The 57671-nt window shown below is 65.1% G+C and carries 48 protein-coding genes, 1 pseudogene and 1 riboswitch (1 of these 50 running past the window's edge); of the genes and pseudogenes, 21 read left to right on the forward strand and 28 right to left on the reverse strand.

The window, feature by feature from the left end; translation table 11 throughout:
- From ACUJ46_RS09020 to ACUJ46_RS09040, 5 genes are all read right to left on the reverse strand, one after another.
- The coding region (locus ACUJ46_RS09020) for a DUF3987 domain-containing protein (RefSeq protein ID WP_445390152.1) at window positions 1-866 on the reverse strand (866 nt) is incomplete at its 3' end.
- The gene (locus tag ACUJ46_RS09025; RefSeq protein WP_445390153.1) at window positions 863-1744 is read right to left on the reverse strand and encodes a DUF7146 domain-containing protein; all 882 of its coding nucleotides are present in this window, start codon (window positions 1742-1744) and stop codon (window positions 863-865) included. The genes ACUJ46_RS09020 and ACUJ46_RS09025, both read right to left, overlap by 4 nt.
- 131 nt (window positions 1745-1875) lie before the next feature.
- Window positions 1876-2061 carry a helix-turn-helix transcriptional regulator gene (locus ACUJ46_RS09030; RefSeq protein WP_445390154.1) on the reverse strand — a complete coding sequence of 62 codons (186 nt, stop codon included), beginning with the start codon at window positions 2059-2061 and terminating at the stop codon, window positions 1876-1878.
- Between the two features lie 93 nt (window positions 2062-2154).
- Window positions 2155-2847 (reverse strand): hypothetical protein, encoded by a 693-nt coding sequence (locus tag ACUJ46_RS09035; protein ID WP_445390155.1) that lies wholly within the window; start codon window positions 2845-2847, stop codon window positions 2155-2157.
- Window positions 2844-4127 carry a tyrosine-type recombinase/integrase gene (locus tag ACUJ46_RS09040; protein WP_445390156.1) on the reverse strand — a complete coding sequence of 428 codons (1284 nt, stop codon included), beginning with the start codon at window positions 4125-4127 and terminating at the stop codon, window positions 2844-2846. The genes ACUJ46_RS09035 and ACUJ46_RS09040 overlap by 4 nt, the downstream gene beginning before the upstream one ends.
- A 396-nt stretch (window positions 4128-4523) precedes the next feature.
- Between ACUJ46_RS09040 and ACUJ46_RS09045 the strand changes: the two are divergent.
- Window positions 4524-4825, forward strand: a pseudogene (locus ACUJ46_RS09045) (hypothetical protein).
- A gap of 144 nt (window positions 4826-4969) precedes the next feature.
- Here the strand turns inward: ACUJ46_RS09045 and ACUJ46_RS09050 are convergent.
- Window positions 4970-6667, reverse strand: a complete 1698-nt coding sequence (locus ACUJ46_RS09050) for a class I adenylate-forming enzyme family protein (RefSeq protein WP_445390157.1) — start codon at window positions 6665-6667, stop codon at window positions 4970-4972.
- Window positions 6668-6882: 215 nt separating this feature from the next.
- On the opposite strand from ACUJ46_RS09050, the gene ACUJ46_RS09055 reads away from it, so the two are divergent.
- The 4 genes from ACUJ46_RS09055 to ACUJ46_RS09070 are packed head-to-tail and all read left to right on the forward strand — an operon-like array spanning window position 6883 to window position 9424.
- Entirely contained in the window at window positions 6883-7269 is a 387-nt protein-coding gene (locus ACUJ46_RS09055) for a winged helix-turn-helix domain-containing protein (protein WP_445390158.1), read from the forward strand.
- Window positions 7270-7329: 60 nt separating this feature from the next.
- Complete coding sequence (gene modA, locus ACUJ46_RS09060) at window positions 7330-8100, forward strand: molybdate ABC transporter substrate-binding protein (protein WP_445390159.1); 771 nt, start codon at window positions 7330-7332, stop codon at window positions 8098-8100.
- A gap of 12 nt (window positions 8101-8112) precedes the next feature.
- Window positions 8113-8811 (forward strand): molybdate ABC transporter permease subunit, encoded by a 699-nt coding sequence (modB, locus tag ACUJ46_RS09065; protein WP_445390160.1) that lies wholly within the window; start codon window positions 8113-8115, stop codon window positions 8809-8811.
- Window positions 8801-9424, forward strand: coding sequence for a molybdenum ABC transporter ATP-binding protein (locus ACUJ46_RS09070; protein ID WP_445390161.1), 624 nt, complete (start codon window positions 8801-8803; stop codon window positions 9422-9424). The genes modB and ACUJ46_RS09070 overlap by 11 nt, the downstream gene beginning before the upstream one ends.
- 109 nt (window positions 9425-9533) lie before the next feature.
- On the opposite strand, the gene ACUJ46_RS09075 is transcribed toward ACUJ46_RS09070, so the two are convergent.
- The 12 genes from ACUJ46_RS09075 to aqpZ form a co-directional block, all read right to left on the reverse strand.
- Complete coding sequence (locus tag ACUJ46_RS09075) at window positions 9534-11042, reverse strand: FAD-dependent oxidoreductase (RefSeq protein ID WP_445390162.1); 1509 nt, start codon at window positions 11040-11042, stop codon at window positions 9534-9536.
- 14 nt (window positions 11043-11056) lie between these two features.
- On the reverse strand, window positions 11057-12019 hold the full coding sequence (locus ACUJ46_RS09080; RefSeq protein WP_445390163.1) for an alpha/beta fold hydrolase: 963 nt from the start codon (window positions 12017-12019) through the stop codon (window positions 11057-11059).
- Window positions 12016-13743 (reverse strand): N-acyl-D-amino-acid deacylase family protein, encoded by a 1728-nt coding sequence (locus ACUJ46_RS09085; protein WP_445390164.1) that lies wholly within the window; start codon window positions 13741-13743, stop codon window positions 12016-12018. Before ACUJ46_RS09085 ends, ACUJ46_RS09080 begins: the two co-directional genes overlap by 4 nt.
- Window positions 13706-13981, reverse strand: coding sequence for a hypothetical protein (locus ACUJ46_RS09090; RefSeq protein WP_445390165.1), 276 nt, complete (start codon window positions 13979-13981; stop codon window positions 13706-13708). Before ACUJ46_RS09090 ends, ACUJ46_RS09085 begins: the two co-directional genes overlap by 38 nt.
- Before the next feature lie 2 nt (window positions 13982-13983).
- Window positions 13984-14217, reverse strand: a complete 234-nt coding sequence (locus tag ACUJ46_RS09095; RefSeq protein ID WP_445390550.1) for a hypothetical protein — start codon at window positions 14215-14217, stop codon at window positions 13984-13986.
- Between the two features lie 464 nt (window positions 14218-14681).
- The gene (locus ACUJ46_RS09100; protein WP_445390166.1) at window positions 14682-15143 is read right to left on the reverse strand and encodes a hypothetical protein; all 462 of its coding nucleotides are present in this window, start codon (window positions 15141-15143) and stop codon (window positions 14682-14684) included.
- Between the two features lie 145 nt (window positions 15144-15288).
- The gene (locus ACUJ46_RS09105) at window positions 15289-15867 is read right to left on the reverse strand and encodes a hypothetical protein (RefSeq protein ID WP_445390167.1); all 579 of its coding nucleotides are present in this window, start codon (window positions 15865-15867) and stop codon (window positions 15289-15291) included.
- Between the two features lie 34 nt (window positions 15868-15901).
- Complete coding sequence (locus ACUJ46_RS09110; RefSeq protein WP_445390168.1) at window positions 15902-16456, reverse strand: hypothetical protein; 555 nt, start codon at window positions 16454-16456, stop codon at window positions 15902-15904.
- 295 nt (window positions 16457-16751) lie between these two features.
- Window positions 16752-17414: a thiaminase II gene (tenA, locus tag ACUJ46_RS09115; RefSeq protein WP_445390169.1), complete on the reverse strand. Its 663-nt coding sequence runs from the start codon at window positions 17412-17414 to the stop codon at window positions 16752-16754.
- Between the two features lie 14 nt (window positions 17415-17428).
- A complete protein-coding gene (locus ACUJ46_RS09120) occupies window positions 17429-19552 on the reverse strand; it encodes a TonB-dependent receptor (RefSeq protein ID WP_445390170.1) in 2124 nt (707 codons plus the stop codon).
- Between the two features lie 39 nt (window positions 19553-19591).
- Window positions 19592-19719: riboswitch (TPP riboswitch) on the reverse strand.
- 297 nt (window positions 19720-20016) lie between these two features.
- Entirely contained in the window at window positions 20017-20283 is a 267-nt protein-coding gene (locus tag ACUJ46_RS09125; RefSeq protein WP_445390171.1) for a GlsB/YeaQ/YmgE family stress response membrane protein, read from the reverse strand.
- 55 nt (window positions 20284-20338) lie between these two features.
- Complete coding sequence (gene aqpZ / locus ACUJ46_RS09130; protein ID WP_445390551.1) at window positions 20339-21052, reverse strand: aquaporin Z; 714 nt, start codon at window positions 21050-21052, stop codon at window positions 20339-20341.
- A gap of 417 nt (window positions 21053-21469) precedes the next feature.
- On the opposite strand from aqpZ, the gene ACUJ46_RS09135 reads away from it, so the two are divergent.
- Window positions 21470-21670: a dodecin family protein gene (locus tag ACUJ46_RS09135; RefSeq protein ID WP_445390172.1), complete on the forward strand. Its 201-nt coding sequence runs from the start codon at window positions 21470-21472 to the stop codon at window positions 21668-21670.
- A gap of 138 nt (window positions 21671-21808) precedes the next feature.
- Here ACUJ46_RS09135 and ACUJ46_RS09140 read toward each other — a convergent pair whose 3' ends face one another.
- Together ACUJ46_RS09140 and ACUJ46_RS09145 are read right to left on the reverse strand one after the other, a co-directional pair.
- A complete protein-coding gene (locus tag ACUJ46_RS09140; RefSeq protein ID WP_445390173.1) occupies window positions 21809-22498 on the reverse strand; it encodes a hypothetical protein in 690 nt (229 codons plus the stop codon).
- A 134-nt stretch (window positions 22499-22632) separates the two neighbouring features.
- A complete protein-coding gene (locus ACUJ46_RS09145; RefSeq protein WP_445390174.1) occupies window positions 22633-23529 on the reverse strand; it encodes a LysR family transcriptional regulator in 897 nt (298 codons plus the stop codon).
- 100 nt (window positions 23530-23629) lie between these two features.
- On the opposite strand from ACUJ46_RS09145, the gene ACUJ46_RS09150 reads away from it, so the two are divergent.
- The gene (locus tag ACUJ46_RS09150) at window positions 23630-25213 is read left to right on the forward strand and encodes a proton-conducting transporter transmembrane domain-containing protein (protein WP_445390175.1); all 1584 of its coding nucleotides are present in this window, start codon (window positions 23630-23632) and stop codon (window positions 25211-25213) included.
- A gap of 40 nt (window positions 25214-25253) precedes the next feature.
- Window positions 25254-27629, forward strand: coding sequence for a YbcC family protein (locus ACUJ46_RS09155; protein ID WP_445390176.1), 2376 nt, complete (start codon window positions 25254-25256; stop codon window positions 27627-27629).
- Between the two features lie 47 nt (window positions 27630-27676).
- Here ACUJ46_RS09155 and ACUJ46_RS09160 read toward each other — a convergent pair whose 3' ends face one another.
- Window positions 27677-29005 carry an alkaline phosphatase PhoX gene (locus tag ACUJ46_RS09160; RefSeq protein ID WP_445390177.1) on the reverse strand — a complete coding sequence of 443 codons (1329 nt, stop codon included), beginning with the start codon at window positions 29003-29005 and terminating at the stop codon, window positions 27677-27679.
- Window positions 29006-29348: 343 nt separating this feature from the next.
- Between ACUJ46_RS09160 and corA the strand changes: the two genes are divergently transcribed.
- Both corA and ACUJ46_RS09170 read left to right on the forward strand, forming a co-directional pair.
- Window positions 29349-30320: a magnesium/cobalt transporter CorA gene (corA, locus tag ACUJ46_RS09165; protein WP_445390178.1), complete on the forward strand. Its 972-nt coding sequence runs from the start codon at window positions 29349-29351 to the stop codon at window positions 30318-30320.
- A gap of 6 nt (window positions 30321-30326) precedes the next feature.
- Complete coding sequence (locus tag ACUJ46_RS09170) at window positions 30327-31307, forward strand: calcium/sodium antiporter (protein WP_445390179.1); 981 nt, start codon at window positions 30327-30329, stop codon at window positions 31305-31307.
- A gap of 48 nt (window positions 31308-31355) precedes the next feature.
- Here ACUJ46_RS09170 and ACUJ46_RS09175 read toward each other — a convergent pair whose 3' ends face one another.
- On the reverse strand, window positions 31356-32339 hold the full coding sequence (locus ACUJ46_RS09175; protein WP_445390180.1) for a helix-turn-helix transcriptional regulator: 984 nt from the start codon (window positions 32337-32339) through the stop codon (window positions 31356-31358).
- A 188-nt stretch (window positions 32340-32527) separates the two neighbouring features.
- Between ACUJ46_RS09175 and ACUJ46_RS09180 the strand changes: the two genes are divergently transcribed.
- A complete protein-coding gene (locus tag ACUJ46_RS09180; protein WP_445390181.1) occupies window positions 32528-35794 on the forward strand; it encodes a TM0106 family RecB-like putative nuclease in 3267 nt (1088 codons plus the stop codon).
- A 104-nt stretch (window positions 35795-35898) separates the two neighbouring features.
- Window positions 35899-36414 (forward strand): hypothetical protein, encoded by a 516-nt coding sequence (locus ACUJ46_RS09185; protein ID WP_445390182.1) that lies wholly within the window; start codon window positions 35899-35901, stop codon window positions 36412-36414.
- A gap of 115 nt (window positions 36415-36529) precedes the next feature.
- Here ACUJ46_RS09185 and ACUJ46_RS09190 read toward each other — a convergent pair whose 3' ends face one another.
- From ACUJ46_RS09190 to ACUJ46_RS09200, 3 genes are all read right to left on the reverse strand, one after another.
- Entirely contained in the window at window positions 36530-37963 is a 1434-nt protein-coding gene (locus tag ACUJ46_RS09190; protein ID WP_445390183.1) for an aldehyde dehydrogenase family protein, read from the reverse strand.
- Between the two features lie 40 nt (window positions 37964-38003).
- Entirely contained in the window at window positions 38004-39116 is a 1113-nt protein-coding gene (locus ACUJ46_RS09195) for an NAD(P)-dependent alcohol dehydrogenase (protein ID WP_445390184.1), read from the reverse strand.
- A gap of 157 nt (window positions 39117-39273) precedes the next feature.
- Complete coding sequence (locus tag ACUJ46_RS09200; protein ID WP_445390185.1) at window positions 39274-41337, reverse strand: phosphocholine-specific phospholipase C; 2064 nt, start codon at window positions 41335-41337, stop codon at window positions 39274-39276.
- 275 nt (window positions 41338-41612) lie between these two features.
- Here ACUJ46_RS09200 and ACUJ46_RS09205 point away from each other — a divergent pair, with 275 nt between their 5' ends.
- Together ACUJ46_RS09205 and ACUJ46_RS09210 are read left to right on the forward strand one after the other, a co-directional pair.
- A complete protein-coding gene (locus tag ACUJ46_RS09205) occupies window positions 41613-43985 on the forward strand; it encodes a TonB-dependent receptor (RefSeq protein ID WP_445390186.1) in 2373 nt (790 codons plus the stop codon).
- A gap of 153 nt (window positions 43986-44138) precedes the next feature.
- The gene (locus ACUJ46_RS09210; RefSeq protein WP_445390187.1) at window positions 44139-44912 is read left to right on the forward strand and encodes an SDR family NAD(P)-dependent oxidoreductase; all 774 of its coding nucleotides are present in this window, start codon (window positions 44139-44141) and stop codon (window positions 44910-44912) included.
- A gap of 40 nt (window positions 44913-44952) precedes the next feature.
- On the opposite strand, the gene ACUJ46_RS09215 is transcribed toward ACUJ46_RS09210, so the two are convergent.
- A complete protein-coding gene (locus ACUJ46_RS09215) occupies window positions 44953-45753 on the reverse strand; it encodes a crotonase/enoyl-CoA hydratase family protein (protein ID WP_445390188.1) in 801 nt (266 codons plus the stop codon).
- 269 nt (window positions 45754-46022) lie between these two features.
- Here ACUJ46_RS09215 and ACUJ46_RS09220 point away from each other — a divergent pair, with 269 nt between their 5' ends.
- Both ACUJ46_RS09220 and ACUJ46_RS09225 read left to right on the forward strand, forming a co-directional pair.
- The gene (locus tag ACUJ46_RS09220) at window positions 46023-48332 is read left to right on the forward strand and encodes a TonB-dependent receptor (protein WP_445390189.1); all 2310 of its coding nucleotides are present in this window, start codon (window positions 46023-46025) and stop codon (window positions 48330-48332) included.
- A 64-nt stretch (window positions 48333-48396) separates the two neighbouring features.
- Window positions 48397-49779 carry an acyl-CoA dehydrogenase family protein gene (locus tag ACUJ46_RS09225; RefSeq protein ID WP_445390190.1) on the forward strand — a complete coding sequence of 461 codons (1383 nt, stop codon included), beginning with the start codon at window positions 48397-48399 and terminating at the stop codon, window positions 49777-49779.
- Between the two features lie 48 nt (window positions 49780-49827).
- Here ACUJ46_RS09225 and ACUJ46_RS09230 read toward each other — a convergent pair whose 3' ends face one another.
- Entirely contained in the window at window positions 49828-50577 is a 750-nt protein-coding gene (locus tag ACUJ46_RS09230; protein WP_445390191.1) for a TetR/AcrR family transcriptional regulator, read from the reverse strand.
- A gap of 209 nt (window positions 50578-50786) precedes the next feature.
- On the opposite strand from ACUJ46_RS09230, the gene ACUJ46_RS09235 reads away from it, so the two are divergent.
- Both ACUJ46_RS09235 and ACUJ46_RS09240 read left to right on the forward strand, forming a co-directional pair.
- The gene (locus ACUJ46_RS09235; RefSeq protein WP_445390192.1) at window positions 50787-51707 is read left to right on the forward strand and encodes an SMP-30/gluconolactonase/LRE family protein; all 921 of its coding nucleotides are present in this window, start codon (window positions 50787-50789) and stop codon (window positions 51705-51707) included.
- 16 nt (window positions 51708-51723) lie between these two features.
- Entirely contained in the window at window positions 51724-52590 is an 867-nt protein-coding gene (locus ACUJ46_RS09240) for an enoyl-CoA hydratase-related protein (RefSeq protein WP_445390193.1), read from the forward strand.
- Between the two features lie 86 nt (window positions 52591-52676).
- Here the strand turns inward: ACUJ46_RS09240 and ACUJ46_RS09245 are convergent, their stop codons facing one another.
- Window positions 52677-54245, reverse strand: coding sequence for a class I adenylate-forming enzyme family protein (locus tag ACUJ46_RS09245; protein WP_445390194.1), 1569 nt, complete (start codon window positions 54243-54245; stop codon window positions 52677-52679).
- Window positions 54246-54427: 182 nt separating this feature from the next.
- On the opposite strand from ACUJ46_RS09245, the gene ACUJ46_RS09250 reads away from it, so the two are divergent.
- From ACUJ46_RS09250 to ACUJ46_RS09260, 3 genes are all read left to right on the forward strand, one after another.
- Window positions 54428-55444 (forward strand): phosphotransferase family protein, encoded by a 1017-nt coding sequence (locus ACUJ46_RS09250; RefSeq protein ID WP_445390195.1) that lies wholly within the window; start codon window positions 54428-54430, stop codon window positions 55442-55444.
- Between the two features lie 5 nt (window positions 55445-55449).
- Window positions 55450-55854 carry a DUF6285 domain-containing protein gene (locus ACUJ46_RS09255; RefSeq protein WP_445390196.1) on the forward strand — a complete coding sequence of 135 codons (405 nt, stop codon included), beginning with the start codon at window positions 55450-55452 and terminating at the stop codon, window positions 55852-55854.
- 91 nt (window positions 55855-55945) lie between these two features.
- Window positions 55946-57671, forward strand: the 5' portion of a protein-coding gene (locus tag ACUJ46_RS09260) for a class I adenylate-forming enzyme family protein (RefSeq protein ID WP_445390197.1). It continues 53 nt past the right edge of the window; only the first 1726 of its 1779 coding nucleotides appear in the window; its start codon is at window positions 55946-55948; its stop codon lies off the right edge, out of view.

Consider the following 57671-nt stretch of genomic DNA (forward strand, 5'->3'; position numbering starts at 1 on the left):
GGCGCGGGTTCGGGCCAGATGGGCAGGAAGCGGGCCAGCAACCCATCATCATCGGACTTGAAAAGCAGACTTTTCAGTCGGTCGGGTTGAATACCCCCAAGCACGCCGATAGACAGCCGGTCGATTGTGAGCGGCTCGCGGCCCATGCGTTCCACCGTGAAGCCCCGGCCCCCGTAGGCTTCCAGCCAGAAAGGCCGGTCGCTTCCGCCGCCGGAATAGCGCTGCATCCCTTCAAGCCAACCGGCCAATTCATCCCGCATTTGCAGCGTGCCGCGCGGTTGCTGGGCAAGTATCGCCCCAAGCCGTTCAATCGTGCCATCGTTCACCACCAGGCGCGGAATATGCGGGGGCGGTCCAGCGTCGCAGCCGGTCGGCCTATCGGTGGCCGTTTCACCGGCCTTGATTGCCGCCCTTGCCGCTTCCTTCCATGTTTGTTCCGCAAGCTTCGCCAGTTCCGCCTTTTCGGCCCATGCCTTGCGCTCGGTTTCCGCCGCTTCGCGCAGGGGGCGTTCTGCATTTCGCAGGGGTTGCAATGCCGCGTCGATGGCAGGGCTTTTGCCCGCGCTGGGAAGGCCGATGCACATGGTCCAGATAACGGGCGGTTCGGCCCAGCCCGGCCAGATTGCCGCCCAGCGCGCGTTCCCGATGGTCGAGCCTGCCACCGCCAGCAGCGCCGCGAAAATATAGTCAGGGGGCGCGCCCTTGGCTTCGGCTGCATCCGCCACCCATCCCGCCAAGCGCGGCCCCAGCACATCGCGCAGGGACAGTTCCGGGGCGGGGGGCAGTTCGGCCCGCAACAGGCGCGGGTCAGGGGCGGCCCACGCGGGCGCGAAGGGGGTTTCTATCGGCTTGGCTTGCGCGTTCATGCTGCCCACCGTTCATGCAAAATGTCGTTGAAGTCGCGCCCGGTTCCGGGGTCGAGAATGCCCACTTGCCAGCCCGAGCCGTGCGCCCGTTCGGCCAAGGCGCGCGCAGCTTCGCGGCCCGGCCCGTCGCCATCGGCTGCGATTGTCAGCCACCCCGGTTCCGGGGGCAGGCGCAGCCCGCGCATTCCGCTTGTTGAAAGCGCAGCCCACACCATCGCGGGGCCATCCAGAAGCCCGCACAGCAGCGACAGGGCCGATTCGACACCTTCGGCCACCGCCAGCCGTGAAGGCCCGTCAGTGAGTCGCACAGCACCGCCAGCGGTTGCCCCCAGCATTGCCTTTGCCGGTTCGATGTCAGCCTTGCCCGAGCCGTCAGCGCGCAGCCATGTGCGATGCACAGCCACCGCGCCCGCGCCCTGCACCACCGCCACCATCGCCGGATAGTGCCGGGCGGTCGGCCCGTGCCAGGCTTCCGGGTGGAAGCGCAGCGTGCGGGGCAGCTCGCAAGTGATGCCGCGCCCGCGCAGATAGGCTTCCGCCACCGTGCCCGCGATGGGCTGGGCTTCCTTCCACAGCCGCTTCGCTTGTTCCGCCTTGCGCCGGGCTTCGGCCCGCCGTTCGGCTTCGCGCTGGGCCAGCGTCGCCGGGTCCGGGGCGCAATAGTCCCCCGGTCGCAGCCTCTCCGCCGCCAGAATGTCGAGAAAGGCGCAGGCGGATTTCTTGCAATGAAGCACCAGCCGCCCGCCGTTGCCATCGGCCAGCGTCAGGGCGTTTTGCCCCTTGCGCCGTTCCGGCTGGCATTGAGGGCATGGCGCGGCCCCGTAGCGGCCATACCATCGCCCGCCAAGCGCCAAGGTCAGTTCACGCGCGTCAGTCATCGCCGCCCCCCAGCTTTGCCCGGCCCGTGTCATGTGCTAGATTCGGAGTGCCCGCCGCTTTCGCATGACGGCTTCCCCGGCCCGGTTCCTGTTCGCGCAGGTTCCGGGCCATTTCATGCCCGCCGCCCATGTCAGGCGGCCTTCACTTCGCGGGCGGCCATCCAGGCTTCAATGTCGGATTGACGCCAGCCCACAAGCCGCGCGCCCAGAGCCACGGGTTGCGGGAATTCGCCTCGTTTCATCCAGTCGTAAATTGTCGAGCGGGAAAGCCCCGTGCGGGCTTCAACGTCAGGGCGTCGCAGGATGCGTTCGGCCATTGCCTATCCTTTCCACCAAGCCGCAACGGGATAGTTGCGGTTCATGCCGGAAGAATGGGCAAAGGCAGGGCGTCTTTGGATTGCTGGCGAAAATCAGAATTTAAATCGCAAGGCGTCAGCCGCTAGCCACATATCTCGCGCAGCTTGCGGGGGCGGTGCGCAGTATCCGCCCGAAGGGTCCTTGTGCCGATCCAGAAGCTTTTCCGCATAGAAAGCGCCAGTGATTTCCGCCCATGATGCGCCAGCTTCGCGGGCGTCGAGTGCGCGCAGATACCCCAACCATTTCTTGGGGCGGCGTCGCTTTTGAAGAGGCTTCCCGTGAAGGGCGTACTGCGCCGACAGCAGAACCTCCCGGGCGTGCGCCAGTTGCGGTTCAATCGGGCGGTCCAAATCGAAGGTAAGTGGCTCTTCGTGCGGTGCCAGCGGAAACGGCACGCCCCCTAGATCATACCTCACCCCGTCATGTTGATGTGTCTTGATAAGGTGCATCGGTTGCGCCCCTATGCGGGGGTTCGGAAGGGAGGAATAGCCAAACTGGGCACCGGCTTCGAGGGCTGCATCCAGAGTGAAGCCGGGTTCATTCGGGCGCAGGTGCGCCACCGTGAAGCCATCCTTGCCCGCATAGCGCTGGCGGCGTTGCAAGGTTTCTTCGACATGAGCGTCGAAGTATGCGCGCAGGTCATCCCGCCGCCGGTAGAATTCCCACCGCCAGCGGTCGAAGCGCCAGCGCTTCACGTCGCCATATGCCGCTGCGTCGCGCCAATCGGGGGTGCCCCATTCGTTCATCCCGCCGTCCCCAGCTTCACCACCTTTTCGCCGGTTCCGACTTCACCGCGAAGGAAACCGGCCCAAGCGGCCATCATTTCGCGCCGCCGTTCGAGCATGTCGCTTCGCTGATAGGCCCTTTCGGTTTCATCCCCCACGCGATGCGCCAGCGCCAGTTCGGCCATGTCGCGCGGAAAGCCCCGTTCCGCCGCCCATTGCCGGAAGGTCGAGCGCAGCCCATGCGGCACGGCTGGGCGTTTGCTTGTCGGGTCGAGAAAGCCCGCCCGGCCCGCCTTTTCTTCGGCATCCTGCATTCGCCGCATGACAGCGGAAAGCGTCATGTCGGACAGCATTCCGCCGCGCTGGGCGTGAAAAACATAGGGGCTTTCCGAGCGGGGCAGGCTTCGCAGGATTGCCACCGCTTCCGGGGTCAGCGGAACGCGATGCGCCCGGCCCATCTTCATCCGTGAAGCGGGAATGCTCCATGTCGCAGTTGTCGCAAGTGTCGCTGTGGGGGTTTTGTCGGTTTTGTCGGTTTTGTCCCGGCCCCCGAAGTCGATTTCATCCCATGTCATGCCCCGGACTTCGCCCGAGCGCGCAGCGGTCAGCGTCAGGAATTCCACCGCCCTCGCGGCCATCCCGTCGCGCTGGGCCAGCGCTGCCCACCAGCGCGGCACGTCCCCCAGCGCCAGCGCCGGTTGATTGTCGGCCTTCGCCACCTTGCCGGGCTTCGGCAGGATTTCCGACAGGTTCCCTTTCCAGCGGGCTGGGTTGTCCCCCATGCGATGCCCGGCCACGGTTGCCCATGACAGCACGGCTTCGATGCGACCGCGAAGGCGGGAAGCGGTTTCCGTCCTGGTTTGCCAGATGGGTTCCAGCGCGCGCAGCACGTCTTGCAGCGTGATTTCCGCCACCAGCTTCGGCCCCAGCACCGGGCGAGCGTATGTGTCCAGGGTCGAGCGCCATTGCGCCTTGTGCTTGTCGTTCCTGAATTCATCCAGCTTCGCGGCCAGATACCGTTCCACAGCCGCTTCAAAGGTAAGCCCCGCACGGGCGTCGCGCCGTTCCTGCACCGGGTCGCCGCCCATCATCGCCTTGCCCCGGTTTTCCAGCGCCAGCTTGCGAGCGGTTGCCAGCGGGATTGCAGGCGGGCTTCCCAGCCCGAGTTCACAGCGTTTGCCGCGAATGGTGATGCGCTGCACCCATTGCTTCGCGCCGTTCGGTTGCACGCGCAGGAACAGGCCCTGCCCGTCAAAATACTTTCCCGGGTCGGTCACGGTTTCCACAAAGCGAGCGGTCAACGCCTTTTCCGGCTTCCGAATGCCCCTTGTTGCCATCGCATCCCCCAGCCTATCCCCCGGAAGGACTTCCCCCACCATATCCCCCACATTGACGCGGATTGAGCCGGAATATAACGGAACAGTCCGGTAAAGGGAAGTATAAACAATGGCTTGTAAACAAGGACTTGCGGCACTTCACGGAAGCCGCCGGAAGCCAGTTATACGGACTCCCGCTCCGCCATCTCGTGGCTACCATGCCTTGAGAATATTAAGATTTCAGAAAATCTCGCGGCTGTCGTACCTCACCTAGTCCCTCACGCGTTCAAGATCGGGTACTGTCAAATCAAACGCACCTGCGGGCGCCATGCCCATGATCGCGCGGGGCGGGTCGATGCCCAGACCCAGAAAGCAGCCAGCCTGTTCCCCCATTTCAACGCATCGCCTGAGGTGATCCGCCTTGTGGTGATGATCTACGTGCGCTTCCCACTGAGCCTTCGCACCGTCGAGGATCTGCTGTTCGAGCTCGGGCTCGACAACTGCTAGGAAACAGCGCGGCCTGGTGGAACCGGTTCCGGCAGATGACGTCACTGCAGAAGTTCGCCTCGGTCCACGCCATCGTCCACAACCACTTCAACCTCGATCGCCACCTCATCGACAGGCAGACCTGCAAGACCACCCACTCAGCCGCCCTGGCCGGGTGGCAGTCGCTCATGGCCTGAACCGACGACGGGCCGGGGGCAAACTCCGCCCATCGGAGACGACTTGCGATTAGACTGACAGCGCTCTGCCCTCCCCTTGCCAAGGGGAGAGCGGTTAGCGTCAGACTTGCAATTCCTTTGAGACCGCAGCGACCTGCAGGCCTGTCACGCCGCCGCCAGATCTTTGCTGAGCCGTTCGCGCAGTTCGCGCCTCAGGAACTTGCCGCTGGCGTTGCGCGGCAGTGGTTCCGTCATGAACCAGATGTGGCGCGGAACCTTGTAGGCGGCGATATGGCCTTCGCAGAAGCTTCGCAGCCCGGCCTCATCGAGATTTTCGCCGGGTTTCAGCATGACAGCCACGCCGACGTCCTCGCCAAGCCGGTGATCGGGCACGCCGAACACGCAGCATTCCGCGATCGCGGGATGGCGGTAGATGGCTGCTTCGACCTCGGCGCAATAGACATTCTCGCCGCCACGCAGCACCATGTCCTTCTTGCGATCGACGATGAAGATGAAGCCATCCTCGTCGATGCGGGCGATGTCGCCGGTGTGCAGCCAGCCATCCGTGATCGCCGCCTCGGTCGCCTCAGGGCGGTTGATATAGCCCTTGATGACGGCAGCCCCCTTGACCCACAGTTCGCCGACTTCGCCCGGCGGCACGGTGTTGCCGTCGTCATCGACGCATTTGACCTCGTAGCTGGGCATGGCGGGGCCGGCGCTGTCCGGCTTGTCGACAAAGAAATCGCCGGAGACGGACGTGATGATGCCGCTGGTTTCGGTCATGCCATAGCCGGTGCTCGGCCGGGCACTGACCACCTTGTCTTCGATCTTGTGAACGAGATCGGGCGGCACCTGGGCGCCGCCGCCCGAAAGCGCCATCAGGCTCGACACATCGGTGGTGGCGAAATCCGGGTGGTTGATCAGCTCGCGCGCCATCACCGGCACGCCGCCAATGGATGTCACCCGTTCCTGCGCGATGATGCGCAGCGCTTCGCCGGCGTCCCAGCGGTACATCAGCACGATGGTGCCGCCGGCCGCAGTCGTCGCATAGGCGCCGCAGTTGTTGGCGGTCACGTGGAACAGCGGCGTCGTCAGCAGGGACACCGGCACCGGCGGCGCGGCGGGCGGCTCCACGCCTGTGGCCCGCTGCACCGCCAGCGCCGTCGAAGCGCCGGCATAGAGCATGTTGTACAGATTGGTGATGCACCCGCGATGGGTCAGTTGCGCGCCCTTGGGAAAACCGGTGGTGCCTGACGTGTAGAAGATGCAGGCATCGGCATCGGGATCAATTTCCACCTCCGGCATGGCGCCGCCGTGCGCGATGACATCGGCGAACGGCGTCACCCCCGGCTCGGGCCCACGCAACCGCACACCGACGAGCGCCATGCCAGCCGGCGGCTCGGCGATTTGCTTGTAGCGGTCGAGCCGCTCGGCATCGAGGAACAGGACCTTGGGCGCCGCATCGCCAAGCCCATAGGCCATTTCCTCGGCTGTCCACCAGGCGTTCATGCCGACGACGGCTATCCCTGTGGAGACGCAGGCCCAGTAGATCAGCAGCCATTCGGGATAGTTGCGCATGGCGATCGCCACCCGGTCGCCTGGCTTTACGCCCTGTGCCGCCAGCCATGCCGCGATGGCGTCAACGCGGGCGTGGGCTTCGGCATAGGTCAGCCGTTCGTCGCGATAGACAAGGTAGCTGTTGTCAGCGAATTGCCTGGTGGATTGCCATAGCGCCCGCACATCGGGCATCGCATGGCGATAGGCGCGCACGGCGATGCCATTGACATCGATGGTGATGATCTCGAACGCGCCACCAGGGCCCGTCAGTTCCTCGCACGCCTTAGCCAATTCCGCGTAGTGCATAACCCTCCCCAGAGCATAGTTCTCGCCTGACGTTGATACACAGGATCCGCCGCCCGGAAAGCTATCTAGAGCCATCGGGCTGTCACATTTGAGGGAAGCATGCCACGATACAGAATTCCGGCGGATATCCGCAGCCCGCTGTGCGCCGTCATCCATGGCCCGCAGCAGGCGTTGTTCGGCTTGCGACCCGGACCGGGCCGCAATACCCATTGCCGATGACAACAGGGATGTCACTCAAACTCACCATCCGCCTGTATTGCGGCGATCAGATCGCAATGGGCCCCGGCAAGGCAGACCTGCTCGATGCCATCAGGGCCTGCGGCTCGATCTCGGGCGCAGGTCGGGCGATGGGCATGAGTTACAGGCGCGCCTGGCTGCTGGTCGACACCATGAACCGTTGCTGGAAGGAACCGCTGGTTGCGACGGCCCCCGGCAGCGCCCATGGCGGCGGCGCCCGCTTGACCGGGATGGGCGAGAAGATCCTCTCCCACTATCGAAGCCTGCAGACCTCCCTCGATATGGCCGCATCATGCCCCGATCGGGCAGCACTCGCACAGGCAATGCGCGATGAGCCGAAGACAAGCCAGAAAGCCCGCGTTTGAGCTTGGCCGGTCGAATTCCGCCCTATATACCACGCGACATAGCCAATTGGATGATCGCCCGTGTCGCTGCTCCGCATCCTGTCCGTCTTCCTTATCGCAGCCTTGCCGGTTCTGGCGCCTGCCCAGGCGCGGCAGCAGCGAGGGCCCATGCTGCTCGCCGCTGCAAGCTTGCAGGAAGCCCTGACCGACGCGGCCAGCAGCTGGGCCGGCAAGGGCCATCCACGCCCCGTCATCTCCTTTGCAGGATCCTCGGCACTGGCGCGGCAGATCGAGGCAGGAGCGCCAGCGGACCTGTTCATCCCGGCCGATGAGGAATGGATGGATCATGTTGCACGCAAGGGACTGATCCGGGCGAACAGCCGTGTATCCTTCCTTTCCAACCGGCTCGTGCTTGTTGCCCCCACTGGCAGCAACGCCCGGCTGGCCATCGGGCGCGGCTTCCCGCTTGCCGGTGCGCTTGGCAACGGGCGCCTCGCAATGGCTGACCCTGACAATGTGCCGGCAGGCAGATACGGGCGCGCGGCGTTGAGCAGCCTGGGTGTATGGGCATCCGTGTCCGGAAAGATTGCCCGCGCCGAAAATGTCCGTGCAGCACTTGCGCTGGTGGAACGCAAGGAAGCGCCCTTCGGTATCGTCTATGCAACCGATGCGCGCGCGTCCGCGCGGGTCCGTACAGTGGGCGTCTTCCCGGCCAGCGCGCACCCTGCGATCACCTATCCCATCGCCGCCTTGCGCAGGTCGACCAATCCGGACGCGGAAGCCTTTCGCCGGTTCCTCGTCTCGCGCGAAGGCCGGGCGATCTTTGCCCGGCACGGCTTTGCAGCGCGCTGAGACGGGAAGGATATGGCGCTCAATCCAGAGGAATGGGAGGTCATCGCCCTGTCGCTCAAAGTGAGCGCAGTGGCAGTGACGGCTTGCCTGCCGGTGGCGTTCGGGCTTGCCTGGCTGCTGGCGCGCGGGCGGTTTCCGGGGCGTATCCTGCTCGATGCACTGGTTCATCTCCCGCTCGTGCTTCCACCGGTGGTCATAGGCTGGCTGCTGCTGCTCGCCTTCGGCAACAATGGCCCGGCAGGGCGCTGGTTTTCCGAGATCATGGGCATCAGTTTCATGTTCCGCTGGACAGGCGCTGCCCTGGCTGCGGCGGTCATGGCCTTGCCGCTGATGGTGCGGGCGATGCGCCTGTCGATCGAAGCGGTGGACCACAGGCTCGAACAGGCAGCCGAGACGCTGGGGGCTTCGCGCGCGCATATATTCGCCACGATCACCCTGCCGCTGGCGCTGCCCGGCCTGTTGGCGGGCGCGGTGCTTGGCTTCGCCCGCTCGCTCGGCGAATTCGGCGCAACGATCACGTTCGTCTCGAACATACCGGGCGAGACGCGCACCCTTCCGATTGCCATCTACAGCGCCTTGCAGGTGCCCGGCAGCGAGGTGGTGGTTGCCCGCCTGTCTCTGATCGCCGTTGCCCTGTCGCTGGCTGCGCTGGTGGCATCGGAAGTGCTCACCCGCCGCGCCGGACACGGAAAGGGCGGACATGTCCTTTGATGTCAGGGTCGAATGCCGCCTTGGCGACCGGACCATCAAGGCCGCCTTTTCCGGCACACATGGCCTGACCGCGCTGTTCGGCCCGTCGGGCGCTGGCAAGACCTCCATCCTCAACATGGTGGCAGGGCTGCTGCGGCCAGACACGGGCCGCATTGCCGTTGGCGACACCATTTTGTTCGACAGGTCTTCCGGCGTCGACCTGCCCGCCCGCCATCGCCGCGCAGGCTATGTCTTTCAGGATGGCCGGCTGTTTCCACACAAGCGGGTGCGCGACAACCTGCTTTATGGCTGGCATCTGGCTCCGGCTGAAGATCGCTGGATGAATCTTGATGAAGCCACCCGGTTTCTTGGGATCGCCCATCTGCTCGACCGCTGGCCGCGCACGCTTTCGGGCGGCGAGGCGCAGCGCGTCGCGATTGGCCGGGCGCTGCTGTCCGGTCCACGCTTCCTGCTGATGGACGAGCCGCTGGCATCGCTGGACCGGGCGCGGCGCGAAGAGATCATGAACGTGATCGAGCGTCTCCGGGACGAACTGACATTGCCCATCCTTTATGTCAGCCATGATCGCGACGAAGTCGAGCGGCTGGCGACGACGATTGTGCCAGTCGGTTAGAGCATGCGCCCACAAGCCCGAATGGGCAAGCAAGCGCCAACTGGCCGGCGCCAGGGCCTGCCGGCCTGATCCCTGCCAGCCTGAACCCTGACGGCCTGAACCCTGATGGTCAGGCGGCCATCGCCAGCCTCTCCATGTCCGCGCGATGGTCGAGGTCGAGTTGCTGCATCATAACATCGCGTTGAGGCCCGGGCGTCGGTGGATAAGCGGCAGCATTCAGACGTTTGCCGCGCGCCCAGTAATAAAGCACGCCAGCAAGGTTGCGCGGGCGCCGAAGCCAGGCATCGGGATGTTCCAGCATGTGAAAGCCGCGCATCGCTGCCCGCAGCAACCGGACATCGGACCGCAGCGCGATGCGGATGCCATCCTCGACGAAACTTTGCACCAGCCGCGCCTTCAGTCCCGCGCGATAGCCGGGGGTCAGTGCATGACGCGCCCGCTTGATCGCGCTGCGATCGTCCCGCCGCTGCGCGATATAATAGGGGAGCAGTTCCGCCTTCAGCCCTTCTTGAAAGGCGATGGCGCGCTGCGTGGGGTCGTTGCTGGAATCCAGCACCTGCCGCAGCAGTTGCGCACTGACGGCTGCAAAGGAACAGCCCCGGCCATAAAGTGGATTGGTGCGCACCAGCGTGTCGCCCAGCGCAAAATAGCCGCGCGTCGCCGGCTTGCCGTCCACCACCATGTCGCGCCAGCGGCTCTTCAGGTCGCCCATGCCGATAACCTTGCTGGTCGGTTCCGAGCGCTCAGCATTGGTCCAGGGATGTAGCCCCGGCAGCATCAGCGTGATGGCGTGGAAAATGTCGGGGTCGGTAATGGCGTGGCGCAGCTCCAGCTCGACTTCAGGCAGCGCCACGGTGATTGAAAAATTGCCATTGTCAGCGGGGAAAACGCCAAATTTGATATAGCCCAGATCGCCCGATGGTGGCGGATTGGCGCTGCGGTCCGGCTCGACCTGCCCCGGCAGCAGGCGGTAATGGCGCGTGAAATAAAGGATGCCGGCGGACTCGCTTTCCTCGTGGATCCTGGCGCCTTCGTTCATCAATTGCCTGATGGTGGCGCCGCCCTTGCCGGACGCATCGACCACCATGTCGGCGGTCAGGGTCACTGTCTGGCCATCGACGACACCCTCGACACCGCTCACATCCACCACGCTGTCGTCGCCCATGCGCGTGATCAGGCGCCGCACCTTGAAACCGCAGCGCAGCTCCACGTTGGGCAGCGTTGCGACATAGCGCCGCATCGTCATTTCCAGCGTGGTGCGCCGGCTGGTGATGATCGTCAGTTCCTCATCTTCGGGCGCGGGCCGGTAGGCTTGCTGCTGCGCTTGTGTCAGCATCATCTCGAACGGCAGTTCGCGCACTCCCATCGCCATCAAATGGTCGAGCAGGGCGGGATGCTCGGCCTTCATGATCGTCCGCAGCCGGGCGAGGAAGGCATGGCTTTGCCGCACATGGGCAACACCAAGGCGGCGCCAGCTGCGGAACAGCACGTCCGGGTCCGCCGTTTCCAGCGGACCGTCGCGTTCGAGCAGCAGGATATCGCGACCGGATGGCGCAAGCATCAGGGCAGTGCACAGTCCGCCGATCCCTGCACCGATAACGATGACCTTTTCAGCCATACGGGCTTGCCTTCTCAACCGTCGATGCTGCGCAGGAATTCGAGGATGGCGGCGTTGACCGCATCCGGAGCTTCCTGCTGCGTCCAGTGGCCGATGCCGGGAATCATGCGGTTGATCCTGAGGTCCGTCACATGCTCCGGCATGGCCCTGATCGCCTCGGCCGCCATCATCACCACGCCATCCGCCGTGCCGGCAACGAACATCGCCGGCTGGTGTATCTGCGTCGGCGCGCCGGCGGTCAGCTCCCATGTCAGGTCGTGGTTGCGATAATAGTTGAGCGGCCCGCGCATTCCAGACCGCGTGAATTCGCTGGCATAGAAATCAAGATCAGCCTCGCTGAGCCAGGGCGGCAGGGTCTGCGGGTCGGGGAGGTTCGACAGCAGATCGTCATCCTCCGCCTTGGGCGGCAATGTGGCGAGGTCCGTCTCGCCGCCCGCCATGACGAGGAACTTGCGCAGGGCCGTCCTGATGTCCTTCTCGAACTCCGCCTCGGCGACGCCGGGTTCCTGGAAATAGAGCTGGTAGAAGAACTGGCCTTTGAACATCTGCCGCATCAGCGGCACCGGCTGCACGGGCGAACGCGGCATGAAGGGAACCGACAGCCCGCCGACAGCGCGAACCCGCTCCGGATGCCAGAGCGCGGTCGCCCATGCGGTCGGTGCGCCCCAGTCATGGCCGATCACCACCGCCCTGTCATAGCCCAGCGCGGGGATCAGGCCGATGATGTCCTTCACCACCTCCACCTGATTATAGGCGGTGATGTCCTGCGGCCTGTCGCTCTTGCCATAGCCGCGCATGTCGGGCGCGACGACATGATAGCCCGCCGCCGCCAGGGGGGCGAACTGGTGCCGCCAGCTATACCAGCTTTCGGGAAAGCCGTGGAGGAGGAGCACAAGCGGCCCCTCCCCTGCTTCGGCGATGTTCAGCGCGATGCCGTTGGTTTCGACCCGCCGCTCCGTCACACTGTCCCAGCTCATGCAGCGACCAGACCCTTGGTGGGGTCGATCACGCCGGGCAGCATCACGCCGCGCGTGTCGGTCGAATAGCCGTCCGCCGCGGTCCAGGCGACGCCGCCGCCCACGATCACCGTATCGACGCCCAGCGCATCGCGCACATAGCGGCTGCCGTCACCCGGCACGTCCTGCACATAGACTTCGGCGCCACGGTCGATGGCGGCAGGGTCGAACACCACAATGTCCGCGACCAGCCCCTTTTGCAGCAGCCCGCGATCCGCAATGCCCCAGATGGCGGCGGTGTCGGAAGTGACCTTCTTCACCCCCTCCTCAAGCGTCAGCATGCCGGTGTCGCGCACGAAATGGCCGAACAGATAACCGGTGTCGCCATAGGTGGAGAAGGACAGGATGTGCGCGCCGCCGTCGCTTGCGCCGATATGGACGCGCGGGTGCTTCAGCAGCTTGCCGACATGCTCGTCCTGATTATGGCCCATGCCTTCGGCGATGAAATGCGCGTCGAGCTTTTCCTCGACGGACAGGTCGATCATCGCCTCCAGCGGAGTGCAGCCGCGCAGTTCGCCGATTTCAGCCAGCGTCTTGCCGACCAGATGCCGGTTGGCCTCGCTTGCCACCTGGCGCAGGCGCAAGACAGACCACAGCGCCATCTGCGGCTCAGCCTCGGCGATCAGGGCCGGGCGCCGTGCGGGGTCGCTGAAGGCGGCGATGATGTCTTCCTGCGTGCCGAAGCGCATGATCCTGTACCAGGTCGGGAAGCGGATGAAGATCAGGCTTGGCACCGCAAAGCTGAAGCTGATGTCGATGGGCCGGGTCTGCACCTGCGGCCAGACGCGGGCGCCGCGCGCAAACTGCTCGTCGACCCGCGCCATCACCCGTTCGACCGCGGCCACATTGTCCGCACTGACGAACAGCGGGGAAAAGGTGGTGGGGATGGCATGTTTCAGCGAAATTTCAGCCAGCTGGTCCAGCCGCGCGATGGTGAGGTCGGGGTCGTAGAATTCCGGGACGATCTGCAGAATCCGGCCATATTCGCCAAGCACGCTGGCCAGCGCATCGACCTCATCGGCATCGGCATAGCGGCTCGGCACTGGCTTCAGCGTTTCGTCCATGTCGACATAGCTGGTCGACAGGCCGATGGCCCCGGCGTCGAGGCATTCGCGCAGCACCGCCTGCATCCCGGCGATTTCCGCCGCATTCGCCGTGCGCTCCATCGCGGCATCGCCCATCACCCACAGGCGCAGCACGCTATGACCGACCAGCGGCGCGACGTTGATCGCAAGACCCTTGCGGATGCGGCCGATATATTCGGAAAAGCTCTCCCAGTCCCACACGACGCCTTCCTTGAAGGCCTTGAGCGGCATTTCCTCGATCTGGTTGAACATGCCGACCAGCTTCATGCGATGCTCGGCCTTCAGCGGCGCAAGCGAGAGCGAGCAATTGCCCGGCACGATGGTCGTCACGCCGTGCGTCAAGGCTGGCTTGGCATAGCCATCCCACAGCAATTGCGCATCGAAATGGGTGTGCGGGTCGATGAAGCCGGGCGCGACGACCTTGCCGGCGGCGTCGATTTCGCGCCGGCCCTGCTGGTCGATGCGGCCGATTTTCGCGATACGATCGCCAATGACGGCGACATCTGCGGCATAGGCGGGCATGCCCGAACCATCGACGACACGCCCGTTGCGGATCACCAGATCATACATCTCGGTCTTTCCTCCCATCTCGTTCTTCATTGTGGCCGGCAAAGCGGCTGGACGAGGCAATCAGCGCATCGCGCACCTTGTCCCAGCCCACGCCGATCAACTGGCCTGCGGCCTGCGCGCCAGCGGACGCGAGCAGAGACCGCACGGCATGTTCATCCAGCGTCACCAGAGACTGGCCGCCATTGGCAAAACGCAGCGTGACGACCAGTTCCGCGTCGCCGTCATGTGAAGCGGCCAGGCGAACCTCGCTGATCGTCGCGCCGGCCATTCTCAGGCGCGCGGCGGCTCGACGAAAATGACGTCGCTGGGCAGAATCGGATTATCCCCATTCACCCCGCCCACCGCGCCGGCGGCGCGCATGAACACATGCAGGTTCCAGCTCTGCAGCATGCTGACCGCATCGCTTTCAGCAGTGCCCGGCAGCTCGCGGCTGGCAATGGACGCCCAGGTGTCCCCACCCCTAGGAAGTATGGACTTCCGGACAGTCGACAGGGTTGCGGTCATTGCGCTCAAACTCTCTCTCCCTTGTTTTGAGAAAATAATGGAACATGTTTCAGAAATGCCGGCAAGAGGGCGACGCCACAAAGTTTGCACCGCCAGTGACGGAACGGCCCGTCGGACGAGGCGCAGGTACCGCCCCGGCCCCGGCTCAGCCCCGAAAGCCCGTAAATCCGTTCCGCTATTTCAACGAATTACCCGAGGTCATGCGCCTCGTAGTCATGATGCATGTCCGCTTCCAGATGTCGCTGTGGAACGTCGGGATAACCGGGGCAATCAAGATCAGTCTCTGATTGGCTTTGGTCTCTTTTTCCATTGAAGCTCAGCGGAAAAGGTCCGGTCAGCGAAAACAAAAGATTTTCCAAGCTAATCCGATCAGCTTGAATCGCACCTGTGTGCACCAGTCTTGGCAGTCACTCGGGCCGTCAACCAGAAGTGCGCAAGATACTGTCAGTGCCAGCCCGCACCCTTCAATATTCCGCCTCGCCAAGACCCAGGCGCGCGGCGGCTTCGTCCGGGACGAAGCGGGCAGGCGGGCAATCGCCTTCTGCGCATGGCCCTATAGCCAATGTACGCGCGGTGAGTTCGGGGTCACATCCGCTGACGCTCTCATACACCATGCCAGTAAAGGTCACTGTCCCGTCCTCGTTGTGCGTGAAGCTGTCAGGCGCGCCGAGAGAAGGGATTGGCCAGGTGTTGTCCTGGATCGCTTCCGACCAAGCCGTGATTATGCGGACATGACGACTATGGTGCACGATATCTTTCGGATAGGTGACAGTAAAACCCACGACGCAGTGGTTATCATGATCGATGATCTTTGGCCTGAACGTTATTTCATATGGAGACTCTGCCGTGGCCGTTTGAGCAATGGCCGCAACCGGACAGGTGGCCATCGTGAACGTGATGATCACTCCCATTTGCATCAATTTCATAGAGATATCTCCTTGATCTCAATTCGAAGTGCCGGCTCCACAAGATGGCTTTGCTACCGGAGGGTTGCTGCCTGGCGGCAAACATTCCCAAAACGCGAAGGGCTGCCTCACCGGCTCTGCCGAACAGGACAACGCAAATTCATGTTTACTGGCTGAGATTATCCAGTTCGATATCGAATGTCAGATCGACTGCATGGCTTTTGCTGTCATCAATGTTCCGACCCATATCCTGTGAGTAACCGAGGATCGCGGAAACAGATCCACTGAGGTGCATTTGTTCGCCAGATTTCTCGAGCTTGTTCAACGTCACAGGCGATCTTGAAGATGATAAAAGGTAGAATGACCTCTTCCCCTCGCCATTATCAAGCGTAATCTCCGCATTGTTTGGCTGCCCGCCACTGAACTCAAAGCCGAACGCGAGATTACCGATGTCGTCTGGCCCGCTCACCTTTCGCGCCATGACAGAAACCGTGCCGTTGCTGGCATCGCCTGTGAAATCCGACTGCATTGTCCACAACGACCAGCTGACAGGCTGTCCATCGACTGTGCCATTGATGCGTGTGCCCTCAGCCTGCCCGTTGATGCCGGCGGCGCCCTCACTGACATTGCTGGATTGCGCGGCGGGACTGGCGGCGGATTCCTGCCCGTCAGGCGAACAGCCTGCAATGAGCATGATCGTGAGCGGGTACAGGGTTATTCTGCATCCGGATGAGCGAAATGACATGACGTTCTCCTGAACTATGCGCTTTTTCGGGCGATCAAACCCCGAGAATGATGGCGGCCGTGTCGGGACAGGCCGAACGCACCTTCGCCTCGATCCGCTCATTCAGGCGGCGATCATAGGCTGCAACAACTTCGCCGACATCAGCGAGAAATCCGCCAAGAGAGCTGCGGTGAACAGGCAGGGCCTTCAGCAGGCTCACACACTGCGTCGTGCCGGGATTGTCGACAGACAAGGTCGTGTCGACGAAGTGCGCCATGGCCCGAACGTAACAGGCATCCAGTGCCTCAAGCGCATCCGTGCGTTCCTGACCGCCAGTTGCCGTTGTTTTCAGCAGGCCGGCCGCCTTGCCGACAACAGCGGCGCAGGCCTGTGAGGGGCTGCGCCCTTCGCTGGCATTCTGCCACGCCCTGTCGAAAGATGTGCGATATGGTTCAGCGACAGCCGAACCGCTCCCTGCCGCTGCCGCAGTGGGCGATGCAGGCTCATTCGCTTCTTCGCCGGAGCATGCCGATGCCAAAAGGAAGATGGGCGCAAATAGAAGGAAGCGTCGCATGGCAAACCCCTCTCGTAATCCAGGACTGCTGAGCACGCGACCATACTGTGCCTCTTTTCCGGAAGGCTAACGAGCTTTCAATGCTTATGCAAACAGGGTTTCCGCACTTGCGCGAACCGGACAGATCAGATCATGTGTACGCTGGCCAATATTTCTGCTGCTCCTCTATACCCGGCGGCAATGGCATTAGCTCATGGCCTGAGAGCAGCGCCATAAGGACCGAATTCGTCGATCAAGTGAAAGGTTTCTATCCGGCCGTCAGCATACGGCCAATCCGGGTTGGCTGCGTCCATGCAGCCCGCACCACCCAATCCCTTCCGCAGACGCGCGCCTAAACGGGCCAGCCGCTACGATTATAGGCGGAATCCCAGAACATCCACTCATAGCGGGTCGCCGTGCGAAAGGCGCGGGCCATGGCTTCGCGGGTTTCCGCCGTGGCCGTGGCAGCGGCTTCATCGACAAGGGCGCGGGCGCGTTCGGTTGCCCCGCCGAATTCCGCCGTCGCATAGGTTTCGATCCAGGCGGCATAGGGGTTGGGCGAAACCGCGCGTGGCTTGATCGTGCAGCCAACTTCCCAATAGACCCAGAAGCACGGCAGGATTCCCGCAACCAGTTCCGCATAGCTGCGTGTTGCGGCCAGATGGCCCAGATAGCTGGAATAGCCAAGGCAGGCTGGCGTCGGCTCGCTGGATGCCACCATTGCCGCATCCACGCCGAACATGTCGAAATAGGAGCGGTGGAGGCTTTCCTCGACCATCACGGCAACCTTCGCGCCATCGGACCATTCCAGCCTGGCGGCCGCTGTCGGCGCGCGGGCCGCAGCCAGGGCCAGCACCCGGGCATATTCGGCCAGATACAGGCTGTCCTGCATGATGTAATGGCGGAAGCTCTCCCCCGGCAGGGTGCCGGCGGCCAGTTCGGTCAGGAACGGAAGGTCCAGGATCTGCTGCCGGACAGGCTGCATCTCGTCCCAGATCGCGTCGCAAAAGCGCATCGGCCTTGTCTCCCTCAGAATCGCAGGCTCGCACCGGCGCCGAACTGGCGGCCGCTGTTGATGGTGAAGCTGTCGAACGGGCCGCCCGGCTCCAGGCTCAGGAGCAGGGGCAGTTGCTGCTGCCCGAAGGCGGAAATGGCCCAGCGCCGGTCAAACAGGTTCTTCGCCCAGATGTCGAAAGTCCACTGGCCAAGCGTTGCTGCCAGCCGGGTGTCGACCGTGGTGTAACCGGGGCTGTGCAGGATGTTGTCGATCTCGAAGTCGACCCGGCTGACATGGGCCATGCTGATGCGCGCATTGATCCTTGCCGCGCCAAGATCGCCTTGCCACGAAAGCGCGCCATTCACGGTCCAGTCCGGCGCGTTCGGCGTGCGGTTGCCGCTGAGGTCGAGCACAGCCGGCTCGCCTTCCTCGGGCGTGGGGTTGGGGGCAAGGTAGCGGCCGATGCGGCTTTCCGTCCATGCAGCGCCCCCGTCCAGGCGGAATCCGGCGCCAAGATCGGCATCCAGCGCCACTTCGAGGCCATGGACATCGACCCTGGGCACCGAAAACACGATCGAATTCCCGAAGAACACCGTGTTCTGGAAGTTTTCATAGTCGGTCAGGAAACCCGCCAGAGACAGACGCACGCGGCCACCGGCCAGCGCCGTCTTGATCCCGGCTTCCACAGAGCGGGTCGTCTCGGACGGGAAAAGCGCCTGATAATCGACCGGCGGGAAAGGCGCGGGGTTGAAGCCGCCAGCCTTGAAACCGATCGCACCCGTTGCATAGGCGGTCAGGTTGGCGCTGGGCCGCCAGGCAAGGGACAGTTTCGGCTGCACCTTTTCAAAGACATGCTCGCGCCGGACCGAAACTGCCCCGGAGTTGACGCCAACGCTGCGCTCCTTGCGATCATCGCGATCATAGCGCAGCGCAGCCGTGGCCTCGACAGTGGGAACAAGATCATAGCTTGCCTGCGCGAACAGGCCGATCTGGCTCGACCGGGTTTCCGAACGCTGGGCTTCGGCGCCGAAAAGCAGCGGCCCGAAATCATCCGTGCGGTCGCGCTCAAGCCGCTGCAGGAAAATGCCGGCAAGCCAGCGCAGGCGGCCATCGTCAGCCGAAATGAGGCGCGCCTCGGACGTGTAGTCACGAATGCCAACCGGCTGGGCGATCGGCGCGAGGCCTTGCGGAAAGGTCGTTCCGAAAACGGTGACGGGGCCGTTGCGGAAGTCCAGTTCCTCGACGAAATCCTTGCTGTAATCATCAAGGCCTGCCGTCCAGAACAGGCGCATGCCATTGCCCAGTTCGCTTTCCAGCGTCGCCTGTGCACCCCACCATTCGCGCGAGGAACGGCCTTCGAAGTCTCCGACAGGATTGGCAAGCGCCTTGCCGGCAAGCCGCCCGCCAAAAAGGCCGGTCACATTGGAAGAGGAAATATAGGCCGCGCCGCCATCCTCGTCCGCCCAGCCCAGCCGGAGCTTCAGAACGCTTGCCTCGGACAGTTCGGCACGAAGCCTGGCGCGCAGGTTGCGGCTGGTGAAGCCATCCACCTTCTTGCCCAGAAAGCTGTTGGTGATGAAGCCGTCGGTATCGCGGAAGGAACCGGCAAGGCGCAACTGCACCTTGCTGGAAAGCGGCGCGTTGACAGCGGCGTCAGCTGTCCAGGTAAAGCCGTTGCCAATGCCCAGCCTGGCTTCGCCGCCGGCTTCGGGGCCGGCATCGACCGTTGTCAGGTTGACGACCCCGCCCGAAGCCGAACGGCCGAACAGGGCGCCCTGTGGGCCTTTCAGCACTTCGATGCTGGCCAGATCATAGGCGCGAAGGGTGAAGAGTTCGGGATCCGCCAGCGCCATCCCATCGACACTGTAGACGATCGACGGAACCTGGTTGCGGTTGGTCGAGACCCCGCGGATGGAAATGAGGTTGGTGCCCGGATCCTGATCGTTGATGATGAAGACGCCGGGTGTGGCGGCAATGATGTCATCCACCGTCTGCAACCCGCGGGCCATGATGTCCTGGCGGTCGAAGGCGGTGATCGTATCGGGAACGGCGATCAGGGCCTCCGCGCGGCCGCGCGCGGTCACGATGATGGAAGTGCCATCCGTTTCTGCGGCGCTGGCAGGAACAGGCGCAAGCAGGCCTGCCGCGACGGGCATGATGGATGCAATCGGAAATACAGATAGACGTGTGGCTTGCTTGCGCATGGGCCCTATTCCTCCGCCGGCATGATCCGGATCAGGTTCTCGGGTTGGCAGGCAAGGAGCCTCTTGCTCCCGACACGCCTCTCAGCCCTGGAAACACCAGGGCACCCCGTGGGTCGATACCCGGCCGCTAGACCGGGGCCCACAGGCAGTCAACATGAATTGGACATATGAGTGGGAAGAACTGTGCCGGACGGATGGCAACGTCCGGGCAAGGGGTTATCCTGACCGGATGCGCACGGTGCCAAGGCGGAATGTGCCAGGGCGGAATGGAAGGGCTTGGTTCATGGCCGCTGGCGATGGCCGGACAGTGCCTTATCGGGCACCACAGGAATAATCTGACCCGGTGCCATCCATGCAGGGGCACGCTGCTTGTCAGAGAAAGGGACCGGGTGGGTTTCCCCACCCGGTATCTGCGTTCAGCGAATACGCCTGTGCTGCACCATGTTGACGATGCCCAGCAGGATGACCGCGCCGACGAAGGCGATGATGAGCCCTGTCAGCGAGAACTGCTGCACGCTGCCGCTGATGCCCAGAAGCGGCCCGGCGACCGCATTGCCGATCATCGAGCCGATGATGCCGACAACGATGTTCCAGAACACCCCCATCGAAGCGTCGCGGTTCATGACGAGGCTGGCAAGCCAGCCGGCGATGCCGCCCACGATCAGTGCAATGATCCATCCCATTTTCGCATCCTCCTCAGTTGCGGATTATCCAATAAGCCGGGCTTTCGCCCGGAATTCACGCGTTGCCGATGTTTTCGGGTGTTTCACCGGGTGACAGGATGAAGCGCCAGATCAACGCACCGATGGCAGCACCCACGAGCGGCGCGATCCAGAACAACCACAATTGGCCCAGCGCCGCAGTCTCGGCGAAGAGTGCAACGCCCGTGGACCGGGCCGGATTGACCGAAGTGTTGGTGACGGGAATCGAGATCAGGTGGATCAGCGTCAACGCGAGGCCGATCGCGACCGGCGCAAAGCCGGACGGCGCGGCCTTTGCCGTGGCGCCCAGTATGACGATCAGGAACCCTGCCGTCAGCACGATCTCGATCAACAGGGCCGCCTGCATCGTGTAACCGCCGGGCGAAAGATCGCCAAAGCCGTTTGACGCAAAGCCTCCCGCGCTCCAGCCGGCCTTGCCCGAGGCGATGGCGTAAAGAACAAAGCCCGCGGCAATGGCGCCAGCAACCTGGGCAACCCAGTAGGGAAGCAGATCCTTCCAGCCGAAGCGGCGGGCCAGGGCCAGCCCGAGCGAGACCGCGGGATTGAAATGCCCGCCGGAAATTCCGCCCACCGCATAGGCCATGGTCAGCACCGTAAGGCCAAAGGCCAGCGACACACCGGCAAAGCCGATGCCAAGTTCCGGATAGCCCGCAGCAAGCACCGCCGATCCGCAGCCACCGAAAACGAGCCAGAAAGTACCGAAGAACTCGGCAGACAGTTTGCGCATCATTGCCCCCTCTCCTTGCGTGCCATCATGCAACCGCAGGCCAGTATGCGCCGCGGCATGAGCCGCGGGAAGCAAGATATCCTGCCCATGCACCTTCCCCCCGACTGACTGATGTTTTGCAATGATGTCAGACATCGAGGTTACAGGCCATGATCATTATCAAAAAAAAGGAAATCCTGTTTCAGGTTATGAGATCTCATTTTAGCAGACGCAGCATTCATGCAGATCCTTCTCTGCAGAATCGCGTGCCGCGTTGCAGCAAAAACCCCAGGTTGATTTCAAGTCTATTATGCGTGATCTTATCGGCGAGTCGAATCACAAGCTGAAAAGGCAATTAATGGTGGCATGATTACCACCATATAGGTCGGCTCACTCTTCCTTCAGGGGTGACATGATCGGGGAATTTACAGGAGAAGCAATATGGCTATCGCCAAGGTTATCGAAGTCATTTCCAGCTCCACCAAGGGCTTTGAAGACGCTGTTTCCAGCGGTGTCTCGAAAGCGGCAGAAACCGTGGACAATATCGAGGGCGCCTGGGTCAAGGACACCAAGGTAACTGTCCGTGGTGGCAAGATCAGCGAGTGGCGGGTGATCCTTTCGATCACATTCATCGTCAACTGACCCCTGCCGGAGTCCGCCTCGCCCGAGGTGGACTCCAGGCCTGAACGATCCATTCAAGGGCCTGCTTCATGCGGGCCTCCGGGCGCTATTCATGCTTTTGATGCATGCTGGTTACCGGATCGCACGGCAGGGCTGTTTTCAGTCGACCACGGGGTAGAATGGAAGGCCCCAGTTGTGACCGGAATTGTCCATCATGATATCGATGAAAACAGGCAGGAGAAAGCCGAGGACTGACGCGCCATCCCGCACCTGATCCCGATTGACCTTGCTGTTCCAGGTTGCGCCGCCATGCACAAGCTGATTGCGCAGAACATAAAGCCTGTCGAACATGAGCGAAAGGATACGGGCGGTGTCTTGCTTCCCCATGGCCGCTGCAATGGACCGCTGGCTGCTTGCCAGCCTGTCAGCCCAATTCTCATGGCCTGGCATGCCATTGTGGTGATTCCAGAATGGCTGAAATACATATTTGTTCGAAAGCAGCAGCCGGATTTCCTGTGAAAATCGCTGCCAGACGGCATTGTAAATGCGACGGTCCGCATCAAGGGCGACGAGCGTTTCGAAAAATGCCCCGAAGATGCCGCGCTCACCAATGATTTCAGATTTCACTTCAGACGCATAGGCCGAATTGAAGCCAACCCAGAGCAGGATGAAGCGTAGGTCGTCATCATCATGTTCGGCCTCAGCCCGGCCAAGCCAGCTGATGGCGCGGTGAACGCGAAGCGCCAGGCCATCTGGAAAGTCGTGGCGGATGGCCCGCTGCTTGTCCTTGAGGATCTGGAAATGTCCTGCAACAAGTTCCCGGCTGTCATTCAGGCTGCCCCCTGGCACTGGCACCACTCCCCCGCTGCAATGATATCCGCACATGGTTCATTTCAGTCTTCGCCTTCAAGGCCTTCCAGTAAAGATGTGAGTCCCCGGCCTTTCGACTGGACTTCCGCGCAACCCTGTTCAGGCATGGGCCTTCACCCTGCGTCAGCTTCATCTTGCGACATCCCGAGCAGCGGAGCGAGGAGGGGATTGGGGAAGCGGCGGTCGCGGGTGACGGCAAGAAATGTCTCCGTCAGCCCTTCGAGCTTTGCTGCTTCCAGCAGCGCGCCCGTGGCCAGTTCATCCTGCACGACGATGGGCGGGATGACGGCAAGGCCCGCATCCTCGCGCGCCAGCAGGCGCAGCATGGCCATGTCGTCGGCCTCGGCAGCGATGCTGACCACGATGCCAAGCCGGCTGGCAAGCGCGTCGAACCCGGCGCGAAGGGCCGTTTCAGGCGTGGGCAGGATGACCGGCTCCTCCTCGAGCAGGGTGGCAAGCGCGCGCCTGCCCGCACCGATCCGCGCGGGCGTGCCGATCAGGCTGACGGGCTGCTCGTCCAGCCGGTGCACCAACCATGGGCTGGACGCATCGCGTGGCGGCGCGAGGTTGGTCAGGACGACATCGAGCGCCATCGCATCCAGCCCGCGCAGCAGTTCCGCCTGGCCGCCCGAGCGCAGCACCACCTCGACATCCGGCCGCCCGATGAGCGGGCGCAGGAATTTCATCTGCAGGTTGCGCGACAGGGTCGCCAGCGCCCCCACCCTGAGCGCCCGTCGCCCCTGCCCCGCTTCCCGCAGCGTGGCGCTCAGATCCTCGGCCACGCGGAAGATCGCATCGGCGTGGTCGAGCGCAATGCGCCCGGCCTCGGTCAGAACCAGCCCACGGCCGCGACGCTCGAACAGATCATGCCCAAGGGATTGTTCCAGGATCCTTATCTGCGTGGACAGCGCCGATTGCGACAGGTTCAGCCGACGCGCCGCAGCCGTGAGGGACTGTTCGGTGGCCACTGCCCGGAAAAGGCGGAGGTGGTGAAGGTTGAGCTGCGCCATCGTTCTGTTTCCTGGATGAATATTGCAGATAATATGTAATATTATGGCGAGTTTCCAGAGGCTATCCAGCCAACCGGTTCCCTGTTCGAGGATAGCGCCGATGGATTTCCCCCTGTCTGCCCCCCTTGCCGCCCCGCTCGCTGCCCCGCTCGCTGCCCCGCTGATCCTGCTTGTCGTCGCCGCAATCGCGGCTGCGCGGCCGGGCCGGCGCCCCGGCCTGGTGCCACGCCTTGCAGAGGGCGCGGCGCTGGCGGCGCTTGCGCTTGCCGGGCTTGGCGTGCTGCGGCTGGTCCTTGCCGGGCCGGCCACGTTTGCGGCGCCGGGCAGCGCGCTTGTCGCCTTCAGGCTGGATGCCATCAGCGCCACCATGGCGCTGCTCGTCGCCTTCGTCGGCTGGATCGTGGTTCGCTATTCCCGCACCTATCTCGATGGCGAGGCGCGGGAAGGCCGTTTCCACGCGCTGATGCTGGCAACGCTCGCGGCCGTTCTGCTGCTGGTGCAGGCAGGAAGCCTGGCGGTGCTTGCGGCGGGCTTTGTCGCTGTCGGCCTGGGCCTTCGGCAACTGCTGCTTTTCTATGCCGAGCGGCCCGAAGCCCGGCGGGCAGCGGCCAAATTCACGCTGGTGTGGGGCGCCGGCGATCTGGCGGTGATCCTGGCCGCACTTCTGCTGTGGGCGGCCTATGGCACGGCCGACATCATGGCGCTGGGGGCGGCGGCCGCAACCGGCCTTCCGCTTGCAGCGCAGGCGGCGGTTGCCCTTCTGGTTCTGGCCGCAGCGCTCAAGACGGCATCCTTCCCGCTGCACGGCTGGCTGACCGAAGTGATGGAAGCGCCGACCCCTGTTTCGGCAATGCTGCATGCCGGCATCGTCAATGCCGGCGGCTTCCTGCTGATCCGGCTGGCGGATGCGGTGCAGGCGAGCCCCGGCGCGATGGCGGCCCTAGTCATGACCGGGGGCTTCACGGCGCTGTTCGGGGCCGTGGTGATGCTGACCCAGCCGGCCGTGAAGACCGCGCTCGCCTGGTCGACGGTGGCGCAGATGGGCTTCATGCTGCTGCAGTGCGGCCTTGGCCTGTGGGCGCTGGCGCTTCTGCACATTGTCGCCCACTCGCTCTACAAGGCGCATGCCTTCCTTGCCTCGGGCGGGGCGGTGCAGGCGGTGGCATCGGTGCACCGGCCCGGCCCTGTCGCGGTGCCCGGCCTTGGCGCCGTTGCCAATGCCTTCCTGATGGCCCTTGCCCTCTATGCCACCGTGGCAACGGGCTTCACCCTGCTGGCAGGCGAAAAATCGGCGCAGGCGCTGGCACTTGGCGCGATCCTGGTTTTCGGCGTCGCCTATCTCGTCGCGCAGGGCCTTGCCGATGCGGCACCCGCCGCCCTCACCAAGCGGACGGCGCTTGCGTCCGCGGGCGCGGCTATCGCCTATTTCGCCTTCCACCATCTCGCCGAGGCGCTGTGGGGCGGGCAGGTTCCCGCGACGCCCGCGGCCGGGCCGCTCGAATGGGCGCTCATCGTGCTCGCCCTCGTCTCCTTTGCCCTCGTCGCGGTTGCGCAGGCGCTGTTCCCGCTCTGGGCGCACCACCCGGCAGCAGCGGGACTTCGCGTGCATCTTGCCAACGGCCTCTACCTCAACGCCGTGCTCGACCGGCTGATCGGCGGTTTCAAGGCCGCGCGCCACCCCTGACATCAAGCCTGAGACCACTCCCGACACCAAGGAGGCAGACATGTTCCTCAAGTCCATCGACATCGCGCCGGCCCGGCTGACCGCCATAGTGAAGGCCGCCGAAGCCGCAGCCCGCGCCATTCCGCCCGCCTTCCCGCTTTCCGCCACGGTCGCGGTCAATCCCTTCCTCGGCCAGGCGGGCGAGGATCTGACGACCGCCTCGGCCCGGCTCGCGCGGGTCGCCGGAATCCGGCTCACCCGGCCGAGGGCGGCCTTTGCCGCCGAGGTGGCAGCGGGCCGGATCAGCGATGATGATCTGGCAGCGGCGCTGTCCGCCTGCCCATCACAACAAAAGCCCGGCAGCCTTGCGCAGCTGAAAGCGAAACTGGGCGAAGACGGGCCGCCGCCCCGCGCCCTGCCAACCGTTGCCGAACTGGCCGAAGGCGCCACGGGCACCCGTTGGCCCGCCGTGATCGCGCGCTGTTTCGGCCTTTGGGCCGCAGGGCGGTTCGATCGCGGTCAGGCCCTGTGGATGCCGGCGCCGGGCCAGGGCGCCTTCGCCGCCTGGCGGGAATGGGCAACGCATGACCTGACTCCCGAAATCGCGGGCCTGTCCGGCTTCTGCGCCCATGTCGCAGCCGCGCCAGACACGGCCGAACGCGCGCTGCTGCGCGCGGCCGAGCGGCTCGGGCTGACCGAGGCCGCCGCCCCCACCGTCTTTCACCGGCTGCTGATGGAGCTCGGCGGCTGGGCACAGCATGCCCGCTGGCTGCTGTGGGACGCGGAACTGAAGGGGGACAGCGACAGCAGCATCACGGATCTGCTCGCCATCCGCCTTGTATGGGAAGAAGCCCTGCTGGCGCATGCGCCGCAAATCGCCGGGGACTGGGCAAAGACGGTCGCGGCTCATGCCGAACCCGTGGCGCCAACGGCGGAGCAACTGGTCGATTCGATCCTTCAGGACGCTGCCGAACGCGCCCACCAGCGCCAGCTTGCCGGGATGCAGGGCGGGCCGGCGGCAGCGGCGGGGCGGCCAGCGCTTCAGGCGGCCTTCTGCATCGACGTTCGCTCGGAACTGTTCCGCCGCGCGCTCGAAAGCCTTGACCCCGGTATCGCGACGATCGGCTTTGCCGGCTTCTTCGGCCTGCCTGCCGCCCACCGGGCACATGGAACGGACGAGATCGCCGCACACCTTCCTGTGCTCCTGAACCCCACGCTCACTTCGACCAGCCATGCGGAACCGGCCACCGAGCAGCGCGCCCGGATCGCGGCACGGACTGCCCGCGCCTGGGGCCGTTTCCGGCAGGCAGCGGTTTCCTCCTTCGCCTTCGTGGAAGCAGCCGGGCCGTTTTACGGGGCAAAGCTGGTGAAGGATGCGCTGGGCCTCGGGCGGCAGCCCGCGCCGCAGCCAGCGCCCCGTATCGAAGGCGCAATGACAGCCGAGGCCAAGGCCGCGACCGCAGCAGCCGTGCTCAGGGCCATGAGCCTGACGAAAGACCATGCGCGCCTTGTCCTGCTGCTCGGCCATGGCGGGCAGGTGCGGAACAATCCACATGAAAGCGCCTATCATTGCGGCGCGTGCGGCGGACAGACTGGCGAGGTTTCCGCCCGTCTGCTGGCGCAACTGCTCAACGACCCGGAAACGCGCGCCGGGCTTCCGACCCATGGCATCGCGATTGCCGAGGACACGCTGTTCCTCGCCGGGCTTCATGACACCACGACCGATACGGTGACGCTTCACGAGGACAGCCCGGCACAGGCGCATGCAGCGGATATCCGCACCGCCAGGGTGTGGCTGGAGCAGGCGGCGCGCCTTGCCCGCATCGAACGGGCGCAGCGCCTTCCCGGCGCCCGGGCCGGAAACATTGCGGACAGGGCGCGCAACTGGGCCGAGGTGCGCCCCGAATGGGGGCTGGCCGGCTGCGCCGCCTTTGTCGCTGCACCACGCGCCGTGACGGCTGGCCGCGATCTTTCAGGCCGCGCCTTCCTCCACAGCTATGACTGGAAGGCGGATGAGGGCTTCGGCACGCTGGAACTGATCCTGACTGCGCCGGTGGTGGTGGCAAGCTGGATCAGCCTGCAATATCATGGCTCCAGCGTTGCGCCGGATGTCTTCGGGGGTGGCAACAAGCTCATTCACAATGTCGTGGGCGGGATCGGTGTGGTCGAGGGCAATGGTGGCCGGCTGCGCCCCGGCCTGCCCTGGCAGACATTGCATGACGGCGAGCGGCCGGCGCATGATCCGCTGCGCCTGTCGGTGCTGATCGAGGCCCCCATGGCCGCAATGGCGGAAATCCTCGCGCGGCATCCCGGCGTGCAGGCACTTTTCGACAACGGCTGGCTGCATCTCTTCGCCCTTGAGGAAGGCCGGATCGCCGCCCGCTACCGCCCGGGCCTTGCCTGGGATACGACCGACGACCTTGCAGAAGCCGCGTGAGGCATGCGCGTGCCTCATGCCGTACGCCCAGGCCGAAAAGGGGCTTTCTAGGCGGCGGCGCCCCAGGGGCCGGTGATGGCGATGGTGGCCGTCGGGCTGTAGGCGTTCAGGAACAGGACGCGACCATCCGGCGAGAAACAGGCGCCTGCCGGCTCGGTCTGCGTGCGCAGCGCGGCCAGCGGATAGGCTTTGCCTTCCGGTGTGATGCCGCGCACATGATTGGCGACGACATCCGTATACTGGTCCTCGCAGACAATGAGATGGCCGTTCGGGGCGATTGTCAGGTTGTCGCCATAGTTGAACTGGTCGGGGCTACTGCTCTCGAAGAAGAGCTGCAGGCCATCGGACGCGCCATTGCGCCCCGGCCGCAGCCGGAAGATCTGGCCCAGCTTCGCGGCGCCGCCATTGGTGCAGCAGAAATAGAGCTCGCCATCGCCCATCCACACGCCTTCGCCGCGCGCGAAGATGGCCGCGCTCTGCGCGGCACCACGGATGCGCAGATCATCGGCGGGCGCTTCCGGGTCATCCAGCTTCACCCAGCGGGCTGCATGCCAGCCGCCCACCGCGTGGGTGCGGCCATTCCAGTTGCGCGTGTCCGCCGGGGCCGCCGGGAGCACGAGCGCCTCGAGTTGCCCGCCACGGGCGAGGTCGCCCGGAACTGCGGGAATGAAGCGATAGAGAAGCCCGTCCTTGCGGTCTTCGGTCATGTAGACGATGCCGGTTGCCGGATCGACGGCGGCGGCTTCGTGATTGAAGCGGCCCATCGCCTTCAGCGGCACGGGATCGACCAGCCCCTCCGCCCGCGCGGGCACCTCGAAGACATAGCCATGATCCCTGCCGGCCAGAGGCCCGGCGCGCGTGACATCTTCCTCGCAGCTCAGCCAACTGCCCCATGGCGTCACCCCGCCGGCGCAGTTGCGGATCGTGCCGGCAAGGGACCTGTATTGCCGCTCCACCGCCAGCGTTTGCGCATCCACCACCAGGGTGGTGGTGCCGCCGGGCATCACGATGTTGCTGCGGGCAACCCGGTCATAGCCGGATGGAATGGCGCCGCCGCCGCTCTTGCCAGGGCGCAGCTCATGGTTGCGCACCAGCGCCCATTTCCCGCCGCCGTGATCGAAGCAGCCCATGCCATCGGCCGCATCGGGCACGGTCAGGCCATCGTCCATCGCATCGCCGAGGCGGCTGATGACGCGATAGGAAAAACCGTCCGGCAGATCGAGAAAGCCGGCGGGGTCAGGCACCAGCGGCCCATGGCCTGCGGCCTCGGCAAGCGCCGGGGAAATCGCGCCGCGGGTCGAGCAGCCGCTGGCCAGCAGGGCGGCGAACGCGCTGCCCGTGGCGGCAAGAAAGGCGCGGCGGCTTGTGTTCATCATCGGGCGCACATCCATATGTCCTGCATATCCTTCATGTCTTCCAGCGGCACCGGCCTGACTATCCGGGCCGGTGGCCGGTTCCCGCCATCCCGGCATGGTCGAGGCAGGCAGATGCATGCTTCCCCACCGGCTCTGAACCCGTTCGGCATATTGGCCTGCTGCGGTTACAGAATTGCGAACATGCAGCATTCCGCCAGCCATGGATTCCATGGCACAGGGAACCGCGCATGGCATTGCCAGCCGGCGCAACCAGCCTAAATGACGCTGTGGCCGGTTCAAGCCAGTTGCAGGCGGGGTGGCCGCCTCGTCAACAGCTGGATCGAAAGGCCGAAGGGGTGCGCCGATGATCAGCGGATACAGGAATGACGGCGGCCGGCTCAGGGCGGTGCATGACGCACTTGCGCATGACGGGGACCTGCTGTGGATCGATCTTCTCCAGCCCGAGGACGCCGAGGAGACCGGACTGGAGAAGAAGCTGGGGATCGACATACCCACATTGGAAGAGATGGCGGAGATCGAGATCTCCTCGCGGCTCTACAACGAGAATGGCGCGGCCTACATGACCGCCCTGCTGCCCGCCAACGCCGATGGCGACACGCCGGACATGAATGCCGTGACCTTCATCCTGAAAGGCGATCTGCTCATCACCGTCAGATATCATGATCCGCGCGCCTTCCAGACCTTCCGGCAGCGCGTGGAAAAAAACGACATGGGCTGCTCATCGGGGGAGGATGTCCTGATCGCGCTGCTCGATGCGATCGTCGAGCGCCTTGCGGATATCCTGGAACGTGCCGGACGTGACATCGACGGGATTTCGCGCAGCATCTTCCAGCACAACGGCTCAGGCTCGGCGAAAAACAAGGATTTCGGGAAACTCCTGTCCGGGATCGGCCACAAGGGCGATCTCATCTCGAACATCCGCGACAGCCTCGTCACGCTCGAGCGCATGGCCGGTTTTCTCGGGCAGGGCGCAGTCCAGCGCAAGAGCGCCAAGGACATCCGCGAAGGCATCAAGACCCTCTACCGGGACGTGCGCTCGCTTGCCGACCATGCCGATTTCCTGTCGCAGAAGATCACCTTCCTTCTTGATGCGACACTCGGGATGATCAGCATCGAGCAGAACGCCATCATCAAGATCTTCTCGGTGGCAGCCGTCGTTTTCCTGCCACCGACGCTCGTTGCCTCGATCTACGGCATGAACTTCGAACACATGCCGGAATTGCAATGGCTGCTGGGCTATCCATGGGCGATCGGCCTGATGGCGCTGTCGGCCATCATCCCACTCCTGTATTTCAAGAAACGCGGCTGGCTCTGAGAGGACATGGCATTGGAAACACTCTGGTACGATATCGGGCTTGTCGCAGCCGGGCTTGTCCTGCTCTTCATCGGGGGGGAAAGCCTCGTGCGGGGCAGCGTGAACATCGCCGAACGCCTCGGCATCTCGAAGCTAATCATCGGCCTTGTCATCATCGGCTTCGGCACCTCCATGCCGGAACTTCTGGTGTCCCTGAATGCGGCCCTGAACGGTGCGCCCGAAATCGCGCTCGGCAATGTGGTGGGCAGCAACATCGCGAACACGCTGCTGATCATCGGGATCGCCGCCGTGATCGTGCCCATATCCGGCTGGAGCCCGACGGCGCTGCGTGAAGCGGTGGTGGCGGGGCTTTCCGCACTGATTCTGTTCGGGCTTGTCCAGGGGCAGGTGATCACCCTGCCGGAGGGCGCGGCCCTCCTCGGCGCCCTCATCCTCTTCCTGGGGACAACCTACATGAAGGAGCGGCGCGAAAAGGCGGCCACGCTGTTCGAGATGGAAACCGATGAGTTCGAGGATATTCCGATCCGGCGGGCGTGGATGGGGCCGGCGCTGGCGCTGGGCGGCATCGCGCTGCTGGTTTTCGGCGCGGATCTTCTCGTTGACGGGGCAGTTTCCATCGCCCGCGACTTCGGCGTTCCGGATGCCGTCATCGGCCTTTCGCTCGTGGCGGTGGGCACGTCGCTTCCGGAACTGGCAACCGCAATCGTCGCGGCCATCCGGCGCCATTCCGACGTGGTGCTCGGCAATGTGATCGGCAGCAACATCTTCAACATCCTGGCCATATTGGGCACCACGGCAGTCATCCACCCCATTGCCGTCAGTGACCGCTTCCGCAGCATCGATACGCCGGTGCTCCTGGCGACTGCTATTGCGCTCATCCTCATACTCTTCGCCTTCCGCACGATCGGAAGGGGAATCGGGGCCGCCATGCTGCTGGCCTATGGCGCCTACATGATCTTCCTGTTCACGAACGGCATGACCGCCTGATCGCGCCCTGACCGAACAGACACCGCCGGTCCGGCGCGCGCCCCTGTTTCAGGGCAGCGCGCTGAAGTCGGACCGGCGGTAGCCTTCCACCATGGCGCGAAGGCCATCGGGCGCCAGCACCTCGACCTTGTCCCCCCATTGATAGAGATGCCAGGCCATTTCCAGCCAGCCCGAGGCCCGGAAGCGGACGATGAGGCTTCCATCCTCCTGCGGCTCGGCATGCTGGCCGGGGTGAAAGCGGAAGCCAGCCGCACGTTCCGCGGCTTCGGGGCTGAAGCGCCACACAACCTCGCCATATTCATCCGGGTGCTGCCACACGCCAAAGGACTGAGCCGCATGGTCCTCTAGTGAAAAATCCTCCGCCATCGCGAAGCTCTCGTCGAGGGTGCGGGCCTCGTGGATGAGATCGAGGCGGAAACTGCGAATCCTGTCGCCGCGATCGGGCTGGCGGGCAACAAGATAGGACCGATGCCCCATCAGCACGCCATGCGGTTCCAGCATGCGCGGCGGCGAATCCGGTTCCCCATAGCGGACCACAAGGCGGAACGGACCGCGCAGCGCCTCGATGATGGCATCGAGCATGGCGGGCGCAAGGCTCACGCGTGGCCCCGGCCGGCTGACATGGCCCATGGCGGCGAGCACCGCCTCGGCATCGGCTTCCGCCCGCGCGGCGTCACGGGCCGGCAGGCACGCCAGCAGGCCGTCGCGCAGGCCTTCAAGCGCCCGTGCATGGAGAAGGCGCCCTTCGCCCGTGGCCGCGCGCACGGCGATATCAAGCGCTTCCAGCCCGGTTTCCTGCCGTGGCAGCAGACGGCCGAGGCCAGGGTCGGCAAGCCGCCAGCGGCGCTTGCGATCCTCGCCATCGATCACCTCCACATTGGCGAAACACTCTTCCAGCGCGGTCGTCATGCGCTGCGCCGTGCGGTGGGCGACACCGAATTCGGCGCAGATATCCTCAAGCCCGATGCCGGAGCGACGGGCAGCGGCAAGCTGGGCGAGCCGGATGAGATCGCGGGCCTTGGAAAATGACATGATGCGCAATCAGCCTGCCAGTTTTTGACACCCGCACAGGCTATGACCGATTCTGCGTCCTGTCGAGATGCGATGCGTTGCCCACCCGATGTATGTCGGGCATGTCGCATCCCGGCAGACGCACCCCGTCGGTTTGTCTGGCCAGACAAACTTTCAGGGGGCCGGGCGGATCACGGCAAAGGAGCCAGATGCGGAACGCAGGCGACCACATCCTCTTTTCGGCAACCGACCTCATGCGTTTCACCGGCTGTGCCCATGCCACGGCCCTCGATCTTGCACGGCTGCGGGGCAAGGGGCCGGAGCCGCGCGAGGACGATGCCGATGCACGGCTGCTGCAAACGATGGGCGACGCGCATGAGGCGGGCCATCTCGCCCGGCTGAAGGCGCAAGGGCGGCATGTGGTCGAAATCACCCCCGGCGACCTTGCCACCGATGCGGCGGCTACACGCGCGGCGCTTGCCGAAGGGCCGGACATCCTGTTCCAGGGCGCGCTGCTTTCGGGAAACTGGGGCGGCTGGTCCGATTTTCTCGAGCGGGTCGAGCGCCCCTCGGCCCTCGGGGCTTTCAGCTACGAGGTGACGGACACCAAGCTGAAGCGCCGCCCGCACCCGAGGCATGTGCTGCAACTTGTCCTCTATTCCGATCTTCTGGCCGACGTGCAGGGAGTGCTGCCGGAACAGGCCCATATCGAACTGGGTGACGGAACGCGCGCCACGCTGCGGCTGGCCGACTATGCGCATTATGCCCGCGCGGCACGCGCACGGCTCGAAGCCTTTGTGGCCGAAACGCCCGAAACCCGGCCCGAGCCCTGCGCGGACTGCAGCCTGTGCCGCTGGTCTGACCATTGCGCGCAGGTCTGGAAGGCCGAAGACAGCCTCTTCACCCTGGCCAACATCACGCGCGCGCAGGTGAAGAAGCTGGAATCGGACGGCATCGACAGCGTGGCGCAGCTGGCGCGCCACGCGGGGCCGGTGCGCGGCATGGCCGCCGAAACGCTCGACCGGCTGAAGGCGCAGGCACGGCTGCAACAGGCGCGCAAAAGCGGCCCGCCACGCCACGAACTGCGCCCCGCCCGGGCCGGAAAGGGCTTCGACCTGCTGCCACGGCCGCAACCGGGCGATATCTTCTACGACATCGAGGGCGACCCCCATGTCGACGGCGGGCTTGAATATCTGCACGGCGTGCTGACGGAGGAAGGCTTCCAGCCCTTCTGGGCGCATGACCGCGCGGGCGAAGGCCGGGCGCTGGCGAAGCTGTTCGCCTTCTTCGAGGACCGGCTCCGGTGTTTCCCGAACGCAGGCATATATCATTACGCTCCGTACGAGATCACCGCCCTCAGGCGGCTGACGGCAAGGCATGGAATCGGCGAGGCCTTCCTCGACCGGCTGCTGCGCGAGCGGCGGTTCGTCGATCTCTTTGCCGTGGTGCGCGGCGGGCTGATCTGTTCCGAAAGCAGCTATTCCATCAAGTCCCTCGAAGTCTTCTATGATTTCGTGCGCGAGGGCGAAGTGAAGACGGCGGGCGGTTCCGTCGTCGCCTATGAGGAATGGCGCGAGACGGGCGAGGCGGCGATCCTCGACGAGATCGAAAACTACAACCGGCTCGACTGCCTCTCGACACAAAAGCTGCGCGACTGGCTCGTGTCGATCCGGCCGGAAGGCCCCTGGCCCACGGCCGCGGCCACCACGGCGGAAGACACGGAAAGAGACGATGATGTCGAGACGCTCAGGGCACGGCTGCAAGCCTCGGGCCTGTGCGAAAGCCGGCAGGCCATGCTCCTCAACCTTGGCGTCTTCCACAAGCGGGAGGCAAAGCCGGGCTGGTGGGCGATCTTCGACAGCCTCGGCATGGAGGCGGACGAACTCATCGATGACCTCGATGCGCTCGCCGGGCTGGTTGCCACGGGGCCGTCCGAGCCGGTCAGGCAATCCATGCGGCGGACCTACAGCTTCCCCCGGCAGGAAACGAAGCTGCGCAACGGTAGCAGGGCCTCCATCGCCACGCCCGAAAACTTCACATCCATCAACATTGAGCATCTGGACCGCAAGCACCGGACGGTGACGCTGACGATCGGCCGGAAGAAGGCCGATCTGCTCGCCGACCAGCTGACGCTGCACCCGGACGCGCCGCTGGATACCCGCGGCATCGCCCAGGCGCTGCGCGACGTGATCGAGGACCAGTGCGGGCCGCGCCGCTACCGCGCGGTGGACGATCTGCTTTCCCGCGCGGCCCCGCGCCTTTCCGGCCCCATGCCACAGGATGCGGACCCGGTTCTCCGCACCATCGAAGCGGTTGCCCGGATGGAGGAAACCGTCCTGCCGATCCAGGGGCCGCCCGGCACGGGCAAGACCCATGTGACCGCGCGCGCCATTCTTGCCCTGCTGCGGTCGGGCAAGCGGGTGGGCGTGGCCTCCAGCAGCCATGAGGCGATTCGCAACCTGCTGACAGGCTGCACAGCCGCCATCGAGGAGGCCGACCTGCCCTTCTCATGGGAGATCATGCACAAGCTCTCGTCCGTGGATGACGGCTATCCGGAGGACAGCCCCATCCTGCGCACGACCGACAATGCGCGCGCGGCCGTCGGCAGGCATGTGGTGGGCGGAACCGTCTTCTTCTTCGCCCGCGCAGAGAATATCCAGGCCTTCGACTGGCTGTTCGTGGACGAAGCGGGCCAGGTGGGGCTGGCCAACATGGTGGCCATGGGGCGCGCGGCGCGCAACATCGTGCTGGTGGGCGATCCGCGCCAGCTGCCGCAGGTGATCCAGGGCGCGCACCCGGAGCCCGCCAACCTTTCCTGCCTCGACTGGATGCTGGGCGAGCATGCCACCATCCCGCCCGACCGGGGCATCTTCCTGGACAGCACGCGGCGGATGCACCCGGCGGTGAACCGCTTCATTTCGGAACAGGTCTATGAAGGAAGGCTTGCCAGCCACCCGGATACGGCCCGCCAGAAGGTCTCAGGCACGGGCTTTCCTGAAGCCGGGGCCTTCTGGGTGCCAGTGGCGCACGAAGGCAATGCGCAGGTCGCACAGGAGGAAACGTCCGCGATCCTTGCCGCCTGCGGGCAGCTGCTCGCCGGTCAGTGGACCGGCATGGACGGGACATCAAGGCCCATGCGGCCAGCCGACATCATCGTCGTCGCACCCTATAATGCACAGGTGAACGCGCTCGCGGCCGCGCTTCCGGATGGAATCCGCGTCGGCACGGTCGACCGGTTCCAGGGCCAGGAGGCGGCCGTCTGCCTCGTTTCCATGACGGCATCCTCGGCAGGCGAAATGGCGCGCGGAATGGAATTCCTGTTCTCGCTCAACCGCATCAACGTCGCCATTTCCCGCGCCAGGGCGCTTGCGCTGATCTTCGGCGCCCCGCGCCTGCGCGAGGCGAAATGCGAGACCATCGAGCAGATGCGGCTGGTCAACACGCTGTGCGCGCTTCCAGGCCTTCCCGCCGGATAGCGGTGGCCGGGCTGGTTAACCCCTTCTGAACCGCCCGTTTGCAGACTGTTCAACCATGATCCCGCAGCAGGGACGACATGGTTCGAGGAAAGGGAGATTTCATCATGATGCACAGGATGAATCTGGCCGGGAAAAGTCTGGCCGGGGCGCTGCTCTGCGGTGCGATGATGATGGCCGCAGGCCCCGCCCTTGCAGGCGACCAGGAGTGCCGCGGGTCGCTCGGCCCGGCCAGGATTGACGGAAATCTGGTGGTTCCCAATGGCGCGCGCTGCAATCTGGGCAACACCCGCATCGATGGGAACATACTGGTCCGTGATGGCGCCAGCCTGAGGGCCGAGGGCGTGAAGGTCGGTGGCAATGTTCAGGGCGAAAACCACCGCCATGTCGACCTCAGGGGCGTGTCCGTGGATGGCAATGTGCAACTGAAGGACGGCGGATCGGCGCGCCTCTCCGGTCTGCGGGTCAATGGCGACATCCAGCTGTTCGGCAACCGCGGCATCCAGAGGGTTTCCGGCAATCGCATCGACGGCAATCTGCAATGCAAGGACAACCGCCCCGCACCCGACGGCGGTGGCAATATCGTCAAGGGCAACCGGGAAGACCAGTGCGCGCGCCTCTGACCGTGGCGGCAACAGTCATGCCGTGCATCGGCCTGAACGAACGACGGGGGCGGCTTTCGGGCCGCCCCCGCCTCCGTTTCGCGGCCCCTGAGGGCCCTGCCTCAGCCGCCGTGGCTCAGCCTTTGAAAGCCGGCTTCTTCCTGCGCACCAGAGTTTGCGCGGCGGTATATTCCAGCAGACCCTCGACACCGCCTTCGACGCCCATGCCCGACTGCTTCATGCCGCCGAAAGCCGCCAGCGGGGACAGATGCTGCGTCTCGTTCACCCAGACCGTGCCCGACTGGATGCGCTGCGCCAGTTCATAGGCCTTCTCCTCGTCGGCGGACCAGATGGAGGCACCCAGACCGTAATCGCTGGCATTGGCGCGCGCGACCACTTCATCGATGTCGTCGAACCGGATCAGCGGCAGAACGGGCCCGAACTGCTCCTCCTGCACGATGCGGCTGTCCTCGGGCGGGTTGTCGAGGATGGTGATGGGCACGAAATAGCCCGGCACATCGGACTTTTCGCCCCCCATCAGGAACGTATAGCCATTGTCCTTCGCATCCCGGATCAGGTCGAGCACGCGCTCATATTGCGGGCGGTTGTTGATCGGCCCGATCTGCGTGCCCTGCTGGGCGCCATCGCCTACCTTCACAGTCTTCGCATAGGCGACGATGGCGTCGCGCAGTGGCTCGTAGATATCCTTGTGGATATACATGCGCTTGGTGGCGATGCAGATTTGCCCGTTGTTGGAGAATGCCGCCCAGAAAAGCTGCTCGGCAATCTTTTCCACGTCCACGTCGGGCATCACGATCGCCGGGTCGTTACCGCCCAGTTCCAAAGTCACGCGCTTCAGGGTCGGCGCGGCCGATGCCATCACCCGCCGCCCGGTCTGGGTGGAGCCGGTGAAGCTGATCTTGTCGAAACCTGGGTGCGCGGTCATCAGCGGGCCGAGATGGTCGCCGCCGGTGATCACGTTGAGCACACCGGCCGGCAGGATCTCCTTGGCCAGTTCCGCGAACTTCAGTGTGCAAAGCGGCGTGAAGGGCGAAGGCTTCAGCACCATGGTGTTGCCGGCCAGAAGCCCGGGCGCCACCTTGAACATCGCCAGGATCATCGGGAAGTTCCATGGCGCAATCGCGCCCACCACGCCCAGCGGCACATGGCGGGTGATGGAGATACGCTCGTCGGAATCCTCGTTCACTGTCTCAGGCAGGTCGAGGGCGGTTGCCGCCTTCAGCCAGAAGCCCGCGCCCATGATCTCGCCCTGCGCCTCGTGGTGGGGCTTGCCCTGCTCGGCGGTAAGTAGGCGCATGAAGCCATCCGCATTGGCCATGATCGCGTCGCCCAGCGCGTTCAGCATGGCCTTGCGCTCGGCGATCGGGGTCGCGGCCCAGCCCGGAAAGGCCTTGCGGGCTGCGTCCACGGCCGCCTGCAGCTCGGCCTCGCCGCTGTCCGGCACGCTGGCGATGACCTGCTCGGTCGCGGGGCTCAGCACATCGAGGGATTTTGCCGCGCCCACCAGCGCGCCGCCGATCAGCATGCGGTAATCATTGTCGAATTGCATCGGGTATCTCCGTTCTCGCGCGTTTCAGGTCTGGCGCATGTCAGGGAATGAGGACGACCTTGATGCAGTCGCCGCGCGCCTGCGCCTCGATCGCCTCGTTGATCCGGGAAAGCGGGAAGGTGCGGATCAGCCTGTCGAAGGGGAAATCGCCCGCCGCGTGCAGCGCCAGCAGTTCGGGAATGAATTGCTGCGGCACGGCATCGCCCTCGATGATGCCGATGATCCTGAGGCCCGGCGTCATCAGCGCGGTGATGTTCACCGAAATGGCGGCCTCGGCCTCCTTCGGCACGCCGACAAGCCCGATCATGCCATGCGGCGCCAGATTGGCGAGGCCGGTTTCCACCACCCCGACATTGCCCGTCGTGTCGAGCGCGAAATCGACGCCCAGCGGCAGGATCGCGCGGATTGCCTCGCCGAGATCACCGGCGGCGGGGTCGATCACATGGGTCGCGCCAAGCTCGAGGCCCGTTTCACGGCGCGCGGCCAGCGGCTCGACGAGGATGATCGTGGCGCAGCCGCGCACGCGCCCGGCCATCACGGCCGCCAGCCCGACAGGGCCGCCGCCAAAGACGATGAGGGACGAGCCGGCCTTGCAGTCCATGGATTTCATGACTGCGCCTGCGCCTGTCATCAGGCCGCAGCCAAGCGGGCCGAGCAGTTCGAGCGGCAATTGCGTTTCCGGCACCTTCACGAGGTTCCGCGCCCGCGTCACCGCCAGCGCCGCGAAGGAGGACTGGCCGAAGAAGTGGGAGGAAACCGGCGCGCCATCAGCCCCGGAACAGGCGGTGGAGCCATCCTCCAGCCGCATGCCGGCATAGTTGAGCGGCACGAACTGCAGGCAGTAGCTTGGCAGATCCTCGTCACAGCGGGGGCAGGCCCCGCAGGAGGAAAAGCCCATCACCACCCGGTCGCCAACGGCGAAGCCCTCGACGCCCTCGCCCACGGCCTCGATAATGCCGGCGCCTTCATGGCCCAGGACACCGGGCTTGGCGAAGGCCTCGACCTGGTCGCGGAAGACGAGATCGGTGTGGCATAGCCCGACGCCCGCCACCCGAACGCGCACTTCCCCGGCACGCGGTGCCGTGACCTCTATCTCTTCGAGCGTGAAGGGCTGGTTGGCGCCGCGCGCGACAGCGGCCGTGCAACTGGTCATGAAAGGCTCCCGCAGGGTGGTGCAGGCCGGAAAGCGGCCGCCAGCCAGCTTGGAACGTCGCGGGCCGTCCGTCGACCCCGGCGTTTCGAGAGGCCAGCGTTTCGGCGGGCGTGGCGAACCGCACGCGGGCATGCGGCCGAATGGGGTCGCCCCCCAGTCAGGCGATGGCGAGCGCCGGGTCGGTCACGCTGTCCCGGCCATTTTCGAGCCGCCCGGCAATCCGCCGGCTGAATCCCGGAACATCGGGCGCGGTGATGCTGATGTCATACCAGCCGCCTGTCAGCGCCAGATCCCAATGATGGCGGCCACCCCCCTCGCCGCTCCAGTTACCATGCTGGCGGCCATAGGCATTTGAAACAGCCTCCACGCGCCCTTCCCCCACAATCAGGGCAAGCCGCATCGCCGTGCGATCGAGCCGCCAGGCAAGGCGCGGAGCCGTCTGGCCCGGACGGCCGGTGAAATGGCGGTGGAAGCCGTTGGGGCCGAGCACCCACAGATCATGGGCGCCATCCTTCAGCAGCCAGCGGCCGGAAAGCGTCTTGCCCGGTGTCAGCGTGTAGCGGCGCGGCGGCTTGTCGAGCGCCAGCCGGTCATAGACATGGAAGACGGCGGCGGCCGTCCCGTCGCAGGCGAAGCGGAGAGTGATGGCGTCGTCCTCCATCGCATCCGTCACCTCCAGATGGTAAGGCAGGGCACGCGACCGCCTGATGCCCGGCTCCTGCGCCGAGAACGGATTGTGCGCCGGCGCGTCCGGCACCGGCTGCTTCGGGATGAGCGCCGCGCGCGCGGCTTCGGGGCGCGGATCGGGCAGGGGCGCGGGCGCGGCGTTACCGGCGCGGGAGAAATCCAGACAACCGGCGAGATCCCCGCACACGGCCCGCCGCCAGGGCGAGATGTTGGGCTCCGCCACGCCGAAACGCGCTTCCAGAAAGCGGATGACGGATGTGTGATCGTAGACCTGCGAATTCACCCAGCCGCCGCGCGACCAAGGCGAGACGACGAACATCGGCACGCGCGGCCCAAGGCCATAGGGACGGCCCCTGAGTTCGGGGAGGTCGGATTTCCCAGCGCTTTCGCTCGGCACAAGATGATATTCGCCTTCTGTCAAAACAGTGGAGGCGCCCGAGGCTTCATCGTCCCGACGGCCCGGAGGGGCCGGCGGGGGCACATGATCGAAGAAGCCGTCATTCTCGTCATACATCACGAACAGGACTGTCCGCGCCCAGACAGCCGGGTTGGCGGTCAGCGCGTCGAGCACTTCGGCGGTATAGGCGGCCCCCTGTGCCGGGCTGGACGGGCCGGGGTGTTCCGAAAGCGCTGCCGGGGCCACCATGTAGCTCACCTGTGGCAAGCGGTTTTCCAGTATGTCCTTGCGGAACCGGTCGAGGGTGTGGGTCGAAAGCCCCCGGTCGAGAAGGGCCGGGTCGGACCCCGGCGTCCTGGCGTGGGCGCTCCGGAAACTGTGGAAGCCAGCCAGCGGGTTGTCGGTGAAATTGTCCGCCATGTCCTGATAGATACGCCAGTCTATGCCGGCCTGCTGCAGGCGCTCGGTGTAGCTGGTCCAGCGGTAGCTTTCCGGCCAGCCGCCGAGTTCGGCGAGATTATCGTGGGAGTTGGTGATCGCCGGCCCGCCATGGCTGCCAGCAGGATCATTGGTTCCGGTCCAGAGGAAGAGGCGGTTCGGGTTGGTGCCTGCGTGCATCGAGCAATGATAGGCGTCGCACAGGGTGAAGGCCTCGGCCAGCGCGAACTGGAAGCCGAGGTCTTCGCGACGGTAATGCCCCATGGCGCGGACGGTCTTGGATGCCGCCCAGGCGTTCATCCGCCCATTGTCCCACGCCTCTTGCGCATCCTCCCAGTGATGCGGCGTGCCCTTTACCCGCATCAGGTCGAAATGCTGGCGGGTGGATAGATGGAAGGGCGCGACAAGGCGGCCTTCGGCATCGGCCTGCCACCAGACAGGGCGTGTCCCGCCATCCGGACCCATGACGGGAATGGGGAAACGGTCCCCGAAGCCCCGCACGCCGGCCATGCTGCCGAAATAATGATCGAAGCTGCGGTTTTCCTGCATCAGGATCACGACATGCGCGACATCCTCGATGGTGCCCCGGCGTACATCAGGCGCGATCGCGGCCGCCCGGGCAATGGCTGGCGGAAGCATCCCGCCACCCGCAAGCGAGAGACCGGCAAGCAGAAAGTTGCGGCGGCTGGTATCGGCCATGATGGCAGGAATTCCTCTGGTGAGACTCTGTGACGGGACGGCGCAAACCGCGTCTGCCTAGCCGCCGCACATGTCGGTTTTGCGACAGCACTGCCCCAGTCAAACTTTTATGAAATCTAAACAAATCTGCAACAAGGCGCGCCCATAGGCCGCTCGCCCCGATGTCGATGCGCTTTGTTCTCCGCATCGATGGACGGGCTTGCCGGCGCTGTTTGGCTGCCCCCCGCAGGCCGGCGGAAACCGACATAAACAGACCATATTCAGGGAGTCTCGACTTGAAGACCATCCATCTGGGTGCCGCCGCGCTCGCCGCAATTGCCTGGGCCTCCGTCGCCCAGGCGGCCGACACCGCAGTCGCCGATTCATCGGCTGCCGCGGCCGATGTTGCCGGGGCCGATGCAGCCGGCGCCCTTGGCGAAAGCATCATCGTCACAGCTGGCCGCGCCACCTATGCGGTCTCCGAAGTGACGCCGGAAATGATCCGGCGCCAGGCGCCGATCGCCAGCGTCAACACAGTCATCAGCGAACTGCCCGGCGTGCTTGTCACCGAAGCCGACGCCTTCGGCTCTGCCGACTGGGTCACCAACATCACCATCCGCGGCTTCTCGACCAATGATGGCCACATCGGCACCACCATCGACGGTGTGCCCAACGGCGGCTCCTCCTATGGTGGCGGCTCCAAGGCGAACCGCTACCTCGACGTGCAGAACCTGCAGACGGTCGCGGTTTCGCAGGGCACGGCCGACATTTCCTCGCGCACCAATGAATCGCTTGGCGGCACGCTGGATTACCAGACATCGAACCCGGAAGGCGAACGCCGCTACCGCTTCAGCGCCGCCACGGGCGACTTCGGCGGGCGCAAGCTCTACGCCCGTGTCGATACCGGCGAGATCCTTCCCGGCACCTATGCCTGGATCAGCGCCTCGACCTCCCGCGTGAAGGACTGGGTGGCCCAGTCCGACACCACCAGCCGCGACCATTTCGCCGGCAAGATCACCAGCGATCTCGGCAAGGTGGACCTTACCGGCTACGTCTCCTTCGACGATGCCAATGAAGGCGAATATGGCAGCGTATCGCTGGAAAGCTTCCGGCAGAACCCGGATTTCGACGGGCTGACAAGCAACTGGACCGGCATCCCCTATCTCGACCAGAATTTCCGCTCCGGCTCGCGCGCGCTTCGCAAGAACCTGTTCGGCTATCTGCGTGGCAATGTGGATCTTGGCGAAGTGAAGCTCATCGCGACCGCCTATGGCCACACGATGCGCGGCCGGGGGGACTGGCTGCCGCCCTATCTCGTCGACGTGACGGATGATGGCGCAGGCAACACCAACAGCGAGTTCGACCGTTCGAATACGGTTTTCGGCGGCGCCTCGCTGGGCCGCATCTTCTACGTGACCCCGAATGGCGCCACGGCCCCGATGATCGCGGGTTGCGCCGGCAGCGCTGGCCTTCCGGCCGACTATGACCCGTCCTGCTATGCTGCCGGCAGCAGCCCGGTCATGTCCTATCGGCACACCCACTACAAGAACCGCCGCCTCGGCACGATGGTCGACGTGAACTGGGAAAAGGATTTCGGCCAGGTCGAGAACCTGCTTCGCGCCGGAATCTGGTATGAAAACGGCAAGTCCACCGTCATCCGCGACTGGCACAAGGTCACAGACGCCCGGTCCAGCCTCCAGTTTGATGGCGTCCCCTATTGGGTCCAGTATGAGCGGGACTATGGGCTGGACGAGTTCGTCTATTATGTGGACGACAGCATCACCTTCGGCGATTTCACGGTGCGTGCCGGCCTGAAGCAGTATTTCATCGACCAGTCGCGCACCGGCGTCATCGGGGACATGCTGGAAACCAGCATGAACTATCATTCCGATCCGCTGTTTTCGGCAGGCATCAACTATCGCCCCCTGCCGGAACTGGAGATTTTCGCCGGCTATGCGCAGAACTTCGCCGCCCTCAGGCGCGGCCTGCTGGATGAGGATGAAAGCGTCCGCCGCGAGATCCGGCCCGAAACGGCCGACAGCATCGAGGCGGGCCTGCGCTTCAGCAACCAGCGGGTGAACGCGTCGATCACCGTCTATGACATCAAGTTCGACAACCGGGTGGTCTTTGTCCCGTCGAACTTCGTCACCGGGATCGATTATCTGAGCGAGGTGGACGGCGTCTACCTGAACGTCGGCGGGGTGAAGAGCTCCGGCGTCGAGGCGGCCCTTGCCTACCGGATCACGCCGGAACTGAGCATCTCCTCCTCCTATTCCTACAACCGCGCCAAATATCTCGGCACGGGCGATGCGGCGCGGGACGTGGAACTGGGCATCATCCCCGGCGTGCAGGTTTTTAACACGCCAAAGCACATGCTGGTCGGCGCGCTCGACTATGCCGGCGAAATCTTCCGCGCCGGCCTCTCGACGAAATATGTCAGCAGCCGCTTCATCGACCGTCAGGGCATCGACCCGAGCGGCTCCTTCTGGCTGACCAACGCCTATCTCGGCATTGCCGTGGGTGACATCGCGCCCGCCCTCAAGGGTCTCGATTTCGCCATCACGGTGAACAACCTGACCAACGAACGCTATCTGGCCGGCGCCGACGGCGGCTCCGCCTTCCTGGGCGCGCCGCGCACCATCATGGGCGCCTTCACGATCGACTTCTGATCGTCACGCAAGGCCTCGGGGCCGGGCCGGAGCATGTCTTCCGGCCCGGCCTTTCTTTTATGCCCTGCACGGGCAGCCAGCCTCGCCTTTCAGCCGGGATTGTCACCCCGGCGATCCGGTCATAGCCTTGCCGAAACGGGTGAGGAGACAATCGTGGACCTGAAACTGGACGGCAAGGTGATCCTGGTAGCCGGCGCAAGCCGCGGAATCGGCCTTGGAATCGTGGAAGCCTGCCTTGCCGAAGGCGCCCGCGTGGCGATGGCTGCGCGCGGAGCAGAGGCCCTTGAGGCCGAGCGCGCCCGCCTTGCCGCCATCCATGGCGAGGACCGGCTATGGACCATGGCAGGCGACCTGCGCGACACGGCAACCATCGACGCCCTCGTGGCGGGCGCCGAAGCCGCGCTCGGGCCGGTGTGGGGCGGTGTCGCCAATGTGGGCCTCAACCCCTGCCCGCCCGGTTTCGAAGTCGACGACGAAAGCTGGGATGCCGGAATGAGCCAGAACCTCGATTCCGCCTTCCGGCTCAGCCGGGCGCTGCTCAGGGTCATGACCCCGCGCCGGGAAGGCGCGATCCTGATGATCAGTTCGATCGCCGGGATCGGGGCGCTCGGCACCCCGCTCACCTACGGCACGGCCAAGGCCGCCATGAACCATCTGGCGAAGGAACTGGCCCGGGTCGCCGGCCGGGACGGCATCCGCGTGAACGCCATCGCCCCTGGCAACATCATCTTCCCCGGCGGAGACTGGGAGGCCCGCGCGACCGGCGAGCGCGCCGATGCCTGGAATGGCTGGATCCGCCGCGAAGTGCCCCTGCAGCGCTTCGGCACGCCGGAGGAAATCGGCAGCACGGCGGCCTTCCTGCTCAGCCCGAAGGCAAGCTTCATCACCGGCGCTGTCGTGCCCGTCGATGGGGGCCAGACCCGCTGACCCGCCACCGGCGCGACTTGCGGCCCCCTGTCAGTCGACCTCAGCTGAACCGGGGCGCCCGCTTTTCCAGCCGGGCCATCACGGCCTCCTTCTGGTTGGGCGAGCCGATGAGGGCGCCCATCTCGACGCTTTCGGCCATCAGCAGCTCGGCAACGCTGGCATCGCTGCTGCGGTTGAAGATGCGCTTTGCGGCCTTCACCGCATCCGGGTTCTTGTCCGCGATCTCGCGCGCGAAGGCGAGCGCCTCGGCCCGCGGGTCGGCGCAGACGCGGGAGGCGAGGCCAATGGCCAGCGCCTCGGCGCCTTCGACGGTGCGACCGGTGTAGATGAGCTCCCGCGCCACGTCGGCGCGCACCAGTTCGCGCAGGATCGGGAAGGCCCCCATGTCGGGGATCAGGCCCCAGTTCATCTCGAAGGCCGAGAGTTTCACATCGGGCGTGACGAAGCGGAAATCGGCCCCCAGCGCCAGCTGGAAGCCGGCGCCCAGCGCCACGCCATGCACCGCCGCGATCACCGGCACCGGCAGGTCACGCCAGCCGAAGGAAACCTGCTGGCCGCGGTTCGCACCTGTCCCGGTGCGCGGCAGATTGACAATGCTGTCGCCACCCTTGAATTCGCCGGAGACCATCTTGCCGAAGCTGGACAGATCAAGCCCGGACGAAAAGCAGGGGCCTTCGCCCGAAAGCACGACGACGCGCACGCTACCGTCCCCGGCCAGCGCCGCGACGGCTTCGTTCACGCCTTCGAACATGGCGTCATCGAAAGCGTTGCGCTTGTCGGCCCGGTTCAGGCGCACATCGGCGATGCCGTCCGCGACGGATATGGTCACGCGATCGTTCATGGTCCCTCTTCCCCCCATTCATGGCGGCGCGCCGCCTGCATGGGCCGTGCGACTCGCCTTCCTCAGAATTCCGGCTCCAATGGCAAAAAGAGAGAGTGCGGCAATTGGGTAATTACATAGCGTGCGGCGAATATATAACGCGATATAAAAATAACTCTGTCCGGCATGAGGGAGACTCCGCGTTGCGCTGCGGAGAGCCGGGCGCAAAACGAGGGCGGACCGCCTGATACGGGTAAAAGGCAGGCCTGCCCCGCAGAAGGGGAGAAGCCATGTCTGCATGCAAGTTCCTGGCCAGCCTGTCCGGCGCGGCCGTCACCACCGCCATCCTGTCCGCAGTTCCCGCCCATGCCCAGCAGGCGGACATGGACGTGATCATCGTCACCGCGCAGAAGGTCGCAGCCGACATCAACGATGTGCCCATGTCGATCACCGCGGCGAGCGGCGACATGCTCACCAAGATGGGCGTGACCGATGCCTCGCAGCTGGGCAAGATCGTGCCCGGCTTCACCTACAATGAAACCGCCTACGGCACGCCGGTCTTCACCATACGCGGCATCGGCTTCCAGGAAACCAGCCTCGGCGCCAGCCCGGCGGTGAGCGCCTATGTCGACGAGGTGCCCATCCCCTTTTCCGCCCAGACGGTGGGCCTCGGCCTCGATCTCGAACGGCTCGAGGTGCTGAAGGGGCCGCAGGGCACGCTCTTCGGCTCCAACTCGACCGGCGGCGCCCTGAACTACATCGCCGCCAAGCCCACGAAGGATCTGCGCGCCGGTCTCGACGCCACCTATGGCAGCTTCAACACGGTCGACCTTCAGGGCTTCGTCAGCACGCCGGTCACCGATACGCTCGGGGTCCGCGTGGCCGCGCGCTACACGCGGGGCGACAGCTTCCAGAAAAGCATGACGCGGCCCGATGACCGCCTCGGCCAGAAGGACTTCCTCCAGGGCCGGATCATCCTCGTCTGGGAGCCGAGCCCGATCTGGCGGACGACCCTGAACATTACCGCCCAGCGGGACCGGTCGGATTCACTGGCGCCGCAATATATCGCCTTCAACGCCCTGAACTCGGGCGCCGCCATCCCGCCCGGCTTCATCAACTTCCCGCGTGCCCCCGAAGACAATCGCGTGGCGGACTGGGATGCCGGCGTCGATTTCGCCCGCAACAACCGCTTCTATTTCGGGTCGCTGCGCAACGAGATCGACATCGGCGAGAATGCCCGCATCACCGCGCTCACCTCGCTGCAGCGTTTCAAGCGTTACCAGCCACTGGAAGGCGACGGCACGCCCTTCAACAACTACAGGGCCGAAAGCTTCGGCAAGATCGACACCTTCTACCAGGAACTCCGCCTCGACGGCACGATCGGGCGGGCGAGCTACATCATCGGCGCCAATTACGAACATGATTATGTCGATGACAACACGATCCAATATTATACCGAATCCTCAAGCGCGATCGTCTTCGGCGTGCCGCTCGGGCCGACCCGGCCCAACACGCAGCAGCGCCTGAACACCTATGGCGTCTTCGCCAATGTCGATTACGACCTGACCGACCAGCTGACCGCCCATGCCGGGGTCCGCTTCACCCAGGCCAACCGCCGGCTCCTCTACGGCTGCGGGCAGGACATCGACGGCACCTGGGCCGATGTGTCGGCAGCGATCCAGGCATATCTCAACACCCTGGCCGGCAACGGCCCGATCTTCACCCCTGTCGAGAAGGGCGGCTGCGGCACCATCGACCAGGATACGATCCAGCCGGGTGGCGCGACGGGCACGCTCAACCAGAACAACATCAGCTGGCGGCTGGGGCTGGACTACAAGCCGACGGACGAAGTGCTGCTCTATGCCAATGTCTCGCGCGGCTACAAGGCCGGCAGCTTCCCGACATTGGCGGCCGCAACCACGCGCCAGTTCCTACCGGTGGTGCAGGAAACGGTGCTGGCGTTCGAGGGCGGCTTCAAGGCCACGCTGGCCGATGGCGCCATCCAGGCCAATGGCGCGGCCTTCTACTATGATTACACGAACAAGCAGATCCTCGGCCGAATCCCCGACATCGCCTTCGGGCCGCTTCCCTCGCTCGTGAATGTGCCGGAATCGCGCATCTGGGGGCTGGAGCTTGATGTCGTGATGCGCCCCCTGCCGGGGCTGCGCATCCACCCGGCGGTCAGCTACATCAACTCGCGGCTGGGCGACGGGTTCGTGAACTATGACTCCTTCGGCCAGCAGCTGGATTTCAGCGGCGAGCCCTTCCCCTACACGCCGGAATGGCAGGCCAATGTAGATGCCGAATATGAATTCGCCATCTCCGAAAATCTCGACGCCTATGTCGGCGGCACGATGATCTACCAGGGCGAGACCAGTGGCGCCTTCGGCCAGTATCCGATCCTCTCGATCGATGCCTACACCACCTTCGATGCGCGGCTGGGGGTCGCATCGGCCGATGGGCGCTGGCGCTTCCAGCTCTGGGCGCGCAACCTGACCGACAATTACTACTGGACCGCCGCCTACCGGAACAATGACAGCATCAACCGCTTCGCGGGCGCGCCCCGCACCTTCGGCGCGACCCTGAACTTCCGCTACTGAAGCGCAAGAGACGGGACGCGGCCGGCAAGGCACTGAACAGAAAACGGAAAAAACGGAGACAGATATGGATTTCAACCTGCCACAGGCCCTTCTCGATTATCTGAAGGAACTGGATGCCTTCATCGAAAAGGAAATCCGCCCGCTGGAGGAGCAGGACGACAACATCCGCTTCTTCGACCATCGCCGTGAATGGGCGCGCACCGATTTCGAGAATGGCGGCCTGCCCCGCCATGAGTGGGAAGAGCTGATGCGCGAAGCCAAGCGCCGGGCCGACAAGGCCGGGCACCTGCGCTTCGCCATGGACCCGAAGTTCGGCGGCAAGGGCGGCTCCAACCTGTGGATGACGGTGATCCGCGAATATATGGCCGCCAAGGGGCTGGGCTTGCACTATGACCAGCAGACCGAACATTCGATCGTCGCCAACAACCCCTTCGCCAAGATGTTCGACGATTTCGGCACGCCCGAACAGCGCGCCGAATTCATCCAGGGCATGTTCGACGGCACGCGCCGCGTGACCTTCGGCCTGACAGAGCCCTATCATGGCTCTGACGCCACCCACATGGAAACGCGGGCCGTCCGCGAAAGCCGCGACGGTGTCGATGGCTGGCTGATCAACGGCGAGAAGATGTGGACGACGGGCATGCATGTCGCCACCCATTGCGCGCTTTTTGCCCGCACTTCGGGCAATGACGGCGACGCGCGCGGAATCAGCTGCTTCCTGGTTCCCGCCGACAATCCCGGCGTGAAGGTCGAGGAATATCTCTGGACCTTCAACATGCCGACCGACCACCCGCGCGTCAGCTTCACCAATGTCTGGGTGCCCGACAGCGCGATCTTCGGCCCGCCGGACAACGGCCTGCCGCTCGCCCAGTCCTTCGTGCATGAAAACCGCATCCGCCAGGCGGCATCCTCGCTCGGCTCGGCAGTCTATTGCATCGAGGAATCGGTGCGCTACGCCCGGCTGCGCAAGCCTTTCGGCGAGGAGCTGGCGAGGAACCAGGCCATTCAGTTCCCGCTGGCCGAGCTTGCCACCCAGTGCGAGATGCTGCGCCTGCTGATCCGCAAGACCGCCTGGGAAATGGACCAGATGACCCACCCCGAAGTGGAAAAGCGCATCTCCGACAAGGTGTCGATGTGCAACTACTGGGCGAACCGGCTGTGCTGCGAGGCGGCCGACCGGGCGATCCAGATCCATGGCGGCATCGGCTATTCACGCCACAAGCCGTTCGAGCATATCTATCGCCACCATCGCCGCTACCGGATCACCGAGGGCACGGAGGAAATCCAGATCCGCAAGGTGGCGGCCTTCCTGCTGGGCTATCTCGGCCCGCGCCGGCGTGAGTTTGCGGAGCTCACCTATGATGATGTGGATTACCGCACCCAGTCGCAGATCCGCCCGCGCAGTGGCTGGCAGGTGATCGCCACGACAAGGCCGGAAGCCGGCTGAATGCCCGGCCGGGGCAGCGCACAAGCGCCGTGGCAGGCCGCTTCGCCGTCAGGCGGGCCGGCCCTGCCCTGCCGCCGCGGGCGCTTCCCCGGCCTGCCTGTCCGCCAGACGGCCCGCCTCGATCGCCATCAGCTCCTTCTGGATGGCGTCGGCGCGGGCGGCGATGCCGTCGCGCGCCGCATCGCTGGCCGCCCCGCAGAGGATCAGCGCATAGCCGAGCCGGATGGTCGGCCCCAGCGCCTCGGGCGCGAGGTCGCCGGCCACCCAGTCCAGCATGACCGAGCGGAAGACATGATCGAGCTGGCGCATGAGCTGCCGTGCATCGATGCCGGGCCGCAGGGCGCCGGACGCCGCGACATCGCCGATCAGCCCCAGCCAGAAGGCATCGCGCCGGGGGTTGTAGATGGCGGCGCGCACCTCGCCCGAAACGTTGAACACTTCGCGCCACAGCGTGCTGTAGAAGGCGGGATCGTCGAGATAATATCCGACCGCCAGATCGACGCCGGCCAGCACCCGGTCCACCGGGTCGCCGGGGTGGACACTGGCGAAGCGCATGTGGAAATCGCGCACGTCCTGCAGCACGCCGACAACAACCGCCCCGCGCGAACCGAACAGATTATAGGGCGTGGCAAGGCTCACCCCTGCCCGTTCGGCCAGCGCGCGCATGGAAAGGCCGGTGCTGCCCGTTTCCCGGATCATCTCGCGGGCGGCCTGGATGATGCGCTGGCGCCGCTTTTCCTTGCCCGCTTCACGGCGGCCAGGCGCCCTTTCGGCCTTGCCGGCAGCATTGTCACTCATTCACCCACTCCAGCCCCGAGCCAGTGGCACAAGACAGTCCGCCTGACAGTTTTCCGGGGATACGGCAACCGCCGCACTCTGCGACCCGCTGTGCACAGGCTCCACAACCGCGCCACCCCTGCCCGGGGCCGCGAGGGGAATCAACCGCCCGGCAACGGGCATGAGGGAAACCGGCCCGCAAGGGGCCAGGGATGAAGGGAGAAGACAGAATGGACATGGAACTGGTGACCGAGGGGCTGCAATTTCCGGAAGGCCCCATCGCCATGGCGGACGGCTCCGTCATTCTGGTGGAAATCAGGCGCCAGACCCTGACCCGCGTGCACCCGGACGGCCGGCAGGAGGTGATCGCCGAACTGGGCGGCGGGCCGAACGGTGCGGCCATCGGCCCGGACGGCGCCGTCTATGTCACCAACAATGGCGGCTTCGAATGGATCGACAACCCTGAAACCGGGCTTCTCGTGCCCCATGGCACGCCGGACTTTTACACCTCCGGCTCCATCCAGCGGGTGGATATCGGCACCGGCGCCGTGACGACGCTCTACACGGAATGCGACGGTCGCCCCTTACGTGGCCCGAACGATCTCGTGTTCGACGGCAAGGGCGGCTTCTGGTTCACCGATCTCGGCAAGAGCAACGGCGATTCCAGCCAGGTGGGCCACATCCTCTACGCCCGGGCCGACGGCTCGCACATCGTCCGCGTGCATGAAGGCATGGTGACACCCAACGGAATCGGCCTCTCACCCGATGGCAAGGCCCTCTATGTCGCCGAAACCCAGACCAGCCGCCTGTGGGAATTCGGCGTCGCCGGCCCCGGCCAGCTGGCGGCCCCAGCCGACATGTGGACGGCCGGAAAGGTGATGGGCCCGCTTCCCGGCTACCAGATGTTCGACAGCCTCGCCGTGGAAGCGGATGGCCGTGTCTGTGTCGCAACGCTCGTCAATGGCGGCATCACCGTCTTCGATCCCGCCGACGGCAGCTGGGAACAGCATGCCTTCCCCGACCCGCTCACCACCAACATCTGCTTCGGCGGGCCGGACATGCGCACCGCCTTCATCACCTGTTCGGGCACCGGAAAGCTCTACAGGGCGCGCTGGCCCCGGCCCGGCCTGAAGCTGGCCCACAACGGCTGACTAAAAGGGAACGGCCATGAACTTCGGGGACATTCTCTACGAAACCGATGGTCCGGTCGCGACCATCACCCTCAACCGGCCCGACAAGCTGAACGCCTATACCGCCCGGATGGGCGAGGAACTGGCGCAGGCAATCGCGCTGGCCAACGAAGACGATGCAATCCGCGCCGTGATCCTGACAGGCGCTGGCCGAGGCTTCTGCGCCGGGGCCGACATTTCGGCCGGGGCGGGAAGCTTCGACACGCAGTCGGGCGCCGGGGCCGTCAACTTCGGGGCCGGACGAAGCGCGGAAGCGGATGGCGGGCTTGGCGGCGATGGCGGCTTTGTCGGCGCGCTGTTCAACTGCCGCAAGGCGACGATCGCCGCCTTCAACGGCGCGGCCGTGGGCGTCGGGGCGACGCTTGCCCTGCCGACCGACATCAAGATCGCCTCGGATCAGGCGCGCTTCGGCTTCATCTTCGCCCGGCGCGGGCTGGTGCCGGAAGCGGGCAGCGCCTGGTTCCTGCCCCGGCTCGTTGGCACGGCGCAGGCGCTGCGCTGGGCGATCACGGGCAGCATCTTCGGCGCACAGGAAGCGCTGGCCGGCGGGCTGGTGAGCGAGGTGGTGCCGCACGAAGAACTGATGGCCCGCGCCCGGGCGATCGCGCTCGACATCGCCGAAAACACCTCGGCCGTGTCCGTCGCCATCACGCGGGCAATGATCTGGCGCTTCGGATCGGCCGAACTGCCGTTCGACCTGCTTAAGATCGACGGCGCCTTTGCGATGGAACTCGGCTCCGGCCCGGATGTGAAGGAAGGGGTCGCGGCCTTCATCGAAAAGCGCAAGCCGAACTTCCCCAACCGGGTTTCAGCCGACATGCCCAGAGGCTTTCCCTGGTGGTGAAGCCCGGGTAGCCGGAAAGCCTGGCCGGAAGGCGGGGGGCGGCAACCGCGCCCGCCGCCTTCCGGCACGCTGCTCTCAGCTTTCTGCTAGCCTGCCCGCTGCAGGCCGAGGCTTCCGTCCCTGATCCACAGGCGAAGTTCGCGCTTCAGGATCTTGCCCGAGGCGTTCTTGGGCAGTTCCTCGATGAAGGCGATGGCGCGCGGCTTCTTGTAGCTGGCGATCCGGGCGCGGCAGAAATCGATCAGCTCGGCTGCCGTCGTCTCCATGCCGGCCCGGCAGGACACGACGGCGACGACTTCCTCGCCCCAGGTGGGATCCTCGGCCCCGATCACGGCGGCCTCCAGCACCGCCGGGTGCCTGTAGAGGACATCCTCCACTTCCCGCGGATAGACATTTTCCCCGCCGGACACGATCATGTCCTTCTTGCGGTCGACGATCCAGAGATAGCCATCCCCGTCCCAGCAGCCGACATCGCCGGTGTGGAACCAGCCGTCCTCGAAGGCGCTCGCGGTCGACTCGGGGTTGCGCCAGTAACCGCTGAAGACCTGATCGCCCTTCACCAGTATCTCGCCTTCCTGCCCCGGCGGCACATCGCGGCCTGCCTCGTCCACCACCCGCACCCGGGCAAGCAGCATCTGCCGGCCGACGGAATTGAGGATGGGCAGCCCCTCGTCCACCGCGCGGTCATGCTCTCCGGCGGTGAGCACCATCACATTGCCGCCAAGTTCGGTCATGCCGAAGCCGGTGGCGAAGCGCACGCCCGGCCAGACCTCGCGTGCGCGCAGCAGCACGGCCGGCGGCATGGCCGAAGCGCCATAGCCGATGTTCCGGATGGACGAGAGATCGTAATTCCCGCGCGAACCATGGTTCAGCAGCATGGCGATCATCGTCGGCGCCAGCGACAGGGAGGTCACGCCATGGCGCTCGATGGTGGCGAAGAAGGTCTCGATGTCGAAATTCTGCATCAGCACCATCGGGGTCGCGCGCAGATGGGTGACGAGCATGGCGTAGCCCGCGACATGATACATGGGAAAGGTCAGCATGAAGACCGGGTCGGGCGAGCCGGGCGGGTCGCTTTCCCAGCTTGCAAGGCTGTTGAGCACGGCCGAGACCACATTGCGATGGCTGAGCATCGCCCCTTTCGGCAGCCCGGTGGTGCCCGAGGTATAGAGCAGCCAGGCGAGGTCATCCTCGTCGATGGTGACATCGGGCGGCGCCGGCGCGCCACTGGCGATAAGCGCATCGAAGCCCATGGCCCCCGCGCGCGGCTCGCCGATAATGACGACATGACGGACAGAGGGAATCTCGTCCCGGATCTGGTCGATGACGCCAAGATAGCGGTCTTCGACGATCAGGACTGTCGGTTCGGCGTTGCCGATGATCCAGGCAAGCTCGCCGGCGCTGAGACGATAGTTCAGGAAGGTGAGCGCCATGCCGGCGGACGGCACGCCATAATAGGCCAGCACATATTCCGGGCAGTTTTCGGCCAGGATGGCGATGCGGTCACCGGGGCGCGCCAGCTGCAGCAGGCCATTGGCAAGCTGCCACGACCGGTCACGCATTCCGGCATAGGTCATGGCATGGTCCCGGAAGCGGACCGCATCCACATCGGGCGCGCGATGCGCCGCCAGCACGGGAATGTCGCCAACCAGCATTTTCCTCTCCCCTCCTGAATGCGCCGGCTTTTGCCGGCCTCTCAGGAAATCTATATCGCGTTATAATCACGCCCGGGTAAAGCCCGGAATCGCGGCCGGCAGGGAGGGTGCCGAGCCGAGGGAGATGATGGCGGCAGGAAACGCGGCCAAAAAACAGGGCCGGAAGCCCGGAGGGAGAGGGGATGGGGAAACAGGCAGAGCAGGCAGGCGGGCATGAGGATGGCGCCTTCGCCGCCGCGTTGCTGGCAATGGCGCGCCGGAGGGATCCCGCCGTCACGGCGATCGAAGGCATTGCGCGCGTCTCTGCCGGGGCCACGCTCGAGACATGGGCGCTCGATGCGGTGCGCGCGGATGGCAGCGTGCCACTTATCCTCCGACGGTCGCCGGGCAACCGTGCCGGCACTTCCGTCACGCTCGACTGCGAAGCCGAAGTGCTGCGCGCCGTCGGCGCGGCGGGCCTTGCAGTGCCCGAGGTATGGCATGTGCTCACAGCCGAAGATGGCCTTGGCGAAGGCTTTCTGATGCGCCGCATCGCTGGCGAAACCGTGCCGCGCCGCATCATCCGCGCCGTGGAGGCATCGGGCACGGGCGAAAGGCTGGTGGCGCAGCTGGGCGATGCGCTGGCCCTTCTGCACGCCACGCCGCCGGAAGGCCTGCCGCCACTGGTCACGACCGATGCCCGCACCGCCCTCGACCAGCTGGAAGAAGGCATGTCGCGGCCCGGCGCCCAGCCCCGCCCGGTGTTCGAACTGGCGCTCCGCTGGCTTCGCCGCAGGCTGCCGGATCCGGTCGCCCCGGCGCTGGTCCATGGCGATTTCCGCAACGGCAACATCATCGTCGGCCCCGATGGCCTCGGCGCAATCCTTGACTGGGAAATCGTCCACTGGGGCGACCCGGCCGAGGATCTCGCCTGGATAGAGCTGCCGCCCTGGCGCTTCGGCATCCTTGAAAAGCCTGTCGGCGGGCTGGGAAGCCGGAACAGCTTTCACGCCGCCTATGCCGCGCGCAGCGGCCGGCCGGTCGACCCGGCCAGGGTCGATTTTTGGCGCATTCTGGGCAGCCTGCGGTGGGGCATCGGCACGGCTGCCATGATCGAATGGTTCCACGGCCATGACCCGAGCGTGGAACGGGCAATGATCGCCCGGCGCGCTTCGGAAAATGAAATGGACCTGATGCGCGCCATCACGGGGCGGGAGTAGGACGGATGCAGGAACAGCCCACAGCCATCGAGATTCTCGGCGCCGTTTCGCGCTTCCTGCGCACGGTGGCGGTGCCGCAGCTTTCGGGCCATGCCGGCTTCACGGCGCGCGTGGCCGCAAATGCCGTCGATCTCGTCGCGCGGGAAATCGCGTTGCGCCCCGATGCCGAGGCAGCAGAGATGGCACGGCTGGCCGCTCTGCTCGGCGCCGGTGCGGATGCGGGCAATGTGGCGGCGATGAACGATGCCCTTGCCGGGGCCATCCGCGCCGGCCGGCTGACCGAGGATGACCCGGCGCTCATCGACCACCTATGGCAAACGACGATGGACAAGCTGGCGATCGACCAGCCAGGCTATGCTTCGTATCGCGCCGAACTGGAACGCGGGGAAAAGCCCGGGGAAAGCCTGTGACCGGCGGGGGATGAGCGGCGAGCAGGGGCGGAACGAATAACAGACAAGGCAGGCGGCAACGGCCAGCCGGCAGACGGGAGAGGAAACGACCATGGCAGCCACACAGGACCAGAATGGCGCGCGGCCGGATGCCGGATGGCCGACGGTCAGCCTTGCAGAGACATACCGGATCCTCACCGCGCCGGGCGCGCCCTTCGAGATGGAAGAGGTGGACATCCGCGGCAGGCGCTACCGGGCCTATAAAAATGCCATGGGCACCTTGCGGGAGGTGTTCGAGATCGGCCGCGGCTGGGGCGACCGCGACTTCATCGTCTATGAGGATGAACGGCTGAGCTATGACGCAGCCTTCCGCGCCGCCGGTACGCTCGGGCGCATCCTCCATGAACACCATGGCATGCGCAAGGGCGACCGGCTGGTCATCGCCATGCGCAACCTGCCGGAATGGATCATCGCCTTCTGGGCCGGGGCCTCGATCGGGGCCGTGCTGACCCCGCTGAACGCCTGGGGCACTGGGGAGGAACTGGCCTATGGTATCGAGAACAGCGGCGCCAAGGTCGCCATCGTCGATGGCGAGCGTCTGGAACGGCTGACACCGCATCTGCCGGCACTGGACCTTGCCGCCACCATCGTCACGCGCGGCGAAGCCAGCCATGGGGCGGTGACGCTGGAATCCCTGATCGGCAAGCCCGAAGATTATGGCCGCCTGCCCGACAACCCCATGCCGGACCCCGGCTGCCATACCGACGATCCCGCCACCATCCTCTATACCAGCGGCACCACAGGGCGGCCGAAGGGAGCGCTTGGCAGCCACCGCAACATCATGACGAACATGGTCAGCCTGGGCTTCAACGCCGCGCGCGCCGCAATCCGCCGGGGCGAAGCGCTGCCGCCGCCGCCCGATCCGGATGCCCCGCCACTGCCGCAGAAGGCGCTGCTGATCCCGGTGCCGCTTTTCCATGTCACGGGCACGAACTCGATGATGGTGCCGGCCGTTGTCGGCGGGGCGAAGATCGTGCTGATGCACAAGTGGAACCCGGAACGCTTTCTCGAACTGATCGAGCGCGAGAAGGTGAACACCACGACCGGCGTGCCCACCATGGTGTGGCAGGTGCTGGAATCGCCCGATTTCGGCAAGCGCGACCTCTCCAGCCTCGAAGCCTACAGCTATGGCGGGGCCGCCATCGCGCCGGAACTGACGCTGCGGTTCGCAAAAGTCTTTCCATGGTTCCCCGTCGGCCAGGGCTATGGCGCGACGGAAACCTCCTCCGTCTCGGTATCGCACAGCGCCGAGGATTATCTCGCCCACCCCGACAGTGTCGGCGTGCCCGTGCCCTGTGTGGATGTGAAGCTGGTGGACGAAGCCGGCCATGAAGTGCCGCGCGGGCAATCGGGCGAACTGTGCATCCGCGGCCCCAATGTGGTGAATGGCTACTGGAACAACGTGGAAGGGACTGCCGCCGCCTTCACCGACGGCTGGTATCATACGGGCGACATCTGCCGCATGGACGAGGAGGGCTTCATCTACCTTCTCGACCGCAAGAAGGACATGCTGATCCGCGGCGGCGAGAACATCTACTGTGTCGAGGTGGAAAGCGTGCTTGTCGCCCATCCGGACGTGCTTGACGCCGCCGTCGTCGGCCTGCCGGACCGCGTGCTGGGCGAGGAGGTGGGCGCCGTGGTGCAGGTGAAGCCGGGGGCCACAGTCGACGAGGAGGCGCTGAAGGCGCAGGTCGCGAAGCATCTGGCGCCGTTTAAGGTGCCAGTCAGGATCGATATCCGCACCGTGGAACTGCCACGCAATGCCAGCGGCAAGACGC

Source organism: Sandaracinobacteroides sp. A072 (assembly GCF_052616365.1).

Coding starts and splice junctions, on each gene's coding strand:
- ACUJ46_RS09145 (WP_445390174.1), bottom strand. CDS start 23,529: ATGGCGCAGCTCAACCTTCACCACCTCCGCCTTTTCCGGGCAGTGGCC.
- ACUJ46_RS09200 (WP_445390185.1), bottom strand. CDS start 41,337: ATGGCCGATACCAGCCGCCGCAACTTTCTGCTTGCCGGTCTCTCGCTT.
- ACUJ46_RS09170 (WP_445390179.1), top strand. CDS start 30,327: ATGGCATTGGAAACACTCTGGTACGATATCGGGCTTGTCGCAGCCGGG.
- ACUJ46_RS09230 (WP_445390191.1), bottom strand. CDS start 50,577: ATGAGTGACAATGCTGCCGGCAAGGCCGAAAGGGCGCCTGGCCGCCGT.
- ACUJ46_RS09225 (WP_445390190.1), top strand. CDS start 48,397: ATGGATTTCAACCTGCCACAGGCCCTTCTCGATTATCTGAAGGAACTG.
- ACUJ46_RS09185 (WP_445390182.1), top strand. CDS start 35,899: ATGATGCACAGGATGAATCTGGCCGGGAAAAGTCTGGCCGGGGCGCTG.
- ACUJ46_RS09135 (WP_445390172.1), top strand. CDS start 21,470: ATGGCTATCGCCAAGGTTATCGAAGTCATTTCCAGCTCCACCAAGGGC.
- ACUJ46_RS09105 (WP_445390167.1), bottom strand. CDS start 15,867: ATGTCATTTCGCTCATCCGGATGCAGAATAACCCTGTACCCGCTCACG.
- ACUJ46_RS09025 (WP_445390153.1), bottom strand. CDS start 1,744: ATGACTGACGCGCGTGAACTGACCTTGGCGCTTGGCGGGCGATGGTAT.
- corA (WP_445390178.1), top strand. CDS start 29,349: ATGATCAGCGGATACAGGAATGACGGCGGCCGGCTCAGGGCGGTGCAT.
- ACUJ46_RS09080 (WP_445390163.1), bottom strand. CDS start 12,019: ATGAGCTGGGACAGTGTGACGGAGCGGCGGGTCGAAACCAACGGCATC.
- ACUJ46_RS09095 (WP_445390550.1), bottom strand. CDS start 14,217: ATGACCGCAACCCTGTCGACTGTCCGGAAGTCCATACTTCCTAGGGGT.
- ACUJ46_RS09100 (WP_445390166.1), bottom strand. CDS start 15,143: ATGAAATTGATGCAAATGGGAGTGATCATCACGTTCACGATGGCCACC.
- ACUJ46_RS09075 (WP_445390162.1), bottom strand. CDS start 11,042: ATGGCTGAAAAGGTCATCGTTATCGGTGCAGGGATCGGCGGACTGTGC.
- ACUJ46_RS09050 (WP_445390157.1), bottom strand. CDS start 6,667: ATGCACTACGCGGAATTGGCTAAGGCGTGCGAGGAACTGACGGGCCCT.
- ACUJ46_RS09175 (WP_445390180.1), bottom strand. CDS start 32,339: ATGTCATTTTCCAAGGCCCGCGATCTCATCCGGCTCGCCCAGCTTGCC.
- ACUJ46_RS09090 (WP_445390165.1), bottom strand. CDS start 13,981: ATGGCCGGCGCGACGATCAGCGAGGTTCGCCTGGCCGCTTCACATGAC.
- ACUJ46_RS09180 (WP_445390181.1), top strand. CDS start 32,528: ATGCGGAACGCAGGCGACCACATCCTCTTTTCGGCAACCGACCTCATG.
- ACUJ46_RS09035 (WP_445390155.1), bottom strand. CDS start 2,847: ATGAACGAATGGGGCACCCCCGATTGGCGCGACGCAGCGGCATATGGC.
- ACUJ46_RS09190 (WP_445390183.1), bottom strand. CDS start 37,963: ATGCAATTCGACAATGATTACCGCATGCTGATCGGCGGCGCGCTGGTG.
- ACUJ46_RS09220 (WP_445390189.1), top strand. CDS start 46,023: ATGTCTGCATGCAAGTTCCTGGCCAGCCTGTCCGGCGCGGCCGTCACC.
- modB (WP_445390160.1), top strand. CDS start 8,113: ATGGCGCTCAATCCAGAGGAATGGGAGGTCATCGCCCTGTCGCTCAAA.
- ACUJ46_RS09155 (WP_445390176.1), top strand. CDS start 25,254: ATGTTCCTCAAGTCCATCGACATCGCGCCGGCCCGGCTGACCGCCATA.
- tenA (WP_445390169.1), bottom strand. CDS start 17,414: ATGCGCTTTTGCGACGCGATCTGGGACGAGATGCAGCCTGTCCGGCAG.
- ACUJ46_RS09150 (WP_445390175.1), top strand. CDS start 23,630: ATGGATTTCCCCCTGTCTGCCCCCCTTGCCGCCCCGCTCGCTGCCCCG.
- ACUJ46_RS09255 (WP_445390196.1), top strand. CDS start 55,450: ATGCAGGAACAGCCCACAGCCATCGAGATTCTCGGCGCCGTTTCGCGC.
- ACUJ46_RS09160 (WP_445390177.1), bottom strand. CDS start 29,005: ATGATGAACACAAGCCGCCGCGCCTTTCTTGCCGCCACGGGCAGCGCG.
- ACUJ46_RS09030 (WP_445390154.1), bottom strand. CDS start 2,061: ATGGCCGAACGCATCCTGCGACGCCCTGACGTTGAAGCCCGCACGGGG.
- ACUJ46_RS09070 (WP_445390161.1), top strand. CDS start 8,801: ATGTCCTTTGATGTCAGGGTCGAATGCCGCCTTGGCGACCGGACCATC.
- ACUJ46_RS09195 (WP_445390184.1), bottom strand. CDS start 39,116: ATGACCAGTTGCACGGCCGCTGTCGCGCGCGGCGCCAACCAGCCCTTC.
- ACUJ46_RS09235 (WP_445390192.1), top strand. CDS start 50,787: ATGGACATGGAACTGGTGACCGAGGGGCTGCAATTTCCGGAAGGCCCC.
- ACUJ46_RS09245 (WP_445390194.1), bottom strand. CDS start 54,245: ATGCTGGTTGGCGACATTCCCGTGCTGGCGGCGCATCGCGCGCCCGAT.
- ACUJ46_RS09055 (WP_445390158.1), top strand. CDS start 6,883: ATGACAACAGGGATGTCACTCAAACTCACCATCCGCCTGTATTGCGGC.
- ACUJ46_RS09215 (WP_445390188.1), bottom strand. CDS start 45,753: ATGAACGATCGCGTGACCATATCCGTCGCGGACGGCATCGCCGATGTG.
- ACUJ46_RS09240 (WP_445390193.1), top strand. CDS start 51,724: ATGAACTTCGGGGACATTCTCTACGAAACCGATGGTCCGGTCGCGACC.
- ACUJ46_RS09250 (WP_445390195.1), top strand. CDS start 54,428: ATGGGGAAACAGGCAGAGCAGGCAGGCGGGCATGAGGATGGCGCCTTC.
- ACUJ46_RS09125 (WP_445390171.1), bottom strand. CDS start 20,283: ATGGGATGGATCATTGCACTGATCGTGGGCGGCATCGCCGGCTGGCTT.
- ACUJ46_RS09120 (WP_445390170.1), bottom strand. CDS start 19,552: ATGCCCGTCGCGGCAGGCCTGCTTGCGCCTGTTCCTGCCAGCGCCGCA.
- aqpZ (WP_445390551.1), bottom strand. CDS start 21,052: ATGATGCGCAAACTGTCTGCCGAGTTCTTCGGTACTTTCTGGCTCGTT.
- ACUJ46_RS09085 (WP_445390164.1), bottom strand. CDS start 13,743: ATGAAGAACGAGATGGGAGGAAAGACCGAGATGTATGATCTGGTGATC.